The following is a 56,326-nucleotide window of genomic DNA, read 5'->3' on the forward strand; positions in this document are numbered from 1 at the left end:
TTCGAGGGCAACAACGGCTCGATCCGCGCCCACTCCTCGTCAGTGAACACCTCGAACCGCGACGCCGACACGCTCATGGCCACAGCCTGACGCCCACCTCACCCCGGATAAGGGAGACACGCCCTAGGACGCACGGGCGCGCTCGCTCCCGCCGACGCGTCCGAGCAGGTCGACGGGCCGTTGCCCGTCGCCGGCCGCGTCGCGCTGGCAGGATGAGGGTCGCGCGCCCGGTCACCGGGCGCCTGGCCCCCGTAGCCCAATCGGCAGAGGCAGCCGGCTTAAACCCGGCCGAGTGCAGGTTCGAGTCCTGCCGGGGGCACCTGTGACACGCGGGTTCGAGGTGCACGGGCGTGAGCCCGTGGATCGCGGGCGTCGGCGACGGTAACCAGCACAGAGTCGGTCCGCGCGCATCCTCTCAGGTGTCTGCCCTGGTCAAGACACTCCTTGGGGGTCTTGCGTGATCCGTTCCGGTTGCGGTAGTGCGACCCCTTCGTAACCTTGAGACGGGTCAAGCCGCGGCCCGAGGGCCTGGCACGAGCGAGCAGGTCGCGTCCCGGTGATGCCGGAGCGTGACGCAACTCGGGTCGTGCGGGCTCGCTGCGGCGGACACCGCATGCACCAACGCCACAGAAGGGAACGACGATGGCGACCGGTGAGACAGGGTTCGACGACGTCAGCTACGACCTCGTCTCCGTGCAGTACCACTCCCTCAAGGCCGGCCACGACTACGGCCAGTACGTGCGTGACGCCCGCAACGCGGGGCGCGAGGACATCGCCGCGTTCTTCGAGCAGGTGATGTCCGAGGACTCGGCGCGTGCAGCGCGATGCCACGAGTTCCTCAAGGAGCTCTCGGGATCGTCCGAGTCCGGCCCCGCCCTCACGTGACCGAGTCCGACAAGCGAAGGGAACGACCATGACCGAGAGCTACGACCGACAGCCCGGCGAGATCCCCACCGAGAGCACCGACAGCACCGACAGCACCGAGAGCCTGGGCACCACCTCCGCCTACGGCGGCACGTCGACGTACAGCTCGTCGACCTACAGCTCATCGAGCCATGGCACGGGCGGCCAGCACGTCGCCGGTGACACCGGCACGGGCGGCACCGGCGGCACCGGCGGGTCGGGAGGCGTCAAGGACACCGTGAAGGAGACCGCCGGGACCGCGAAGGACGAGGCCAAGGGTGTCGCGCAGGGTGCCGGCGAGGCGGGGTCCCGCGTCGCCGGCAAGGCCAAGGAGGAGGCTGCGCACCTGACCAGCGAGGCCGGGCGCCAGGCCAAGGACCTGCTCGAGCAGTCCCGCACCCAGCTCACGTCGTCGGTCGGCGACCAGCAGCACAAGGTCGCCGGGAGCCTGCGGTCGCTCGGCTCGGAGCTCAGCGCGATGGGCAGCGGCACGGCGGCCGAGCAGCCCGGGTTCGCGACCGACCTGGTCCAGCAGGCGGGCTCCCGGATCGACTCGATCGCCTCGTGGATCGAGGAGCGGGAGCCTGCCGACGTGCTCGCGGAGGTCAAGACCTTCGCGCGGCAGCGTCCGGGGCTGTTCCTGGCCATCGCGGCAGGCGCGGGCTTCCTCGCCGGACGGCTGGTGAGCGGCCTCCGGGCCGACGCCACCGGCTCGGACGGCGGCGTCTCGGACACCACGACGCCCGTCTACGGGACGTACGGCACGCCTTCGACCAGCACGCTGGGCACCACGGGCACCGTCGGCGTCGCCCCGGTCGAGCCCGTCTACCCGCCCGCGGGGACGACGACCACCGGGACCACCGGCACCTCCGGTCTCGGCGGCACCTACGGCCAGACGACCACCAGCGGCTTCGGAGGTACCCCGTGAGCACGCCCTACGCGGACCAGCCGGGCACAGCCGGCGCCGGTCCGGCCGCGAACGACCCGACGCAGGCCTCGGTCGGGGAGCTGCTGGCCGAGGTGAGCCGCGACCTGTCGACGCTCATGCGCCAGGAGATGGAGCTCGCCAAGGCGGAGCTCAAGCAGTCGGCCACCCAGGCGGGCAAGGGGGCCGGGATGTTCACCGGCGCCGCCGTGGCCGGCCACATGGTGCTCCTGTTCCTCTCCTTGACGCTGATGTGGTGGCTGGGCGACGCGCTCGACCACTGGGCGTGGGGCGCGCTGATCGTCGCGGTGCTCTGGGGGATCGCGGCCGCCGTCCTCGCCATGCGCGGCAAGAAGGAGATGAAGGAGGTGCGGGGCATCCCCGACACCACCGCGACCGTCAAGAAGATCCCCGATGCCCTGAAGCCCGACGAGGAGGCACGACGATGACCAGTGACCCGGAGCAGATCCGCGCAGACATCGAGCGGACGAGGAGCGAGCTGAGCAGTGACGTCGACGCGCTCGCGCAGAAGGTGACCCCGAGCAACATCGCCCACCGTCAGGTCGACAAGGTCAAGGACGCGGTGGGCGGCGTCAAGGACCGCGTCATGGGCACGGCCTCGCACGTCGGCGACAAGGCGTCCTCGGCGACGTCGCACCTCGGCGACACGACGTCGTCCGCCACGTCGTCCGTGGGCGACAGGGCGTCGTCGGCCGGTCACGCGATCGGCGAGAAGGCGTCCGCGGCCGGGCACGCCGTACAGGAGGCACCGCAGGCGGTGCGCCGCCAGACCGAGGGCAACCCGCTCGCGGCAGGGCTCATCGCGTTCGGCGTCGGCCTGCTCGCCGCCTCGCTCATCCCGGCGACGCGGCGTGAGCAGGACCTCGCCCGGACCGCCAAGGAGAAGGCGGCCCCGCTCAAGGAGGAGCTCACCGACGCGGCGAAGCAGGCCGCGCAGGACCTCAAGGAGCCCGCTCAGCAGGCCGCCCAGTCGCTCAAGGAGAGCGCCACCGAGGCGGTCGACGCCGTCAAGCAGGAGGGGCAGTCCGCGACGCAGGACGTCAAGCACGACGCGACCGACGCCGCCGACCGCGTCCGTTCGCAGCAGGGCTGAGCACGTCGCGGACCGAGCACGTCGCGGACCGAGCCCTCTTCGGCTCGGCCGCACCCGTCGAGGACCCGCGCCAGCACGGCCGCACGGCTGTGCCGGTGCGGGTCCTCGACCCCTCTGGACCCCGTACTGCCGCTGCAGCGCTCCCGCCCGCGGTCGGCGAGCGCAGCAGGGGACGAGCAGCAGGAGCACGCTGATGGTCGACGACCGCACCGACACGTCCCGCAAGGCCCAGCAGGCCCCGGACCCCGAGGACCCGCGCAAGCCCGACGACCCGACCGACCTGAAGAAGCCGTCGTGGAAGTACGCGTTCCGCAAGGCGGTGCGCGAGTTCAGCGCCGACGAGTGCACCGACCTCGCGGCTGCCCTGACCTACTACGCCGTGCTGGCGCTGTTCCCGGCGATCCTCGCCATCGTGTCCCTGCTGAGCCTGGTCGGCGACCCGGCGAAGACGGCCGACGCGATGCTGCAGATGGCCGGGGACCTGGGCCCCGAGGACGTGATCGCCACGCTCCAGGACCCGATCGAGAGCCTCACGCAGGCGCCGGCGGCCGGGCTCGCGTTCGTCATCGGTCTCGCGGGTGCCCTCTGGTCCGCCTCCGGGTACGTCGGGGCGTTCGGGCGGGCGATGAACCGGGTCTACGAGATCGAGGAGGGTCGCCCGTTCTGGAAGCTCCGCCCCGTGATGATCCTCGTGACCCTCGTCTCGGTGATCCTCATCGCGGTCATCGCGTTCTCGCTCGTGCTGAGCGGGCCGGTCGCCGAGTCGATCGGTGACCTCATCGGGCTGGGCGGAACCGCCGTGACGGTGTGGAACATCGCCAAGTGGCCGGTGCTCCTCGCGCTGGTGATCTTCGTGGTCGCGCTCCTCTACTACGCGACGCCCAACGTCCGGCAGCCCAAGTTCCGCTGGATGAGCCTCGGCGCGCTCCTCGCCATCGTGACCGCGCTCGTGGCCTCGGCGCTGTTCGGCCTCTACGTGGCGAACTTCGGCAAGTACAGCGAGACGTACGGCTCCCTCGCCGGCGTCATCGTCTTCCTCCTGTGGCTGTGGATCATCAACCTCGCGCTGCTGTTCGGCGCCGAGTTCGACGCCGAGCTCGAGCGCGGCCGCCAGCTGCAGGCCGGCATCGCGGCGGAGGAGACGATCCAGCTGCCGCCCCGCGACGACCGCAAGAGCAAGAAGGACGCGGCCAAGGAGGCCGAGGACGTCAAGCGGGGCCGGGAGATCCGCGAGAGCGCCGCCGCCGAGCAGAAGGAGCAGGAACAGGAGCGGGACCGCCGCCCGGGTGGACGCTGACGACTCGTCGGCGCTCCGGTCGACGCGGCGGCGCGTGCTACGCCGCGGCGTCGACCGGGGCCAGCAGCGAGCTCTCCGCGCGTTCCCAGCTCGACATGAGGTGCACGCTCATGCGCTCGTCGAGCGCGAGGTACGTGGCAGCACCGAACACCACGTCGTCCTGGACCTGCGGCTCGGCGACAGCGAGAGCGCCCGCGAGGTCGCGCCCGGCGATCTGCTCGTGCACGGCGTCGGCCTCGACGTGCTCGTCGAAGTACCAGGTGACGTCGTCCCCGAAACCGTGGCGGCGGAAGCCGTTGCCGTAGAGCCGGCACGGGATCGAGGACGTCATCTCGAAGGCGGCCAGGTGCCCCACGCAGGCACCGCGCAGCCGCCGGTGCAGGCCGAACAGCGACATCACGTTGACCCACGCGAGCGTGATCGCGGGGACGTGGTCGACGTACGCGCCGTACGTGTCGTCCAGTCCCAGGCCGCGCATCGTCCGCGCGAACAGGACGGAGTGCATCCGCTCGAGGCTGCCGCCCCCGTACTCGTCCGCCTGGATCTCGATCAGCGCGGACTTCGGCGTGCCCGCGAGGCGCGGGATCATGAAGCTGTGCGGGTCGGCCTCCTTGAGGTGGTAGACCGAGCGGTGCACGATCAGCTCGCGCAGCTGGTCCGGCGTGGCCCGGCGGGCGACGTAGCGGGCCAGCCCCGGGCCGGTGTCGCGGCTCGTCAGCTCGAACAGCGCCGCGGCGACCGCCTCCCCGGACCCCCGCGGCGGCTCGACGTCGACCGTCACGTCCCGCCGCAGGGCGGCCTCGAAGGCCTCCTCGATCTCGGCGCGTGCACCCAGGAGCGCGGGATGCCACTCCCAGCGCTCGTCGACGCCGTCGAGCCCGCGGTAGTGCAGCTCGTAGAGGCACAGCAGCGCGAGCTGGAGGTCGTCGTCGGCGACGACGTCGGCCGTGGTGCGGACGCCCTCCGCCACGGTCCGCAGGAGGGTCGCCGCGTCGTCGTCGGTGCGAGGCGCTGCCGTGAGCGTCCGCAGGAGACGTCGGCTGACCGGGCCACGGGGGTGGGTGCTCGCATCGTTCACTCCTCGTCGGGCGTGCGGAAGCCGATCGCCTTGTGCGAGCCGTCGCAGTACGGCTTGATGCCGGACGCGCCGCAGCGGCACAGGGCCACCGTCGCTCGTCGCCGGGGGACCGGCGCCCCGCTCGCCGTCAGGATCTCGACGTCTCCCCGGACGAGCAGGGGCCCGTCGGGGCACGCGACGATCGTCGCGGGGCGTGGCGGGCGGGACGGCACCGGGGCGCCGGCAGGCAGGGAGGAGACGGCCATGGCACAGTCCTACCCCGCGGGTGCCCGGGTCGCCCGTCGAGGGCCGGACGGGTGTCGGCCGCCCGTGCGGACGTGGGCGTGTCCCCGCGACGACGCGCTCGCGTGGTGGTGAGCGCCCGCCCGGGTGAGGATGTCCACGGCGAACACGACGGACGGAGCGCCTGATGGTCGAGCTGGCACTGGTCGAGGGCGTCCGGCGACGCATGGGGGACGCGCTCTTCGCGCGGGTCGCCGGCACGAAGGGGCCGGCGCGCCGGCAGCGCATCCACGGGCGGCCCGGTCCGCGCTGGTTCCCGGCGGACGCGGCGATCCGCCGGGTGCACGGCGACGCGTCGATGTTCGTCGGGGGAGTGCGCGCGCTCCTCCTGCAGTCGCTCCACCCGCAGGCCATGGCAGCCGTCGCCGCGCACTCCGGCTACCAGGGCGACCCGTGGGGCCGCCTCGAGCGCACGAGCACCTTCCTCGCGACGACCACCTTCGGCGCCGCCGACGACGCCGCAGCGGTCGTCGCGCACGTCCGTGCGGTCCACGGGCGGATTCGCGGCACGACGCCCGACGGCGTCCCGTACGCGGCGTCGGACCCGCACCTGCTGCGCTGGGTCCACGTCGCCGAGGTCGACAGCTTCCTCGCCGCGCACCAGCTCTACGGCGAGCACCCGCTCGACCCGGCCGGGTGCGACCGCTACGTGGCCGACGTCGCCGTCGTCGGGCGCCGGCTCGGCGTGATCGACCCGCCCACGACCCTGCGCGAGCTGCGCGCCGAGCTCGAGGCGTTCCGGCCCGAGCTCGCCGCGACGCCCGCGGCGCGCGAGGCGGCGCGCTTCATCCTGCTGCGTCCGCCGGTGCCGGTGGTGGCGCTGCCCGCGTACTCGGCGCTGACGGGCGCGGCGGTGGCGCTCCTGCCACCGTGGTCGCGCCGGCCGCTCGGGCTGCCCTACCTCCCACCGGTCGAGCAGACCGTCGTCCGGGCCGCCGGGCGCGGCATCACGTCGCTGATCCGCTGGGTCCTGCCGCCGGCGCCCGCGACCCCGGGGCTCCCGGTCGGCGCGACCGCCGCCTGACCGCGAGCAGGCGAGCTCAGTCGCGGCCCACGAGCCCGGACTCGTACGCGAGCACCACGGCCTGGACCCGGTCGCGCAGGTCGAGCTTGCCGAGGATGCGGCCGACGTGCGTCTTGACCGTCGCCTCGGAGAGCACGAAGCGCCCGGCGATCTCGGCGTTGGACAGACCCTCCGCGACGGCGGTGAGGACCTCGAGCTCGCGCGGGGTCAGGGCGGTGAGCCGCGGGTCCACGCCGTCGGCGGCGCGCGGCGCGTCACCTCGTGCGGGCAGGTCACCGGCGAACAGCTCGAGCAGCCGCCGGGTCACGCGCGGCGACACCACGGCGTCGCCGGTGGCGACCGTCCGGATCGCCGCGGTCAGCTCCGCGGGCCGGGCGTCCTTGAGGAGGAAGCCGCTCGCACCGGCGCGGAGCGCCGCGAACGCGTACTCGTCCAGGTCGAACGTCGTGAGGATGACGACGCGGCACCCCGGCAGCGCGGACACGATCCGCCCGGTCGCCTCGATGCCGTTCGTGCCGGGCATCCGGACGTCCATGAGCACGACGTCGGGGCGCAGCGCGAGCGCCTGCTGGACCCCCTGCTCGCCGTCCCCGGCCTCGCCGACGACGACGATGTCGTCCTCCGCCTCGAGGACCAGCCGGAACCCCATGCGCAGGAGCGCCTGGTCGTCGACGAGGAGCACGCCGATGCGCCCCGGTACGCCGTCCCGTGCGACGCCGCCTCCGGCTCGGTCGGCAGCGTGCTCCGTCACCCGTCCTCCTCGTCCCAGGTCAGCACCGCGTGCGTCCGCCAGCCGCCGTCGAACGGGCCGGCCTCGACCACGCCACCGTAGACGGCCGCCCGCTCGCGCATGCCGACCAGGCCCTTGCCGCCGCTGACGTCGCGATGCCGGCTCCCGCCGCCTGCGCGCGCGCCGCCGTCGTCCGTCACGACGACGTCGACCCGGGGGTGCGCGTACGTCACGACGACGTCGACGCGGCCCGCGCCCGGGGCGTGGCGCAGCACGTTGGTGAGCGACTCCTGGACGATCCGGTAGACCGTGAGCTGCAGGCCCGCGTCCGGCGGGAGCGGGAAGCCGGTGAACGTCGTGCGGACCGCCAGGCCCGCGGAGCGGAACGTCGCGACCAGCTCGGCGAGGTCGAGGGCCCCCGGCTGCGGGCCCAGCGGCGCCTCGGGGTCACGCAGCACGCCGAGCACCCGGCGCATGTCGGCGAGCGCCGAGCGCCCGGTCTCGGACAGCTCGCCCACCGCCTGGCGCGCACGCTCGGGCGACCGGTCGAGCGCGGCCGCCGCGCCGTCCGCCAGGGCGATCATGACCGACAGGCTGTGCGCGACGACGTCGTGCATCTCGCGCGCGATGCGCGTGCGCTCGGCGGCCGCCGCGAGCTGTGCCTGCTGGTCGCGCTCCACCGCGAGCTGGTTGGCGCGCTCGACCAGTGCCGCGACGTGGATCCGGCGGTTCCGGACGCTGGTGCCGATCGCGAGCGCGGCGAGGCTCAGCAGCGCGGTCGTCGTGATCGAGCCGATCCGCATGTCGGCGGTGGTCTCGTCGTCCCCGGTCCCGATGACGAGGTCGGGCCGGGTCGGCACGGGGACCGTGTCTCCCCAGAGGGCGACGGCGCCCCCGAGCGCGAGCACGAGCGCCCCGAGGGTCCACCACGCCGTGCGCGGACGCATGCTGGCCGCGACCGCGTAGATGGTGAAGGCGGCCGCGAGGTCGAACCCGTTGAGCCCGTCCATGAGCCCGACGCTGAGCACCCCGAGCGCGCCCACGACCGCCGCCGTCCGCACCGGGGACCGCCGGCGCCACATCAGCACGGCGGTCCCTGCCACGGCGAACACGAGCAGCCCCGGGTGCGGTCCGCCGGCGCGGAACACGCCCGTGGCCAGCGCGGGTACCCCGAACCACGCCGCGACGAACACGTCCATCGCGACCGGGTGCGTGAGGAAATACCGGCGCACCGGTCCCAGCCGCCGCGTGTTCAGCTCGGTGAAGAGCGGGTCGGGCGTGGCGCCGGGGGTGAGGCCCGGCGGCACGACGGACGACGGCGCCGGGTCGGGGAGGTCCCGACCCGGCGCCGTGGGGCGGTCGCTGCTCAGGCGTCCCTCCGACGCAGGAGCACAGCCGCCGTCGCGAGGAGCACGACGACCCAGGCCACCAGAACCGCGTAGCCCTCCCACGGGCCGAGCACGGGGCCGATCGCGCCCGGGTCCGTCATCTCGAGGACCTCCTCGGGCAGCATGACTCGCTGACCCGCGGTGCCCGGCAGGAACGGGCTGACGTTCCGGAAGAAGGCCTGCGGGAGGGCCATGAAGACCGTCTCCACGACCAGGAGCAGACCGAAGACCGTGGCGAGCGCGGCCGCCGTGTGCCGGAGCAGCGCACCGAGCGCGAAGGCGAACAGCGCGATCGCCGTGATGTAGAGGCCGGCGCCGAGCACGACGCGGATCGTCTCGGGGTCGGTCAGGTCGGCGGCGAGGCCGAGCGGCTCGAGCATCCGGTACGTGACGAGCCACGAGACGAGGATGCTCACCATGCTCACGACGAACGCGGTGACCGCGAGGACGATCGCCTTGGCGGCGAGCGCCGGCAGGCGGGTCGGCACGGCGGCGAACGTCGAGCGGATCATCCCCGTGCCGTACTCGCCGCTGATGACGAGGACCGCGAGGACCGCCATCGCGAGCTGCCCGAAGTAGTACCCGAAGGTGATGATCGACGCGCCGGGCAGGCCGATCCCGCCGTCGGTGCCGACGGTCCCGGCGGCCATCAGGAGGGACGAGCCCACCATGAGGACGAACGTGATCCCGAGCGTCCAGACCGTCGAGCGCAGGGAGCGGAACTTGATCCACTCGGAGGCGACGACGCGGCCGAAGGTGAGGCGGACGTCGTCGGCGGTGGGGTCGACGGCAGGGCCCGCGGGACTGCCGGTGGGGGACAGGGTCGTCGTGCTCATCGGGCGAGGCCTTCCGGGGTGGTGGTCGCGGCGTGCGCGCCGAGGTGGTGGGGGTGCAGGCCGGTCGTGGTCGAGTGGTACTCGACCGAGTCCTGCGTGAGCGACATGTAGGCGTCCTCGAGCGAGCTCACGACGGGGGTCAGCTCGTGCAGCACGAGCTGGGCCGAGGCCGCGGTCTCGCCGATGGCCTGCGCGGTGGTCCCGGTGATCTCGAGCGAGGAGGGCTCGCTCGACGTCACGGTGATGCCGGGGCCGGACAGGAGCTCGACGAGCCGGGTCGCGTGCGGGCTGCGCACACGGACCGTCGTGCCGCTCGCGCGACCGACGATGTCCGAGACGGGGGCGTCGGCGATGATGCGCCCGCGGCCGATCACGATGATGTGGTCGGCGGTCAGCGCCATCTCGCTCATGAGGTGCGAGGACAGGAAGACCGTCCGGCCCTCGCCGGCGAGGTAGCGCACCAGGTTGCGGACCCAGAGCACGCCTTCGGGGTCGAGGCCGTTGACCGGCTCGTCGAGGATGAGGGTGCGCGGGTCGCCCAGCAGCGCCGAGGCGATGCCGAGGCGCTGGCCCATGCCGAGCGAGAAGCCGCCGACGCGCTTGCGGGCGACCGGCTCGAGGCCCGTCATCTCGATGACCTCCGTGACGCGCGACGTCGCCACGCCGTGCGTGGCCGCCATCGCGAGCAGGTGGTTGTACGCGCTGCGGCCGGTGTGGACCGCCTTGGCGTCGAGGAGCGCGCCGACCTCGCGGAGCGGCGAGCGGTGCTGCGCGTAGGGCCGGCCGTTGACCGTCACCGTGCCGCCGGTGGGGCGGTCCAGGCCGACGACCATCCGCATCGTGGTCGACTTGCCCGCGCCGTTGGGGCCGAGGAAGCCGGTCACCTTGCCGGGCGCGACGGTGAACGAGACGCCGTCGACGGCCGTCTTGGCGCCGTACCTCTTGGTCAGGCCGATGGCCTCGATCATGGTGGGTTCCTTCTGCGTGGTCCTGCGTTGACCTCTCGAACCTACGGGCGTGGCCCACGCCGGCGGGACCACCTCGCGGCGTATCTCTGGCCGCGGGCCGCGTACGCCGCGAGGCTGACACGTCAGCAACGCGGCGGACACGGAACTGGGCTGGACCTGTGGGAACTCACGAGCGGGTCCCCGACGTTGCGTAGAGTGAGAACCACGGCCAGCGACCTCGCGCCGTCCTGCACTGCGCAGGTCGGGGGTGCCGCGACCAGGAGGAACCGATGAGCAATCCCGTGTTCGAGAACAACGCGATCTTCCGCGACCCCAAGAAGGCGCGGCAGGGTCAGCGCGGCGGCCAACCCGGCATGGTGCTGCAGGGCGGCTCGACCGCGACCGCCGGCTACGACGCCGCGACGCTCGACCAGATGTACGCCGCGCCGTCCGCCACCACGGCCCAGACCGGCCGGATGACGTACGACGACGTCATCATGAAGACCGGTGGGCTGCTCACCGTCGTGGTCGTGATGGCGGCGCTGACGTGGTTCGTCGTGCCGCAGCAGCTGAAGATGCCGGCAGCGATCGCCGGCGCGCTCGTCGGGTTCGTCCTCGGGCTCGTCAACGCGTTCAAGAAGAGCCCGTCGCCCGCGCTGATCCTCGCGTACGCCGCAGCCGAGGGCGTGTTCCTCGGCGGCATCTCCTGGTTCCTGGAGGTGCAGTTCAACCTGCCCGGGCTCGTGATGCAGGCCGTCCTCGCGACCATGGCGACGTTCGCCGCGTGCCTCGTGCTCTTCCGCTCGGGCAAGGTGCGCGTCACGCCGAAGTTCACGCGCTGGCTGCTGATCGCCATGGGCGGCTACCTGCTCTTCTCGCTGGTCAACCTCGGGATGATGCTGTTCGGTGCTGGCGGCGACGGCGCCTTCGGACCGCTCCGCCAAGGCCCCATGGGCATGCTGGTCGGCCTGTTCGCCGTGGGTCTCGCGGCGGCGATGCTCATCGTCGACTTCGACTCGATCAAGCGCGGCGTCGAGGGCGGCGTCCCGGCCAAGTTCGCGTGGACCGCGGCCTTCGGCCTCGTGGTCACGCTGGTCTGGATGTACCTCGAGTTCCTGCGCCTGATCGCGATCCTGCGCGGCGGCGAGTAGCACTGGCGGCACGACGGTGAGGGGTGGTCGCGGGCTCGCGGCCACCCCTCACCGTTACGATCGAGCGACCCCACCGGCGGCGCACCCCCGCGCCGTCGTGCCTGCCGGCCCCGATCGGAGCGCACGCCCGCGATGAAGTACGCCCAGCACATCTCCGAGCTCGTCGGGAACACCCCCCTCGTCCAGCTCACCTCCGTGACCAGCGGACTGGCCGCCACCGTCCTCGCCAAGGTCGAGTACCTGAACCCGGGCGGCTCGGTGAAGGACCGGATCGCGGTCAAGATGATCGAGGCGGCCGAGGCGAGCGGCGAGCTGAAGCCCGGCGGCACGATCGTCGAGCCGACCAGCGGGAACACCGGGGTCGGCCTCGCGCTCGTCGCGCAGCGCAAGGGGTACCGCTGCGTCTTCGTGTGCCCGGACAAGGTCTCGCAGGACAAGATCGACGTGCTGCGCGCGTACGGGGCCGAGGTCGTCGTGACGCCCACCGCCGTCGCGCCCGAAAGCCCCGAGTCCTACTACTCGGTGTCCGACCGGCTCGTCGCCGAGATCGAGGGCGGCTGGAAGCCCAACCAGTACTTCAACCAGAACGGCCCGCTCAGCCACTACGAGACCACCGGGCCCGAGATCTGGGCCGACACCGACGGCCGCGTCACGCACGTCGTCGTCGGCGTCGGCACGGGCGGCACCATCACCGGCACGGGCCGGTACCTCCACGACGTCTCGGCCGACCGCGAGGGCGGCCCGGTGCACGTCGTCGGCGCCGACCCCGCCGGATCGGTGTACTCGGGCGGCGACGGGCGTCCGTACCTCGTCGAGGGCGTCGGCGAGGACTTCTGGCCGGGCGCGTACGACCCCGCCGTCCCGGACGAGATCATCGCCGTCACGGACGCCGACTCCTTCGAGATGACGCGCCGGCTCGCGCGCGAGGAGGGCCTGCTCGTCGGCGGCTCGTGCGGCATGGCGGTCGTCGCCGCGCTGCGGCTGGCCGAGCGCCTCGAGCAGGAGGACCCCGCGAAGGCTGCCGAGGCCGTGATCGTGGTGCTGCTCCCCGACAGCGGCCGCGGGTACATGTCGAAGATCTTCAACGACCGGTGGATGCGGTCGTACGGCTTCCTGCCGCCCGCCGACGGCGTCACGGCCGCCGACGTGCTCCGCAGCAAGTCGGGCGAGGTGCCCGCGCTGGTCCACACCCACCCGGGCGAGACGGTCCGCGACGCGATCGGGATCCTGCACGAGTTCGGTGTCTCGCAGATGCCCGTCGTCGGCGCCGAGCCGCCGGTCAACATCGGCGAGGTCGCGGGGTCGGTGAGCGAGCGCGAGCTGCTCGACGCCGTGTTCAGCGGCTCGGCGACGCTGGGGGACCGGGTCGACAAGCACATGGCGAAGCCGCTGCCGCTCGTCGGCGCGGGCGAGGGCCTCGACACCGTCCGCGCGGCCCTGCACGACGCGGACGCGCTCATGGTCGTCGACGACGGCAAGCCCGTCGGCGTCCTGACCCGCCACGACCTGCTGGGCTACCTCGCGAGCTGAGCCGGGAGGGACGCGGACGTCGTCGGTCGACGCGTACGCGATGCGCCCCGCCGGCCGCGCGGGTGCAGGACTCCACCGGGACGCGTCAGGATGGGACCCCACCCATCGTGAGGAGACGTACCCATGACCGGACAGCTGCCCGAGGCCACCGGCGGGTTCGGCGACAAGCCGACCCTGACCTTCCCCGACAGCACCGCACCCGCCGAGCTCCAGGTGGTCGTGCTGTCGCGCGGCGACGGCGCGCTCGTCGAGGCCGGCGACGACCTCGTCGTGAACTACCTCGGCCAGACGTGGGGCGGCCACGTGTTCGACAACTCGTACGACCGCGGCTCGTCGATCAACTTCCCGATCGGCGTCGGCGCCGTCATCGGCGGCTGGGACGAGGGGCTCGTCGGGCAGGCGATCGGCTCGCGCGTGCTGCTGTCGATCCCGCCGCACCTGGGGTACGGCGACCGCGGCATGCCGCAGGCCGGCATCAAGGGCACCGACACGCTCGTGTTCGTCGTCGACGTCGTCGGCGTCAACTGACACCGGCTGACCGCCGCACCCCATGGTCGACAGCCGCGCCGCCCGGGCAGCCATCCGGCTGCACCGGGCGGTGCTGCGCCTGACCGGCGGGCGCCTCGGTACCCGGCTCGCGGGCCTCGAGCAGGTCCTGCTCACCACGACCGGCCGCACCACGGGCCGGCCGCGCACGACCCCCCTCGTCGCCATCCCGGCCGGCGACGGCGAGCGGATCGCGCTGATCGCCTCGAACGGCGGCGCTCGCCGCGATCCCGACTGGTACCGGAACCTGCTGGCGCACCCGGACGTCGTCGTGCAGCGCGGCACCGTGCGGCACCCGATGCGCTGCCGCACCGCGGAGGGCGCTGAGCGCGACACGCTGTGGCGGGTGGCGGTGACCGCGTACGGGGGCTACGCCGCCTACCAGGACCGGACCGACCGGCTCATCCCGGTCGTGGTCTGCGAGCCGCTCGTCAGCAATCCCCAAGGGTGAACGCGACCGTCGGCGCGACGAGCACGATCGACAGCGACCGCACTCGGTCGGAGCCGGCGAGCCGCGCGTCGCCGCCCCGGCGGGTCACGCCCCCGTCAGACCCACGGGGCAGGCCACGCCGGTTCCGCCGAGCCCGCAGTAGCCGTTCGGGTTCTTGTCGAGGTACTGCTGGTGGTAGTCCTCGGCGTAGTAGAACGTGCCGGCCTCGCTCGCGGGCCGCACCTCCGTCGTGATGGCGCCGTAGCCGGCCCGCGTCAGCTCCTTCTGGTACGCCGCACGGGTCGCGTCGAGGGCGGCCTCCTGCTCGGGGCCGGTCACGTACACCGCCGAGCGGTACTGCGTGCCGAGGTCGTTGCCCTGGCGGAAGCCCTGCGTGGGGTCGTGCGAGGTCCAGAACGCCCGCAGCAGCTCCTCGTGCGAGATCGTCTCCGGGTCGTACGCCACCATGACGGCCTCGGTGTGCCCGGTCATGCCGGTGCAGACCTCCTCGTACGTCGGGTACGGCGTGAACCCGCCCTGGTAGCCGGCGGCCGTCGTCACGACGCCGGGGAGCCGCCACATCGCTCGTTCGGCGCCCCAGAAGCACCCCATCGCGACGTAGAGCTGGGCCGTCCCGGCGGGCCACGGGCCCTGCAACGCGGTGCCGAGCACCGTGTGCGTCGACGGGATCGCGTAGGCGTACCCGTCCCGGCCGCGCAGCGCGCGCTCCGGCGTGACCATCGTCGTGCGCAGCAGCGATCCGAACATGTGCCTCACCCTTCCGTCCCGTCCCGGGCCGTCCCGCAGCGAGCCTGCGGCCCGACGGGTCAACGCATCCCGGCCGGACACGTGTTCCCGGGCCGCTTCCACCGTAGCCTTGGCCGGTGACCACGCAGCCTGAGCACATGCAGCCCGAGCACGACTGGACCGGCGCCGGGTTCGCGACCCGAGCCATCCACGCGGGGCAGGACCCGGACGCCGCGACCGGCGCCGTCGTCCCCCCGATCTACCAGGTCTCGACCTACAAGCAGGACGGGGTCGGCGGCCTGCGCGGAGGGTACGAGTACTCGCGGTCCGCGAACCCGACCCGCGCGGCGCTCGAGCAGGCGCTCGCGGCCGCGGAGGGCGGCTCGCACGGCTTCGCGTTCGCGTCCGGCCTCGCCGCCGAGGACACGCTGCTGCGCGCGGTCCTGCGGCCGGGCGACCACGTCGTCGTGCCCGACGACGCGTACGGCGGCACGTACCGCCTGATCGCCCGGGTGTTCGGGCCGTGGGGCGTCGAGCACACGCCGGTCGACCTCGCGGACGCCGACGCGGTGCTCGCCGCGATCGAGCCCGGCCGGACCAAGGTGGTCTGGGTCGAGACGCCGACCAACCCCCTGCTCGGCATCGCGGACATCGAGGCGATCGCCGCGCACGCGCGCGCCGCGGGGGCGCTGCTCGTCGTCGACAACACGTTCGCGACCCCGTACCTCCAGCGGCCGCTGTCCCTCGGCGCCGACGTCGTCGTCCACTCGACGACCAAGTACATCGGCGGGCACAGCGACGTCGTCGGGGGCGCGCTCGTGGTCGCCGACGGGGCGCAGCTGCCCGTCGGCCTCGAGGGCCCGGCCGGCACGACGACGCTCGCGGACGCGGTCGCCTTCCACCAGAACGCGTCGGGTGCCGTCGCCGGGCCGTTCGACGCCTGGCTGACGCTGCGCGGCCTGCGCACCCTGGCCGTCCGGATGGACCGGCACGGGCAGAACGCCGCCGCCGTCGCCGCCTTCCTCGAGGACCACGACAAGGTCACGCACGTGATCTACCCCGGGCTGCCGGCGCACCCGGGCCACGCGGTCGCGGCCCGCCAGATGAGCGGGTACGGCGGGATGATCTCCTTTCGCACCGGCAGCGTCGAGACCGCGCTCGAGGTGTGCTCGCGCACCCGCGTGTTCACGCTCGCCGAGTCGCTCGGCGGGGTCGAGTCGCTCATCGAGCACCCGGGGAAGATGACGCACGGCTCGGTCGCGGGGACGGCACTCGAGGTGCCCGACGACCTCGTGCGTCTCTCCGTCGGCATCGAGGACGTGGCCGACCTGATCGCGGACCTGGCCCAGGCGCTCGCGTGAGCGACGTCGCGGCGACCGGCCCGGGGTCGACGGCCGAGGCCGTGCCGGTCCCGCCGGGGTCGCGCGGCGCGGCGGATGCCGTCCCGCGCTCGATCCAGGTCTGGAGCGCGTGGTCGTGGCGAGTCGTCGCCATCGTCGCCGCGACCGCGGTCCTCTTCTACCTGCTCGCGTACTTCAAGGTGCTCGTCGTCGCCGTGGCCGTGGCGCTGCTGCTCACCGTGCTCCTGACGCCGTTCACGCGGTGGCTCGAGCGCGTGCTCCGGTTCCGGCGCGGCGCGGCGGCCGCCACGAGCGTGGTGGGGCTGCTCGTGCTGGTGTCCGGCCTGATCGCCCTCGCGGGGAACTCGATCGTCAACGGGTTCGGCGCGCTCGCCGACCAGGCCTTCCAGGGCCTCGACACCTTGCTCACCTGGCTCTCGACCGGACCGCTGAGCCTCAGCGCCGACCAGATCCAGCAGTACCGGGACCAGCTCACGTCCTCGATCAGCGACAACGCCTCGACGGTGCTCGCGGGAGCGCTCTCGGCGACGACGACGATCGGGCACGTGCTCGCCGGGGCGCTCATCACGCTGTTCTGCACGCTGTTCTTCCTCCTGGACGGCGGCCGCATCTGGGCATGGGTCGTCGGCCTCCTCCCGGTCGGGTCGCGCGAGCGCACCCACCAGGCGGCGCGCCGCGGGCTGGTGACCCTCGGCGGCTACACGCGGACCCAGATCCTCGTGGCGCTGGTCGACGCCATCGGCATCGGGCTCGGCGCGGCGATCCTGCGGGTCCCGCTCGCCCTGCCGCTCGCGGTGCTCGTGTTCCTCGGCTCGTTCATCCCGATCGTCGGCGCGCTCGTGTCCGGGTCGGTCGCCGTCCTCGTGGCGCTCGTGGCGCACGGACCCGTGATCGCGCTGGTCATGCTCGCCGTCGTGCTCCTCGTGCAGCAGATCGAGGGCCACGTGCTTCAGCCGCTGCTCATGGGCCACGCCGTCTCGCTGCACCCGGTCGCCGTGGTGCTGGTCGTGGCCGCCGGCTCGCTGACCGCCGGCATCGCGGGCGCGCTGTTCGCCGTCCCGCTCGCGGCCGTCGTCAACACCGTGGTGCTCTACCTCCACGGTCACGACGCGTACCCGCGGCTCGGCACCGAACCGCTCGTGCCGTTCCGGACGCCGTCGTGACGACGACCTCGTCGGCGGGGTCCGAGAGCACGGCGGCGGTGACGCTCGACGACGTCCGCGCGGCCGCCCGGCTGCTCGACGGTGTCGCGACGCGCACCCCCGTCGACGAGAGCCGGGCGCTCTCGGCGATCGCGCGCACCCGGGTGGTGCTCAAGTGCGAGAACCTCCAGCGCGCGGGCTCGTTCAAGATCCGCGGGGCGTACGTGCGGATGGCGCGGCTGTCGACCGAGGAGAAGGCGCGCGGCGTCGTCGCGGCGAGCGCGGGCAACCACGCGCAGGGGGTCGCGCTCGCGGCACAGCTGCTCGGGATCGACGCCGTGGTGTACATGCCGACCGACGCCGCGCTGCCCAAGGTCGCGGCGACGCGCGAGTACGGCGCCGAGGTGCGACCGGAGGGCGGGTCGGTCGACGAGGCGCTCGAGGCGGCGCACGCCGAGGCCGAGCGGACCGGCGCCGTCCTGATCCACCCGTTCGACCATCCCGACGTGGTCGCGGGGCAGGGGACCCTGGGGCTCGAGATCCTCGAGCAGGTGCCGGACGTCCGCACGATCGTGGTGCCCGTCGGCGGGGGCGGGCTCGCGGCCGGGATCGCCACGGCCGTGCGCGCGGTGCGGTCGGACGTGCGGGTCGTCGGGGTGCAGGCGGCGAGCGCGGCCGCCTACCCGGCGTCGATCACCGCCGGGCGACCCGTGCGGGCGACGCGGCTCGCGACGATGGCGGACGGCATCGCCGTCGGGACACCGGGGCAGGTCCCGTTCGCGTTGCTCCGGGACGCCGGCGTCGAGGTGCGGACGGTGAGCGAGGAGGACCTCTCGCGGGCGCTGCTGCTCGTCGCGGAGCGCGCCAAGCTCCTCGTCGAGCCGTCGGGTGCCGCCTCGGTCGCGGCGCTCATGGCGTCACCGGGGGAGCTCGAGGGCCCCGTGGTGGCGGTCCTGTCCGGCGGCAACATCGACCCGCTGGTGCTGCTCCGCGTGGTGCGGCACGGGCTCGCCTCGGCCGGCCGGTACCTGTCCCTGCGGCTCGTGATCGGCGACCGGCCGGGGTCGCTCGCGGCGCTGCTGGGACAGCTCGCCCGGAGCGGCGGCAACGTCATGCACGTCTCGCACGTGCGCACGGGGGTCGACCTCGCGATCGACGAGGTCGAGATCGACGTGCAGCTCGAGACCAAGGGCCCCCAGCACTGCCAGCAGGTGCTCGACGACCTCCGGACGGCGGGCTACCGCATCGCGCCGTGAGGTCCCGAGGACCGTGACGTCTCGAGAACCGTGAGGTCGCGAAGAACAGCGACGTCCGAGCGTCGACGTCCGGCAGGACGTCGACGCTCGGACGTGGCGGGGCGTGTGGTGCGGCGGGGATGCGGTGCCGTCAGGCGACGAACGGCTTGGCGGCGAGGATCTCGACCTCGATCTCGTTGCCGTTCGGCGCCGCGTAGGTGACCTTGTCGCCGATCACGCGGCCGCTGATGGCTGCCCCGAGCGGCGACGTCGGCGAGTAGACGTCGATCGACGTCGTCCCGGCGATCTCGCGCGAGCCGAGCAGGAACTCCATCTCGTCGCCACCGACGACCGCCTTGACGACCATGCCGGCCTCGACGACGCCGTCGTCGGCGGGGGTGCCGATCTGGACGTTGCGCAGCTTCTCGGTCAGCTCGCGGATGCGCGCCTCGATCTTGGCCTGCTCCTCGCGTGCCGCGTGGTAGCCGCCGTTCTCCTTGAGGTCGCCCTCGTCACGGGCGCTCGCGATCTTCTCGGCGATCTCCGTGCGACCCGGACCCTTGAGCTGGTCCAGCTCGGCCTGCAGCCTGTCGTAGGCCTCCTGGGTCAGCCACGTACGTGCGGGGCTCTCGGTCACGATCGCTCCTCTCCTTGCATCACTGCGACGCATCAATCGACAAGGCACACCCGTGGGAACGGGTGTGCCGGGTTCTGGGGCTGCGTATCCCGGCGGCGACGACGGCGGCCGTGTCGGGTCTGTCGGCTCGCCGGGACAGCGTCTTGAATCGGCCATTCTAGCAAGCGCCCAGGATCGAACGGCCACCGGCTGCGCCGTTCGCGCGACCCGGGCGGCTCGCACCTGCGCGTACCGATGCGGGGAAGTGCCCCCCGGCCCGGGTCACGGCACCAGGCGGCACCCCTCCGCGACGCCCGTCACGGCGAGCTCCTGGGTGGCCACCGGGACGGTCAGGCGCTGGACCCGCGAGCCCGACGGGCCCGCCGTCACCTCGCGCACGCCGACCTCCGCGAAGCTCTGGTTGAGCGCGCGGACGGTGCAGCGCGCGGTCGCGTCCGGATCCTTGATGACGTCGAACGTCACCTGGACCAGCGCCGGACCCTCGACCTTGTACCCGACGCTCTCCCACTGGACCGGGTCCTGGAGCACGCTCGTGCCGATCCAGACCCCCAGCGTCGCGACGGCGGCAGCCGCCGCCACGGCGGCGCCTCGGACCAGGCGACCTCGCCGCGCCGTCGGCACGGGCCCGTAGCGGCCCTCGGGGAGTCGCGGGCTGGTGGTCCCGGTCATGTCGCGCCTCCTCAGGGCTGGATGCGGTGCTGGATGCGGTGCTGGATGCGCGTGTCGCCGCGCGGATGCGAGACCATTGTCCCTCGCGCCGCCACCCCGGCGGACCAGTACGACGGAGCAGGTCCGGCAGACCAGCACAGACGGACCAGCACAGACGGACCAGCACCGACCGACGAGCACGGACAGCGGAGGGACGCCAGTGAGCGCAGCGGGAACCGGGGAGCAGCTGCGGCTGATGGCGGTGCACGCCCACCCGGACGACGAGTCCAGCAAGGGCGCGGCCACCATGGCCCGGTACGCCGCCGAGGGCGTCGACGTGCTCGTCGTGACGTGCACGGGCGGAGAGCGCGGTGACGTCCTCAACCCGCACTACCCCCCGATCGAGGGCGGGGCCGAGGCGATGCGGGAGATCCGTCGCGCGGAGATGGCGACTGCCGCGAAGGCGCTGGGCGTCCGGCACCAGTGGCTGGGGTTCGTCGACTCGGGCCTGCCCGAGGGCGACCCCGTGCCGCCCCTGCCCGAGGGGTGCTTCGCGCTGGCGCCGCTCGAGGTCGCGTCCGCGCCGCTGGTCGAGGCGGTCCGCGCCTTCCGCCCGCACGTCGTGACGACGTACGACCCGAGCGGGGGCTACCCGCACCCGGACCACGTGATGTGCCACCGCGTGTCGGTCGAGGCGTTCGAGACCGCGGGGGACCCCGAGCGCTACCGCGACCGCGGCGAGCCGTGGCAGCCGCTCAAGCTCTACTACAACCACGGGTTCTCGATGGCACGCATGCGTGCGATGCACGAGGCGCTCGCCGCGGCGGGCCGCGAGTCGCCGTTCGGCGACTGGATCGAGTCCCGCGAGGCTCGGGAGATCCCCGAGCGCACGGTCACGACCCAGATCGAGTGCGCCGAGCACTTCCCCGCGCGGGACGACGCGCTGCGCGCGCACGCGACGCAGATCGACCCGCACGGGTTCTTCTTCGCGATCCCGCGTGACGTCGAGGCCGCGACCTGGCCGTACGAGGACTACGAGCTGGCCGTCTCCCACGTGCCCACAACGCTCCCCGAGGACGACCTGTTCGCGGGGATCCGGCCGGAAGGTGCCTGATGACTGTTCCCGCGCTCGACCTCGCCCTGCACGACGCCGCACTCCTGTCCGTCGCTGCCGAGCAGACGGTGGCGACCACAGCGACACCGAGCCCCACGCCCGAGGACGGCCTGCGTCGTGACCTCGACCCCCAGGAGGTGTCGCCCGGGCTGGTCGGGTTCGTCCCCGTGTTCCTCATCGCGCTCGCGTGCATCGGGCTCTTCCTGTCGCTCGCCTCGAAGATCCGCAAGGTCAACCGCTCGCCCGAGCCGGAGGAGCCGGGTGCGGACGGCACGCCGGGTGCGGGTCCCGCGGGAGCCGGCGCCCCGGAACGCACCCGGCCCGACGACGGCGCGCCGCGCGGTCCGGGGCGATGACCTCGTCCGTGCGCGTCGCCGTCGGCCAGGTCGCGGTACCGGCGGACCACGTGGCCGCGCGCGAGCAGGCGGTCGGCACGATCGCCTCGGCCGCGGAGCGGTCGGTCGACCTCCTCGTGCTGCCCGAGTACGCGTCCGGCTTCGACCCCCGCGGTGTCGGCGCCGAGCACGCCGAGCCGCTCGACGGCGCCTTCGTCACGGCGGTGCGGGCCGCGGCCGCGGACGCGCGGGTCGCCGTCGTCGCGGGAGTGACGCTGCCCGGCACGCACCCGGACCGTGCGGTGAACGCCGTCGTCGCGGTCGACCGCACGGGCGACCTCGTCGGGGTCTACCGCAAGGTGCACCTCTACGACGCGTTCGGCCAGCGCGAGTCCGACCGGCTCGAGCCGGGCGCGGCCGACGCGCCGCCGCTCGTGCTCGACGTCGGTGGGCTCAGGTTCGGGGTCATGACGTGCTACGACCTGCGCTTCCCCGAGAGCGCGCGCCGGCTCGTCGACGCGGGCTCGCACGTGCTCGTGGTGCCGGCCGCCTGGGCCGTCGGGCCGGGCAAGGCCGAGCAGTGGCGCGCGCTCGCGGTCGCACGGGCGATCGAGAACACGAGCGCCGTCGTCGCCGTCGGCCAGGTGGGGCGGGGGGTCACGGGTCGGTCGGTCGTGGTGGGCCCGGACGGCACGGCGCTGCTCGAGCTCGGCACGGATCCCGCGCTGGCGACGGTCGAGCTCGATCCCGCCACCGTGGCGGCCGTGCGCGAGCGGAACCCGTCGCTCGAGAACCGACGCTACGTCGTCGTCCCGCGGTAGGGCGTGGCGCCGCGACAGGGCTCGGCGCGGCCGGCTCAGGCGGAGCCGTACGAGGCGATCGACACCGCGACGTAGTGGGACGTGAAGCCGACCACCGTCAGCGCGTGGAACACCTCGTGGAAGCCGAACCAGCGGGGGCTCGGGTTGGGCCGCTTGATCCCGTAGACGACGGCCCCGGCGATGTAGGCGACGCCGCCCCCGACGACGAGCCAGACGACGCCGAGACCCCCGGACTCCGCGAACTGCGGCAGGAAGCCGAGCGCGACGCTGCCGAGGACCACGTAGATCGGGGTGTAGAGCCACCGCGGTGCGCCGAGCCACAGGACGCGTCCGAGCAGCCCGAGCACCGCTCCCGTCCAGACGATCGCGAGCAGGAGGCGCGCCGTCGACGGGGGCAGCAGCAGCACGGAGAGCGGCGTGTAGCTGCCCGCGATGATGAGGAAGATGTTGGAGTGGTCGATCCGGCGCAGGACGCCCGTCACGCGTGGCGACCACGTCCCGCGGTGGTAGACGGCGCTGGTCCCGAACAGCAGCACCGAGGTCAGGCCGAAGACGGCGGTCGAGATCGTGGCCTCGGTCGTCGGGGACAGCACCACGAGGACGATCGAGGCGACCACGACGAGCGGAGTCATGCCCGCGTGGAGCCAGCCCCGCAGCTTCGGCTTGATCGCGTCGACCGCCTGCTCCGCGCCGTTCAGCAGCTGCTCGCCGACCGTCGCCTCGGATTCGGGTCGTGCGTCGCGGCTGCCTGCCATGCCTGATCTCCCTCGGCCGCTGTGCGGGCCAGTCGAGCGTCGCGCGGTGGACGTACCTACGCAATCGTAGGTTACTCGTCCGTAGGTTGTGCCCGCGGTTGTGGGGGAGATGTGCAGACTTCCCGTCGGGGGCCGTGCCGTGTGGTGCGTGCGCATGGGTGCTGGCCTCCCGGCCGTAGCATGAGCGCCTGTCGTCTGCCCCGAAAGGTGTCCCGCGTGCGTCTGCCCCACCCGCTGTACGGGCTGTACGAACGCCGGTTGGCCGCCTCCCTCCCGCGTGACGCGATACCGCGCCACGTCGGCGTGATCCTCGACGGGAACCGCCGCTGGGCGCGCTCGTTCGGAGAGCCCGCCTCGCACGGCCACCGGCGCGGCGCGGACAAGATCACCGAGCTGCTCACGTGGTCCGAGGAGGTCGGCGTCGAGGTCGTGACGCTCTGGATGCTCTCGACCGACAACCTCGCGCGCGACCCCGAGGAGCTCGCGGAGCTCGTGTCGATCATCACCGACGCCGTGTGCTCCCTCGCGGACACCGGCCGCTGGCGGCTGCGGGTGATGGGCGACCTGCGCCTGCTCCCGGCCGAGACCGCCCAGGCAATGCGGGCGGCGCAGGAGCGCACCCGGGACGTCGTCGGGCTCCACGTGAACGTCGCGGTCGGCTACGGCGGCCGCCACGAGATCGCCGACGCGGTCCGCTCGCTCCTGCGCGAGCACGCTGCCCGCGGGACGAGCCTCGTCGAGCTGGCCGAGACGTTCGACGTCGCCCACATCGCCGAGCACCTCTACACCAAGGGCCAGCCCGATCCCGAGCTCGTCATCCGGACGTCGGGCGAGCAGCGGCTCGGCGGGTTCCTGCTCTGGCAGAGCGCGCACTCGGAGTTCTACTTCTGCGAGGCCTACTGGCCCGACTTCCGGCGCGTCGACTTCCTGCGGGCGTTGCGCTCGTTCGCCGCGAGGGAGCGCCGGCTCGGGCGCTGACGACGGGACGTTCGTCCCTGGAACCGCGCCCGGGTGAACACCTCGTGACGGCGGGCGTGTCGGCGGGAGCACACACGAGGCCCGCGCGTACCGTCCCGAGCATCGGACGGCACCCGCCGTCCAGCGGGAGGCCAGCCCATGGAGCGTCAGCTCCCGGGGGAGGGCCGGACCCGGCCCACGCGGCCGACCGACCCCCACCCAGTCGCCGACCGTCGGCCCCGCGCCGGCGCGAGGTAGCGAGAACGGCGTCGCGAGGCGCCGGAGGGAGCCCGCCGTGGTCATCGAGGCAACGAGTCAGGACACCGCGCGTCAGGCCGGGGGCGAGGCTCCCATGGACAGGGCCGGGCACGAGCCCCGTCTGACCTACGTGCTCGACACCTCGGTGCTCCTGTCCGACCCCCGCGCGATCCTGCGTTTCGCCGAGCACGACGTCGTCCTGCCGGTCGTGGTGATCACGGAGCTCGAGGCCAAGCGGCACCACGCCGAGCTCGGGTACTTCGCGCGCTCGGCGCTGCGGATGCTCGACGACCTGCGCATCGAGCACGGGCGCCTCGACGTGCCGGTCCCGATCGGCGACGCGGGCGGGATGCTGCACGTCGAGCTGAACCACACGGACCCGGCCACGCTCCCGGCCGGCTTCCGGCTCGGCGACAACGACACCAGGATCCTCGCGGTCGCCAAGAACCTCGCGCTCGAGGGGCGCGCCGTGACGGTGGTGTCCAAGGACCTGCCGATGCGCGTCAAGGCGTCGGCGGCGGGGCTGCGGGCCGAGGAGTACCGGGCCGAGCTCGCGGTCGACTCGGGCTGGACCGGCATGGACCAGCTCGAGCTGACCGAGGCGCAGATGGCGGCCACCTGGGAGAACGAGTCGATCGACCTCGCGGAGGTCGAGGGGGCCGGCTCGCGCGGGCTCCTGTGCCACACCGGGCTCGTGCTCCGCTCGCCGCGCGGGTCGGCGCTCGGACGCGTCACCGCGGACAAGCACGTGCAGCTGGTCCGCGCCGACCAGGACGTCTTCGGCCTGCACGGTCGCAGCGCCGAGCAGCGCGTCGCTATCGACCTGCTGCTGGACCCCGAGATCGGCATCGTGTCCCTCGGGGGGCGGGCCGGGACGGGCAAGTCGGCGCTCGCGCTGTGCGCGGGGCTCGAGGCGGTGCTCGAGCGGCGCCAGCACCGCAAGGTCATGGTGTTCCGGCCGCTGTACGCCGTCGGCGGGCAGGAGCTCGGCTACCTGCCCGGCAACGAGGCCGAGAAGATGAACCCGTGGGCCCAGGCGGTGTTCGACACGCTCGGGGCCCTGGTGTCGACCGAGGTGGTCGAGGAGATCATGGACCGCGACCTGCTCGAGGTGCTGCCGCTGACGCACATCCGGGGCCGCTCGCTGCACGACGCGTTCGTGATCGTCGACGAGGCGCAGAGCCTCGAGCGCAACGTGCTGCTGACGGTGCTGTCACGGATCGGCCAGAGCTCGCGGGTGGTGCTCACCCACGACGTCGCGCAGCGCGACAACCTGCGCGTCGGGCGGCACGACGGCGTCGCGGCGGTCATCGAGGCGCTCAAGGGCCACCCGCTCTTCGCGCACGTGACCCTGACCCGGTCGGAGCGGTCGCCCGTGGCCGCGCTCGTGACGGAGATGCTCGAGGGCATCGAGGTCTGAGCCGGGTCGACCCCCAGACCCCGCAACCGCCCGAGCGCTGCCGTCCTGCCGGACGTCAGCGCTCGAGCGTTGCCGAGGTAGGTCAGGCCTGGGGCGGGCGGGTCATCGCCATCACGTCGAGGGCCGTGTCGAGGTCCGTCTCGCTGATCTCGCCGCGCTCGACGAAGCCGAGCGCCACGACCGCCTCGCGGACGGTGACGCCGTGCGTGACCGCGTGCTTGGCGACCTTCGCGGCCGCCTCGTACCCGATCACGCGGTTGAGCGGCGTGACGATCGACGGCGAGGACTCGGCCAGGGCCCGGGCCCTGTCGACGTTCGCCTCGATGCCGGCGACCGTCTTGTCCGCGAGCACCGTGGACGCGTTCGACAGCAGGCGGATCGACTCGAGCACCCCGAGGGCGATCACCGGGATCTGCACGTTGAGCTCGAACGACCCGCTCGCGCCGGCCCACGCCACGGTCGCGTCGTTGCCGACCACGCGCGAGCAGACCATGAGCACGGCCTCGGGGATCACCGGGTTGACCTTGCCCGGCATGATCGACGAGCCGGGCTGCAGGTCGGGGATGAAGATCTCGGCGAGCCCTGTGTTGGGACCGGACCCCATCCAGCGCAGGTCGTTGCAAATCTTCGTGAGGCTGACCGCGATCGTGCGCAGGGCGCCCGACAGCTCGACCAGCCCGTCGCGCGAGCTCTGCGCCTCGAAGTGGTCGCGCGCCTCCGCGAGCGGCAGGCGGGTGTCCTCGACGAGCAGCTCGATGACCCGCTGCGGGAAGCCGGCCGGCGTGTTGATGCCCGTGCCGACGGCGGTGCCGCCGAGCGGCACCTCGGACGCCCGCACGAGGGTGGCCTGGACCCGCTCGATGCCGTACCGGATCGCCGCGGCGTAGCCCCCGAACTCCTGCCCGAGCGTCACCGGCGTCGCGTCCATCAGGTGCGTCCGGCCCGACTTCACGACCTCCGCGAACTCGACCGCCTTGGCCTCGAGGGCCGTGGCGAGGTGGTCGAGGGCCGGGACGAGCTGGTGCGTGACGCCGGCCGTCGCCGCGACGTGCACCGACGTCGGGAAGACGTCGTTCGACGACTGCGAGGCGTTGACGTGGTCGTTCGGGTGGACGTCGCGGCCCAGGCGCCGCGACGCGAGGGTCGCGACGACCTCGTTCATGTTCATGTTCGACGACGTGCCCGAGCCCGTCTGGAAGACGTCGATCGGGAAGTGGGCGTCGTGCGCACCGCTCGCGACGTCGTCGGCCGCTGCGGCGATGGCGTCGGCGATGTCGGCGTCGAGCACGCCCAGCTCCGCGTTGGCCTTCGCCGCCGCCTTCTTGACGCGCGCGAGCGCCTCGACGTGGCTGCGCTCGAGCCGCGTGCCCGAGATCGGGAAGTTCTCCACGGCACGCTGCGTCTGCGCGCGGTACAGGGCGTCGGCGGGCACGCGCACCTCGCCCATGGTGTCGTGCTCGATGCGGAAGGCGGGCTCGGAGGCGGCCGTGACGGCGTCGTCAGTCATGCCGCACATCGTGCCCGAGCCGCGGGTGCGCCGGGAAATCCGGCGGGGCGTCCGGGCCGGGCGCTCGACCGGGTCGCTCGACCGGGTCGCTCGGCCGGGCGCTCGCGCCGGACGTTCGCCGGACGCTCAGGCGGGGACGGCCACGTCGCCGACGTCGCCGACGTCGCCGACCGACTCGACGAGCGACACCTGGCCGTCCGCGAGCGTGTACTCGACGCCGACGATCGCGCACCGACCCTGCTCGATCGCCTCCGACAGCCCGGCCGAGTAGCTCTGCAGCATCTGCACGGTGTGGCGCGTGTGCTCGCGGCCCAGGTCCTGGGGATCGAGCGAGCTGATGCCGCCGACGCCGCCCTCTCCCATGCCGACGATGCTCGGGATGACCCGGTCGACGATCGCCCGCACGAACCCGCGCGGCAGCTCGCCCGTCGTCAGCGCCCGCGCGGCCGCGGCGACGGCGCCGCACTGGTCGTGCGCGAGGACGACCACCAGCGGGGCGTCGAGCAGGTCGACGCCGTACTCGATCGAGCCGACCACGGTGGTGTCGAGCACGTGCCCGGCGGTCCGCACGACGAACAGGTCGCCGAGGCCCTGGTCGAAGATGATCTCGGCGGCCACCCGGGAGTCGGCGCACCCGAAGATCACCGCGAACGGCGCCTGCTCGGTGCTCACCTCGGCCCGGCGGTCGACGCCCTGCGAGGGGTGCTCCATCTCCCCGCGGACGAATCGCTGGTTGCCGTCGACGAGCCGGGCCCAGGCGGCGGCGGGGGTGATGTGGTTGGGCATGGCCACATCGTGCCAGGCCGCACGACCATCCGGCGCCGGCGTGCCGCGGGCCGGCGCCTCCGGTGGCGGGGTTCAGCGCCCGGGTGTTCCCTGATCCCGTACCGGCCGATCTCGCCAGCAGCAGGGGACCCACCGTGCGACGACGCTCGAACACTCTCGCTCTCGGCTTTGCCCTGGCCGTCTCCGCCGCGCTGGCCGCGTGCTCGCCGGACACCGGCGGCCCGCCCCGGCTCACCTGGTACATCAACCCCGACGACGGCGGCCAGGCCGCGATCGCCGAGCGGTGCACGCAGGAGGCGGGCGGCGAGTACGTCATCGAGACCTCGCTGCTGCCGCGCGACGCGAGCTCGCAGCGGGAGCAGCTCGCGCGGCGCCTGGCGGCCCGGGACTCGTCGATCGACCTCATGAGCCTCGATCCGCCGTTCATCCCCGAGCTCGCCGAGCCGGGCTTCCTGGCCCCCATGCCCGACGACGTCGCGGACCGCGTGAGCCAGGACATCGTGCAGGGTGCGCTCGACGGCGCGACGTGGAAGGACGAGCTCGTCGCGGTCCCGTTCTGGGCCAACACCCAGCTGCTCTGGTACCGCAAGTCGGTGGCGCAGGCCGCGGGTCTCGACCCCGCCGCAGGCCCGGTCACGTGGGATCAGCTCATGGAGGCGGCCGCGAGCCAGGACAAGTACCTGGGCGTGCAGGGCATCAAGAGCGAGTCGCTCACCGTGTGGATCAACGCCCTCGTCGCGTCCGCGGGCGGCCAGGTGATCGAGGACCCCGAGGCCACTGCGGACGAGGTGACGCTGGGCCTGGAGTCGGAGGCCGGCCAGGAGGCCGCGCGCATCATGGGGAAGATCGGGCGCGAGGGTCTGGGCGGCCCGGGCCTGCCGACGGCGGACGAGAACGCCACGCTCACGGTCTTCCGCGGGGACCGCGGCTCGTTCATGGTCAACTGGCCGTTCGTCTGGTCGGCGACCCGCACCGGCGTCGAGGAGGGCACGTTCGACCAGGCGCTGCTCGACGACATCGGCTGGGCGCTGTACCCCCAGGTCACGGAGGGCGAGGAGGCGAGCCCGCCGCTCGGGGGCATCAGCATCGGCGTGGGGGCGTTCTCGCCCGACGTCGACCTCGCGTACGCGGCGGCCGAGTGCATCGTGACCCCGGAGAACCAGGCCGAGTACTTCGCGACCAACGGCAACCCGCCGTCGAACACCCAGGCCTATGACGACCCGGCCGTGCTCGAGGCCTTCCCGATGGCCGACGTGATCCGCCAGTCGCTCGAGCAGGCCGTGCCCCGGCCGCAGACCCCCTACTACAACGAGGTCTCGACCGGCCTGCAGGAGACGTGGCACCCCGCGGCGTCGGTCGACCCCGAGTCGACGCCGCAGAAGGCGACCGACCTCATCACCGCGGTCCTGCGAGGGGAGCAGCTGCTATGAGCTCACAGCTTCAGCCGGCGCCCGGCGCCGAGGCGGACCGGGCGGGCAAGCAGGCCGCCCTCGCGAAGGCCGAGCGGACCGCGCGGGCTCGCGGTGAGTCCCGCCTCGGGTGGACGCTCGCGGGTCCGGCGTTCGTCGTCATGCTGGCCGTCACGGCGTACCCGATCCTCCAGGCGGTCTACGACTCGCTGTTCAGCTACCGGCTCACGGCGCCCGACGAGCGCAGGTTCGTGGGGCTGGGCAACTACGGCGTCGTCCTGACGGACCGGGTGTTCTGGGGCGACCTCGGCGTCACGCTCTTCATCACCGTGGTCACCGTGCTCATCGAGCTGGTCCTCGGCTTCGCGCTCGCGCTCGTGATGCACCGGGCCGTGAAGCAGCTCCGGGGGCTGCTGCGCACGGCGATCCTCGTGCCCTACGGGATCATCACCGTGGTCTCGGCGTTCGCGTGGTTCTACGCGTTCGACATCACCTCGGGCTACGTCAACGCGTGGTTCGACTGGGTGCCCGGCATCGACGAGAACCTCAACTGGTTCGCGTCGCAGGGCACGTCGCTGTTCGTGATCATCGCGTCCGAGGTCTGGAAGACGACGCCGTTCATCTCGCTGCTGCTGCTCGCCGGCCTGGCCCAGGTGCCGACCGAGCTCGAGGAGGCGGCCGAGGTCGACGGCGCGACGTGGTGGCAGCGGCTGCGACGGGTCGTGGTCCCCAACATGAAGGCCGCCATCATGGTCGCGGTGCTGTTCCGGGCGCTCGACGCGTTCCGGATCTTCGACAACGTCTTCATCATGACCCGCGGCGCGAACGGCACCGAGGTGCTGTCGCTGCTCGCCTACCGCACGTCGATCGGGCGCCTCGAGATCGGCATGGGCTCCGCGATCTCGGTGCTGCTGTTCCTGTGCGTGATCCTCATCTGCTTCATCGCGATCAAGCTCTTCAAGGTCGACCTGGCCGGCGCGCGAGGGGGGAACTGATGGCCACCACGTCGAGGCTCAGCACGCGGCAGCGCGTCTGGTGGGCCGTGATCACGGTCGTCGTGCTGCTCTACGCGCTCTTCCCCGTGGCGTCGATCGCGGCGACGTCGTTCAAGCTGCCGAGCGAGCTGAGCTCGCGGACCTTCCTGCCGCCGACGTGGTCGCTGACCAACTACGAGCAGATCCTCGTGGGCGACGCGCAGGGGCTGTTCCTGTCGGCCCTGCGGAACTCGATCGGCATCTCGCTCATCGCGACGGCGATCGCCGTCGTGCTCGCGACGCTCGCGGCCTACGCCATCGCGCGCCTGGACTTCCCCGGCAAGCGGCTCGTGCTGACGACGGCGCTCGGCGTCTCGATCTTCCCGGTCATCTCGATCGTCACGCCGCTGTTCAACCTGTGGCGCAACATCGGGCTGTACGACACGTGGATCGGGCTGATCATCCCGTACCTGTCGCTCACGCTGCCGATCTCCATCTGGACCCTCGCCGCGTTCTTCCGGCAGATCCCGTGGGAGCTCGAGCAGGCGGCGCAGGTCGACGGGGCGACCCCGTGGCAGGCGTTCCGCAAGGCGATCGTCCCGCTGGCCGCACCCGGGGTGTTCACGACCGCGCTGATCGCCTTCTTCATCGCCTGGAACGACTTCGTCTACGGGATCTCGCTGACCTCGACGGATCGAGCCCGACCGGTCCCGGCCGCGCTCGCGTTCTTCACCGGCGCGTCGCAGTTCGAGCAGCCGACGGGCGCGATCTCCGCAGCGGCCGTGGTCGTGACCATCCCCGTCGTCGTGCTCGTCCTGCTGTTCCAACGCCAGATCGTGTCCGGCCTGACCCAGGGTGCCGTCAAGGGCTGAGGCCCTGCACCGACGAAGGAGAACCTCATGGCTTCCATCACCCTGACGGACATCGTCAAGCAGTACGGCGACGGGTTCCACGCCGTGAAGGGCGTCAGCCTCGACATCGCCGACGGCGAGTTCGTGATCCTCGTCGGCCCGTCGGGCTGCGGGAAGTCGACGCTGCTGCGGATGATCGTCGGGCTCGAGGACATCACGTCGGGCGAGCTGAAGATCGGCGGGAAGCGCATGAACGACAAGGCACCGCGCGAGCGCCACCTCGCGATGGTGTTCCAGAACTACGCGCTCTACCCGCACCTGACGGTGTTCGAGAACATCGCGTTCCCGCTGCGCCTGCAGAAGGGCCAGTTCAGCGAGGACGAGATCCAGCGCAAGGTCCGGCTCGCGGCGTCGACCCTGGAGCTCGAGGACCACCTCGACCGCAAGCCCGCGAACCTGTCCGGCGGTCAGCGGCAGCGGGTCGCGATGGGGCGCGCCATCGTCCGCGAGGCGGACGCGTTCCTGTTCGACGAGCCGCTGTCGAACCTCGACGCCAAGCTGCGCGGCCAGATGCGGACCGAGATCGCGCGCATGCAGCGACGCCTCGGGACGACGACGGTCTACGTCACGCACGACCAGACCGAGGCCATGACGCTGGGCGACCGGGTCGCCGTCCTGCGCAAGGGCGAGCTGCAGCAGGTCGCGAGCCCCCGCGGCCTGTACGAGCAGCCGGTCAACCTGTTCGTCGCGGGGTTCATCGGGTCGCCGCCGATGAACTTCCTGCCGGGTGAGGTCAAGAACGGGCGGCTCTCGCTGCCGTTCGCGGACCTGCCCCTACCCGAGAACCTGCGCTCGCGGGTCGGCGACCGCTCGCTGGTCATCGTCGGCATCCGGCCCGAGCACTTCGAGGACGCCGCGGTCCTCGAGGACAGCAAGCGCGAGGCCGGGGTCACGTTCGAGACCGACGTCGACGTGACCGAGTGGCTGGGCTCCGAGCAGTACGCCTACATCCCCTTCGACACCCACCCGGACGTCGCTGCCAAGCTCGAGGAGCTCGATCGGGACCTCGACGGCGAGGGCATGCGGACGCAGCTCGTCGTCGCGCTCAGCTCCGAGAGCCGGGTGCGCGACGGCGACCGCGCGACCCTCTGGTTCGACCCGGCGAAGATCCTCGTCTTCGACCCGGAGACGAACGAGAACATGAGCCGCGACGACGCCGTCGCGCAGCAGATCGACGAGGAGAACGAGCAGGACCGCAGGGCGTCGCTCGAGCGGGCGCAGAAGCGCGAGCAGGTCGCGGCGGCGGGCTGACCGTCGCGCTCGCCCCGCCTCGCCCCCGCCTCGCCGTCGCCTCGCCCTCGCCCTCGCCCTCAGTCGAGCTCGGCGGTCCAGGGAGGGTTCGCGCCCAGGCGCGACACGGTGATCGCGGCGATGCTCGCCGAGCGCTCGAGCACGGGGCCCAGAGTGGCCGCATCGATCGCGCGGAGCTCCGCGCGGCGGTCCGCCCCGAGGAGGTCGGCCGCCCACAGCCCGTCGACGAGCCCGGACATGAACGAGTCGCCGGCCCCGACGGTGTCCGCGACCTCGACCTGGGGCGTCGGCAGGTCGAGGCGCTCGCCGGCCGCCGTCACCGCGAGCACGCCGGCGCCGCCCCGCGTCACCACCACGACCGCGGGTCCGGCGCTCGCCCACCGCGTCGCGACGTCGAGCGGGTCGACCCCCGGCTCGAGCCAGGCGAGGTCCTCGTCGCTGACCTTCACCACGTCGGAGATCCGCACGAGGTGCTCGACGAGCGGCCGGACCTCCTCGGCGGTCCCCAGCAGGGCAGGGCGGATGTTCGGGTCGTACGTGACCGTCGCCTGCGCCTGGGCCCCCGCGAGCAGACGCCGCACCTGCGCGCCGCCCGGCTCCAGCGCGGCGCCGATCGTCCCGGTGTGCACGACCACGACGTCGCTCGCCAGAGCCAGCTCGGGCACCTGCCAGTCCAGGTCGAAGGTGTAGGAGGCGGCCCCGGCGGCGTCGAGCGTCGCGAGCGCGACCGGGGTCCGGTCGGCCTCGTCGCTGCCCGGGACGACCCGGACCTCCGACTCCTCGAGATGGGCACGCACGAGTCCGCCGTGCGCGTCCCGGGCGAACCACGTGAGCAGGTCGACCGGCCGCCCGAGGCGCCCCAGCCCGATCGCGACGTTGGCCGGGCTGCCGCCCGGGTGCTCGGTCGTGGTGCCGTCGAGCCGCCGGACGACGTCCACGAGCGCCTCGCCGACGACGAGGGCACGCGACGCGACGCCACCGGCGGACCGGTCCCGACCTGAGGCGGGGCCGGGGCCGGAGTCGGTGCTCACGCCTCGTCCTCGCGCGGTGCGGCCGGGTCCGTCGACCGGGCCGCGGTGAGCCGGGCGCGCGCGCCGTCGAGCCACTCCTGGCAGCGGGTGGCGAGCGCCTCACCGCGCTCCCACAGGCCGAGGGCCTCCTCGAGCGTCGTGCTGCCCGTCTCGAGCCGCTGCACGACGGACACCAGCTCGTCGCGCGCCTCCTCGTAGCTCAGGGCTGCCACGGTCGGGTCGGCGGCGGTCGGGTCGGCGGCTTGGGCGCTGCCCGCGGCGCGATCGGGCGGCGTCGGGCTGGTCCGGGGGCTCGTCTCAGGCACCGGCCCAGTATCCCCTCGACCACCGACACCGCTCCCCGCCGACCAGATCCCGCAACGTCCGCACTCCGTGGTGCCCTGACCCCACGGAGTGCGGACGTCCGGTCCCCTGGTCAGGGGGATTCCGTCACCGTGGCAGTGAGCCGGCCCGCGGCGAGCCGGATGCGTAGCAGGTCCCCGGGGTCGACGTCGGCGGCGTCGCGCACGATCGCGCCGTCGGCGTCCTGCACGACGGCGTAGCCCCGGTCGAGCGTGGCCGCGGGGGAGAGCGCGCGGAGCTGCGCCGAGAGCCGCTCGACCTCACCTGTCCCGCGCACGAGGGCCGCGTCGAGCATGCGACGCGCCGTCTCGAGGTGGCGGTGCACGTCCGTCTCGCGGGCGGCCACGATCGACTCGGGAGCGGCGAGCACCGGGCGGCTGCGCAGGCTGTCGAGCCCGGCCTGCTCGCGCGCGAGCTGGTGGGCGATCGTGCTCCGGATCCGGGCGCGCGCGTGCGTGAGCCGCGATCGCTCCTCCGCGACGTCGGGCACGATGTGCTTGGCGGCGTCGGTCGGGGTCGAGGCACGGTAGTCGGCGACCAGGTCGAGGAGCGGCGTGTCAGTCTCGTGGCCGATCGCGCTGACGAGCGGCGTCCGGCAGGCGGCAGCCGCACGGACCAGCGCCTCGTTGCTGAAGGGGAGAAGGTCCTCGACCGCGCCCCCGCCGCGCGCGACGACGATCACACCGACGCGGGGATCGGCGTCGAGCTCGGCGAGCGCGGCACTGACCTGGGCGACCGCGCTGATGCCCTGGACCGCCACCTCCCGGATCTCGAACCGGACCTGCGGCCACCGCGCGCGCGCGTTCACCACGACGTCGTGCTCGGCCTTCGACTCGCGCCCGCACACCAGCCCGACGACCCCGGGCAGGAAGGGCAACGGGACCTTGTGCCGCGCGTCGAAGAGCCCCTCGGCGGCCAGGACGCGCTTGAGGTGCTCGATGCGGGCGAGGAGCTCGCCGACACCGACCGCCCGCACCTCGTCGGCCTGGAGCTGGAGCGAGCCGCGCTTCGTCCAGAACACGGGCTTCGCGTGCACGACGACGTGAGCGCCTTCCGCGAGCGGCGCCGCCACGGCGTCGAGCACCCGGGGGTGCATCGAGACCGGCAACGACATGTCTGCGACCGTGTCCCGCAGCGTGAGGAACGCGGTGCCCGCGCCCGGACGCCGGTTGAGCTGGACGACCTGGCCCTCGACCCAGACGGGCGCCATCCTCGCGACGTAGTCGGCGATCTTGGCCGAGAGCAGGCGCACCGGCCACGGCTGCTCGGCCGTGGTGTCGAGCGCGCGCACGGGGAGCTGGCGCACCGGGGCGGAGAAGGGCTCTGCGGTCACCACGTCAGGGTGCCACGTACCATGGACACGTGGCTGAGCAGCGCAAGAGAGTCCTCCTGGCAGCCCCGCGCGGGTACTGCGCGGGGGTCGACCGGGCCGTGATCGCCGTCGAGAAGGCACTGGACCACTACGGGGCACCTGTCTACGTCCGCAAGGAGATCGTCCACAACAAGTTCGTGGTCGAGACCCTGGCAGCGCGCGGGGCGGTGTTCGTCGACGACACCGACGAGGTGCCCGAGGGTGCCCGCGTCGTGTTCTCGGCCCACGGCGTGTCGCCGGCCGTGCACGCCGCGGCAGCCGTCCGCTCGCTCAAGACCATCGACGCGACGTGCCCCCTGGTGACCAAGGTCCACAAGGAGGCGGTCCGGTTCGCGTCGGACGACTACGACATCCTCCTGATCGGTCACGACGGCCACGAGGAGGTCGAGGGCACCTACGGCGAGGCGCCCGACCACATCCAGGTCGTCAACTCGCCCGACCAGGTCGACGAGGTCACGGTCCGCGACCCGGACAAGGTCATCTGGATCTCCCAGACCACGCTCTCGGTCGACGAGACGATGGAGACGGTCCGTCGCCTGCGCGAGCGCTTCCCGTCGCTCCAGGACCCGCCGAGCGACGACATCTGCTACGCGACCCAGAACCGCCAGGTGGCGGTCAAGAAGCTCGCGCCCGAGTGCGACGTCGTCATCACGGTCGGCTCGGCCAACTCGTCGAACTCCGTCCGGCTGGTCGAGGTCGCGCTCGACGCCGGCGCGCGGTCGTCCTACCGGGTCGACACGGCGGCGGAGATCGACCCCGCCTGGTTCGAGGGCGCGACCACGGTCGGCGTGACCTCAGGGGCCTCCGTCCCGGAGATCCTGGTGCGTGACGTCCTCGCGAGCCTCGCGGAGCTGGGCTACGCCGACGTCGAGGAGGTCCGGACCGCGACGGAGGACCTGATGTTCTCGCTGCCGCGCGAGCTCCGCTCCGATCTCAAGGCCGCGGGCACCCCGGTCACCCAGCCGCGCCGCGGCCGGCGGACCGAGCTCACGGTCGAGCCGGTCTGACGCCCCGCACACCCTCGCGCAACGTCCGCACTCGGTGGGGTCAGAACACCAAGGAGTGCGGACGTTGCGCGATCGAGCTCGGCGACGTCCGCACTCGGTGGGGCCACGGCACCACGGAGTGCGGACGTTCTGGATGGGGTGGGGCGTCCGGGAGGGGTCAGCGCGAGACCGACTCGTTCACCAGGTCGTCGAGAGACACGACCTGGTCACTCGCCGAGGCGACGAGCTCGGGCGCGCTGACCGCGCTCAGGCGCGGGTTCGACGGCGGGGGCGTCGGCAGGTCGCCGTCGACCACGTGGAGGTCGGCGAAGCGCCGCGCGCTCACGAGCACGCGGGTCTCGAGGGAGGACACGGTCTGGTTGTACGCGCCGGCCGCGCTGTCGATCGCACGCCCGAGCCTGGCCAGGTGGTTGCCCAGCGTCGCGATCCGTCCGTGCAGCTCCTTGCCGAGGCTGAGCACCTGCTGCGCGTTGGCGGCGAGCGCGTCCTGACGCCACGCGTAGGCGATCGTGCGCAGGAGCGCGACGAGCGTCATCGGCGTCGCGACGACGACGTTGCGCTCGAAGGCGTACTCGAGCAGCGATCCGTCCTGCTCGAGGGCCGCGTGGAAGAACGCCTCCGCCGGCACGAACATCACGACGAACTCGGGTGCCGGCGCGAACTGGTCCCAGTACCGCTTGGCCGCGAGGTCGTCGATGTGCGTGCGGAAGTGCCGTGCGTGCGCCGCCATGCGCTCGGCGCGTACCCCCTCGTCGGTCGCCTGCGCCGCGTCGAGGTAGCCGAGGAAGGCGACCTTCGCGTCGACCACCACGTTCTTGCCGCCCGCGAGCCGCACGATCATGTCCGGGCGCAGCGGCCCGTCGTCCGTCCGCACCTGGTCCTGCTCGACGAAGTCGACGTGCTCGAGCATCCCGGCCGACTCGACGACCCGGCGCAGCTGGAGCTCGCCCCACCGGCCGCGTACCTGCGACGACCGGAGTGCAGTGACCAGGTTGCTGGTCTCGGTCCGCAGCAGCTCGGACGTCTCCCGCATCGCTCGGACCTGCTCGCCCAGCGCCGCCTGTCCGGCCAGCCGCGCCTGCTCCGCCGTGGTCATCTCCGCCTTGACCTGGTCGAGCGTGCGCGTGAGCGGCTCCACGAGCTGGCGGACCGCCTGCTCGCGCTGGGCGAGCTCGGAGACGTGCGTCTGCCGGGTCGCCGCAAGCCGCTGGTCGGCGAGCGCGAGGAACTGCTCGTTGTTGCTGGCGAGCGCCTCTGCCGCCAGGGCGCGGAACTGCTCCGCGAGCCGGGACTGGTCCGCCTGCAACGCCCGCACACGCTCCGCGCCGCTGCGCCGCTCCGCCTCGAGCTCGGCCCGCGCCTGCGCCTGGCGCACCTGCGCCGCCTGCACCCGGGCGTTGCTGCGGTTCGTGGCCAGGAGCGCCCCGACGAGCGCGCCCAGCACGAGCGTCACGAGCCCGACGACCACCGTGGTGAGATCCATGGGGCCGAGCGTGGCAGCAGCCACTGACATCGCGCCGTCGGGCCCGCCCGGGCCGGCCCGTAGACTCGACGCCCGTGGCACTCACCATCGGGATCGTCGGCCTGCCCAACGTCGGCAAGTCCACCCTCTTCAACGCCCTGACCCGCGCGCAGGTCCTCGCGGCGAACTACCCGTTCGCGACGATCGAGCCCAACGTCGGCGTCGTCCCGCTGCCGGACCGGCGGCTGGAGGTCCTCGCGGAGATCTTCGGCAGCGAGCGGGTCCTGCCCGCGACCGTGTCGTTCGTCGACATCGCCGGCATCGTGCGCGGTGCGAGCGAGGGGGAGGGGCTCGGCAACAAGTTCCTCGCCAACATCCGCGAGGCGGACGCGATCTGCCAGGTCACGCGCGTGTTCCAGGACCCCGACGTCGTCCACGTCGAGGGCACCATCTCCCCGCGGGACGACATCGAGACGATCAACACCGAGCTCGCCCTCGCCGATCTCCAGACCCTGGAGAAGACCATCCCGCGTCTCGAGAAGGAGGTCCGCGGCAAGAAGGCGGACCAGGCGCTGCTCGACGCCGCCGTAGGTGCGCAGAAGGTGCTCGAGTCGGGCACCACGCTGTTCCGCGGTGCGGCCGCCGCGGGGCTCGACCCCGAGCGCGTCGCCGAGCTCCAGCTGCTCACCTCGAAGCCGTTCATCTACGTCTTCAACACCGACGACGCCGGGCTCGCCGACCCTGCGATGCAGGCCGAGCTCCGCGATCTCGTCGCGCCCGCCGACGCGATCTTCCTCGACGCCAAGTTCGAGTCCGAGCTCGTCGAGCTCGAGCCGGGCGACGCCGCCGAGATGCTCGCCGAGAACGGTCAGGACGAGGCGGGCCTCGACCAGCTCGCACGCGTCGGCTTCCACACGCTGGGCCTGCAGACGTACCTGACGGCCGGCCCCAAGGAGTCGCGCGCCTGGACGATCCACCAGGGCTGGACGGCGCCGCAGGCCGCGGGCGTCATCCACACGGACTTCCAGAAGGGCTTCATCAAGGCCGAGGTCATCGGCTTCGAGGACCTCGTGGAGGCCGGTTCTGTGGCCGCGGCTCGCGCTGCCGGCAAGGCCCGGATCGAGGGCAAGGACTACGTGATGGCCGACGGCGACGTGGTGGAGTTCCGCTTCAACGTGTGAGCCGGCAAGAACCGTAGGTCATCAGAGGGGTGTGCCCCCTTCTTCCCCGTGTCGACCGGCGATGACCAGCAACAGCCGAGAGCCGGCGTGATCGGCCCGTGTCGACGTGCGAGCCGGCGGACGACGGCCCCGCGGTAGCCGCCGTTGGCGTCGGCGCACGTCCGCACTGTCCACAGCCGGTGCGGTTTGCCGGATTTGGGTCGTCGATTGCCTGTACGTTCGCCCGGGACAGTCGCGCGGTGCTGGAGCCGTCGGCGGGGCAGGGGGGCGGGGTGATCAGGGTGCGGGGCTGGAAGGTCGGGGCTGCGATCGTGACCGGTGCGGCGATGGTCGCCGGGTGCACGGCCTCGGACGCGAGCCCGTCGCCGACGCCCACGAGCACGACGGCGTCGTCGCCCGAGCCCAGCCCGAGCCCGACGCCGAGCGAGCCGACCGTCGCGAAGCCCGCGCGCCCGGCCGAGATGGATCGCACCGACGAGGTCGGGGCTGCGGCTGCGGCGGAGTACTTCCTGAGCATGTACGCGTACGTGATGCAGACCGGCGACTTCGCCGAGTGGGACGCGATGACGACTGATGCGTGTGTCTTCTGCCAGGCGGTGCGAACGGACGCGACGGAGATCTTGGCCGATGGCCGAGAATATGCGGGGGGTGAGATCGCACTTTCGAACGTGGAGGTCGGCGATTTCGACGATCTCCTTCGTGCCTATCCGGTCAAGGCGTCCATGACGCTCAGCGAGTCGGTCGAAAAAGGAAGCGACGGTGCTCTTCTCGCTCGAACGGAAGCGAGCCGCGGAACGGTCGTCGTGGAAGTGATCCGTCACCCTGATCGGTGGGCCGTTCTGGCGGTCGTGGGAGACGAGGCGTGAAGATGTGGACCTTGCACGGCGTCGTCGTAGCCACCGTTCTGAGCGCCGCACTCGGTTCCGCGGTGGCTGATCCAGTCCGTCCCCAGCGCTTCTGGACTCAATCCACAGGAGACGGGTACTCGGTGTCCGGTGAGCGCCAGACAGAGGGCCAGGCAACGTCTCTCGTCGCCACGCCGGTCAACGAATCGCGGAGGGTCCCGCTCTCAATGTGTACATCGCTGCCGAGCGCCGCGATCGATGGCGCGATGGCGCAGCTGTGCAACGACTTCCGGGACGCCGGTGGGGTGGAGGCGCCGTGCCCGGACGGAGGGACTGGCACCGATCCGGTGCTGCGCCGCACCGTGGACCCGGCCAGCGCGACCGGGTTCACCCCGTGGAACCTGGTCGACGTCGGCGGGTGCACGGCCCCGGTGGACCTCGGCCCGGCGGTGGCGGCGGAGTTCCAGCGGCTGCCGCTGACGCCCTCGACCCTGTCCGTGCAGCCGCCGAACGGGTGGACGCTGGTGAACATCGACACCCTGGCCTACACCGACGACGCGACCCAGACCCTGACCGCGACCGTGCTGGGCACCCCGGTGCTGATCCGCGCCACCCCGGCCCGGTTCGCCTGGGACTTCGGCGACGGCACCGACCCGCTGGTCGGCACCGACCCCGGCCGGCCCTACCCGGACGCCACCATCGGGCACACCTACCGGACCGCAGGCACCCGGCAGATCACCCTGACCACCACCTGGACCGCCGACTACCAGCCCGCCGGCACCCAGGTCACCGACTACCAGCCCGCCGGCACCCAGGTCACCGGCACCGGCGGCTGGACCCCGGTCACCGGCACCGCCACGACCGTCACCACCAGCCCCCCGCTGACCGTGCACACCGCTCGCGCACGCCTCGTCGCCGACCCCCTACCGAACTGAGCATCCCCAAGCCGACGGACCCCGCTCAGCCGACGGACGCCCCCATCGATGCCCGGCTGAGGGAGGAAAGTGTCACCGGACGCACGAGAACGCCCCTCAACCGCGAGACAGGACCCGCGCGCACCCCCGGACACCGTGAGCGCCGGCACCCGTCGGCCGTCGGCCGGGAGCCCGGAGCGAAGGGCACCGGACGAGCATTCCCTTCCGGCAACTCTCCGCGACTCCCTCCGGCGACGCACCGCCGTGCGAGCTCCGTCGGTGGACAGCGCGCGCGTCAGCCTGCGTCCGGGTCGATCGCCGGCGAGTCCGGCACGTCCGGCGGCACCTTGTTCGGCCCTGCCTCCGGCGGGCGCAGCCGGTCCTGGCGGTGCAGGCGGACAGCGACCAGCGCGACGTCGTCCTCCGGGTGGTCCGGGAGCATCCGGGCGAGGACCTCGTCGCACAGCGCGTCGAGGTCGAGCGTCGCCAGCTCCTCGAGGAGGTCGCGCAGCTCTGCCATGCCGGTGCGCAGCGGCCGGCGTCGTCGCTCGACGAGCCCGTCCGTGTACAGCAGGACGGTCGTCCCGCGGTCGAGCACGATCTCCGACTCGATCCGCCGCGAGTCGGGCGCTATCCCGAGGACGAGGTCGTTCTGGACCCCCGAGAGCACGACGACGGTGCCGTCGGGGTTGATCGCCATGGGTTGCGGGTGCCCCGCGTTCGACCACCGGATGTGCGTGATGCCGCGCTGCCGCTCGTCGTCGCGCTGCTCGATCCGGGCGACGACTCCCGTCACCACCGTGTCCGCCTGCAGCGTCCGCATGGCGCGGTCGACCTCGCGCAGCAGCTCGGCGGGCCCGGCGCCTGTCGTCACGGCGATCCCGCGGACGAGCGACCGCACCTGGCCCATGACCGCGGCCGCGGTGATGTCGTGCCCGACCACGTCGCCGATCACGAGCACCGTCGCGCCGTCGGGCTGCATGAAGGCGTCGTACCAGTCTCCGCCGACCTGCGCGGCCTCACCGGCGGGGACGTACCGCACGACGATCTGCAGGTGGTCGGGCTGGGCCGGCTCGGTGAGCAACGACCGCTGGAGGATCTCGGCGACCTGGCGCTGCTGCCGGTAGAGCCGGGAGTTGTCGAGCGCGAGCCCGGCCCGTGCGGCGACCTCCTGGGCGGTGACCAGGTCCTGCGGGTCGATCCCCCCGCGCTCGGCCGAGCCGAAGAGCGAGATCAGGCCGACCGTGCGACCGCGTCCCCGGAGCGGCAGCACGACGGCCGTCCGCGGCGCCAGGCGTCCGAGCAGGTCACGCGCCTCGCCCGGGCGGAGCACCGCGCTCACGCGAGCCGCCGCGTCGTCGTCCACGATCTGCATCGCGCCGCTCTCGAGCGCCCGGCCCAGGAACGAGACGTCCTCGAGCGCGTCGAGCCGCAGCGCGACGTACCGCTCGGCGAGCGGCCGGGCCGCCGGGTCGACGTGCGCCCATCCGATGTCTCGCAGGCGGCGCCGCACGGGGGAGTGCTCCTCGTCGTCGACCAGCGTCACGATGCACCAGTCCGCCAGCGCCGGGACGACGAGCTCGGCGAGGCGCGCCACCGCGACCTCGGCGTCGAGCGTGCCCGCGAGGTCGGACGTCACCTGCGCCATGAGCGCGGCGCGACCGGCCGCGCGCTCGGCCTCGGCCTGGGCACGCTTGCGCTCGGTCACGTCGAGGAAGTACACCGCCAGCCCCTCCGGGTCGGGCCATGCCCGCACCTCGAACCAGGCGTCGAGCGGGGCCGGGTAGTGGGCGTCGAAGGAGACCGGACCGTCGCCTGCCATCGCGCGGGTGTAGTTCTCCTCGAACTCCGACCCGAGGGCGGCCGGGAACAGGTCCCACACGACCCGGCCGAGCAGCTCGGTGCGCGAGCGGGCGAGGAACCGCTCGGCCTCGGCGTTGACGTACCGGAACCGCCAGCCGCGGTCCAGCGAGAAGAAAGCGGTCGGCATGGCCTCGAGCACGCGGGAGACGCGGGTCGCCTCCTCCTGGCGCGACGTCGTGTCGTACGACGCGCCGAGCAGCCGGACCACCGCGCCCGAGTCGTCGCACAGCGCACGGCCACGCGAGAGCACCCACCGGGTCTCGCCGTCGGGCACGACGACGCGGTACTCGAGCTCGAGGTCCCCGCCGGCGTCGACCGTCTGCTGGATCGTCTGGCTCACCCGGGGGAGGTCGCGCGGGTGGACCCGCGCGTTGAAGCTCTCGATGGTGTGGCTGAAGTCGCCGTCGGTGTAGCCGAAGAGCTCCTTGAGCTGGTCGTCCCACGTCAGCGTCCCGGTGACCAGGTCCCAGTCGAACGTCCCGATCCGGGCAGCGGCGATCGCGAGCTCACCCAGCACGCGATCGGACTCGTGGCGGCTGGTGCCGCCGCCGCCGGACGGCTCAGACCTGGACAAGGCCCGCGGGCGTCTGGAACGAGACGGACAGCAGGCCGGGCGTCCCGTGCGGTGCGACGAAGGTGACGTCGAGCTCCGCGGAGGTGTGGTCGGGCGCGAGGTCGAGCCAGTCGCGCACGCGGTCCGGGTCGCCCGCGATCTGCAGCCCGGCGAGCCGGACGTCCGCCGGCCCGCCCACGGACGGGTGGAGATCGTCGTCGACCTCCCACTGGATCATGTACGGCAGCTGAGGGTCGGCGAGGAGGCCCTTGACGCCGATCTGGCGCCACCGCAGCTCGACGCCGTCGGGCCGGTGCCGGTTCCCGAGCACGGCGGGACGAGCGAGGCGCTCCTCGACGGGCGCGAGGTCGTCCACCGCGACGACCCAGCCGAGCCACCCGCCACCGGCCTCGCACCGCGCGCGGACCGCCTGCCCGAACGGGGCCTTGTCGGAGGCGGGGTGGTCGAGCACCTCGACCACCTCGACGTAGCGCCGGTCGCCCAGCGGGAGGACGACGTTCCGCGTGCCGAAGCGGGGGTGGACGCCGCCGTCGACGGGATCGACACCGAGGACCGAGCCGAGCCTGAGGGCGGTCGCCCGTAGCCCATCGGGGTCGGCGGCATAGGAGACGTGGTCGACGCGCATGAGGGGAATCGTGGCACACCGCGGGACGATCGCCGTCGCTGCCGTCCCCGCCGTGACCGCCGCGGACAGACAGCGGGCACGATGACGACTATCGTCACGCCATCCCGTCATGAGGAGGCACCGTGCGCACCCCGTCCCGCCGTACCGGAACACCGACCGCCCTGATCGCCGCCGCGGCGCTCGCCCTGACCGCGTGCGGTGGCGGCGGCGACGGCGCGCCCGCGGCGACCAGCGAGAGCGGGGTGCCGCTCGTGCAGGAGGGCACGATCACGACCTGCACGCACCTGCCCTACAAGCCGTTCCAGTTCAGCGAGGGCGGTGAGATCGTCGGGTTCGACGTCGACGTCGTGGCCGAGATCGCCGCGGACCTCGGCGTCGAGCAGGAGATCATCGACACGCCGTTCGAGGGCATCCAGACCGGTGAGGACCTCAACACCGGCAAGTGCGACATCGCCGCGGCGGGCATGACGATCACGGACGTACGCGAGGAGGCGCTCGACTTCTCGGACCCGTACTTCGACGCGAGCCAGGCGCTCATGGTGAAGGCGGGCTCCGACATCGCGTCGCTCGCGGACCTTGCCGGGAAGAGGCTCGGGGTCCAGCAGGCGACGACCGGCGAGATCTACGCCCAGGAGAATGCGACCGACGCCGAGCTCGTCCAGTTCGAGGACCTCGCGCTCCTGCAGACGGCGGTCCAGACCGGTCAGGTGGACGCCGCGATCAACGACAACGGCGTGCTCTACGACTTCGCGAACGAGAACCCGGACGTCGAGGTCGTCGCTGAGCTGGACACCGGCGAGCAGTACGGCCTCGGGGTCAAGACGGGCAGCACGGAGCTGCTCGACGCGGTGAACGCGTCGCTCGAGCGCATCCGCGAGGACGGCACCTACGACGCGCTGTACGAGAAGTGGTTCGGGACGACGCCCACGAGCTGACCGTCCGACGACCGTCCCAGCGCCCGACGTGGAGACGCCGGCGGCGCGTCGCGCATCCCGCACCGGAGTGGAGTTTCCTGTGGCCCTGACCCGCCGGCAGCGCGCGCGGACGTTCCGCGGCGCCCAGTACACGCTCCTGGTCGTCGCGATCGTCGTCCTGGCGCTCGTGGCCGACTGGGGGACGATCGGTCGCCGGTTGCTGAACCCGGAGGTCGCGGCCAGCCTGGTGCCGGACGTCCTGGTGATCGGGCTCAAGAACACGGTCGTGTACACGGTGCTCGGGTTCGCCTTCGCCCTCGGGCTCGGCCTCGTGCTCGCGCTGATGAAGCTCTCGTCCGTCGCGCCGTACCGCTGGCTCGCGAACCTGTACGTCGAGTTCTTCCGGGGCATCCCCGCGCTGCTCGTCTTCATCGCGTTCGGGTTCGGCGTCCCGCTGGCGTTCGGGACGCGGTTCGGCATCTACACCACGGTCATGCTCTCGCTGGGGCTCGTCGGATCCGCGTACATCGCGGAGACGCTGCGGGCGGGCATCCAGGCCGTACCGAAGGGGCAGATGGAAGCCGCGCGCTCGCTGGGCATGTCCTCGGGCCGGGCGATGGCCTCGATCGTCATCCCGCAGGCGTTCCGCATCATCCTGCCGCCCCTCACCAACGAGCTGATCCTCCTGACCAAGGACTCGTCGCTGATCTACCTGCTCGGGCTGTCGCTGGGCCAGTACGAGCTGACGAAGTTCGGTCGGGAGGCCATGAGCTCGCAGGCCAACCTCACCCCGATCGTCGTGGTCGGCGTCTGCTACCTGATCATCACGATTCCCCTCGGGTTCCTCGTGCGCAGGCTCGAGGCCCGCTCAGCGAAGGCACGGTGACCGCGGTGACCGCAGCAGCCACTCCCTCCCGCGCGACCGGCACGGTGCAGGCGGTCGTCGAGATCCGCGACCTGCGCAAGTCCTTCGGGGACAACGAGGTCCTGTCGGGCATCGACCTCGACGTGCACCGCGGTGAGGTCGTGTGCGTGATCGGGCCCTCGGGCTCGGGCAAGTCGACCCTGCTGCGGTGCGTCAACCTGCTCGAGCAGCCGACGGCCGGCACCGTCCGCGTCGTCGACCACGAGGTGACCGACCCCGACTGTGACATCGACCGCGTCCGGCGCAAGGTCGGGATGGTGTTCCAGCAGTTCAACCTCTTCCCGCACCTGTCGGTCCTGCGCAACTGCACGATCGCGCAGGACAAGGTGCTGGGCCGCAAGGGCGCGGAGGCGGACCGGGTCGCGCGGATGCACCTCGAGCGCGTCGGGCTCGAGGACAAGGTGGACGCGTTCCCGGCCCAGCTCTCGGGGGGCCAGCAGCAGCGGGTCGCGATCGCGCGAGCGCTCAGCATGGACCCCGAGCTCATGCTGTTCGACGAGCCCACCTCGGCGCTCGACCCGGAGCTCGTCGGCGACGTCCTGACCGTGATGCGCCGGCTGGCGGACGACGGCATGACGATGCTCGTGGTCACGCACGAGATGGCGTTCGCCCGCGAGGCCGCCGACCGCGTCGTGTTCATGGATGCCGGGGCGATCGTCGAGGAGGGCGCGCCCGAGCAGGTGATCGGCGCCCCGCGCGAGGCGCGCACCCGCGAGTTCCTGCGCCGGGTCCTCGACCCGACCCACGTCGAGCCGGGCTCGGCCGGGCGCTGAGCAGCTCCGCCCGTCCGGAGATCGTCACGTCCGGGGCGCGGGTGTGCGCTCTCGGGACCTCGTGACCCGGACGGGCGCCGCTCGCCCGCGAGCCGTCGTGCGCGGCCGGGTGAAAAACGCGGTGCGCGGCGGACGCCGGTTCGCGGTCCTTACGGCCCGGTCGCCGTGCCGCAGGTGGCTCCAGGGGGCGGAGCAGGAGGTCAGCGCCGGTCTCGGCTCCGTGGCCGTGACTGGCCTGCGGACTCCTACGATGCTCGCGAGGGAGGTGCGTGTGCGGACGAGGCGTGGCGTGGCAGGCGTGTGCGCGGTCCTCACGGGCGTGCTCGTCGCCGGGTGCGGCACCGCGAGCAGCCCCCCGGACGGCGACGGCACGGCCCCGACGACGCCCGAGCTCGCCGACACGATCACGGTCGGCATCGACCAGCCGCCGGACACGTACAACCCCGGGACGGCCGAGAGCAGCAGCATCTACAACGCGTACGTCGGCAACCTGACCCAGCAGGCCTTCACGACGGCGCGCCCGGACGGCACGCTCGTGCCCAACGAGGTCTACGGGACGTACGTGAAGACGTCCGACGACCCGCTCACGGTCGAGTACACCTTCGCCGCCGACGCCGTGTGGTCGGACGGCACCCCCATCGACTTCGACGACGCCCTGCTGGCCTGGGCCGCGCTGTCGGGCGCCTACAGCGGCGACGGGGCGACGGGGGAGGGCGACGACGCCGAGGGCGACGCGCCGGCCGAGGGTGCGCGTCCGGGCCTGTTCGGCGCCGCGAGCACGAGCGGATGGGCGCTCGTCGAGAAGCTCGAGGGCGAGCCGGGCGACAAGACGTTCACGATGGTGTTCAGCGAGCCGTACCCCGACTGGGAGGTCCTGGCGGGCGGGTTCATGCCCGCCCACGTCGCCGCCGAGGAGGGCGGCCTGTCCGCCGCGGACGACGGCGCCGAGCTGGTCGAGGCGATCCGCACGGACGACGTCGAGGCGCTCGCGCCGGTCGCCGAGTTCTGGAGCACCGGCTGGTCCTTCCCGGACGGGCTCACCTCGCTCCCGGACCTGGACCTGATCCCGGCCTCGGGGCCCTACCGGTACGAGTCCGCTGCCGAGGGTGCGCTCACTCTGGTGCGCAACGAGCGCTGGTGGGGCGAGCCCGCGCGGACCGAGCACCTGGTCTTCGCGACGGTCGGCGCCGACGAGATGGTCCAGGCCCTCGAGAACGGCGAGATCGACGTGTTCGACCAGGCGAACCCGACCACCGACATGGTGACCCGGCTGTCGGCGCTCGGCGACGCGGTCCACGTCGAGACCGGGGAGTCGCTCGCGTACAGCAGGCTCGACCTCGACTCCTCGAGCACCGGCGTGTTCGACGACGTGCGCGTCCGTCAGGCGTTCGGCAGGTGCGTCCCACGCCAGGACCTGGTCGACAAGTTCGCCCGCCCGATCGAGCCCGACTCCGAGATCCTCCAGCTGCGCGAGCTCGTGCCCGCGCAGGCCGCGTACGACCAGGTGCTCGACCAGGTGCCCGTGGCGGCCGAGTACCGCGACGTGGACCTCGAGGGCGCGCGCGCCCTGCTCGCCGAGGCGCGCGTGTCGACGCCCCTGCGCGTCCGTGTCCTCTATGCCGCGGGGAGCACCCTGCGCGCCGACCAGGTCGCGCTCGTGGCGGCGTCGTGCAACCAGGCGGGCTTCGCGGTGGAGGGCCGGCCCGACCCTGACCTGTTCGGCACGCTCGCGCAGCGCGGAGGCTGGGACGCCGCGATCTTCGGGTGGTACGCCTCCGAGCTCGTCACCGCGGGGGAGTCGAGCTACGTGACGGGCGGCGGGCTGAACTTCGGCGGCTACAGCAACCGCGAGGTCGACCGGCTGTGGACCGAGCTCGGCCGGGAGACCGACCGTGCCGCGGCGCTCGAGCTCAGGACGCGCCTCGAGCGGCTGCTGTGGGAGGACCCGTACAACGTGCCGCTGTACGCGAACCCGGGGCTCCTCGCGTACTCCTCGGTCGTCAGCGGGCCGGCCTACAACCCGACGCAGTACGGCTCCAGCTGGAACGCCCAGACCTGGACCAAGGCGAGCGGCTGAGGAACCCGCTCCGGGCCCCCGGGTGACGGGCGCGCGGTAGCCTCACGGCGGGCACGCCGTCCGCGTCCGCGACGTCGAGCGGCCGTCCACCGGCCGTCCACCGGCCGTCCACCGTCCGCACCGAGTGGGAGACGCATGCCCGTCGTCGTCCGTCGCCTTCTCGTCTCCCTCCTGGTCGTCCTGGCGTCGACCGCGCTGATGTACGGGCTCGTGGCGCTCTCCGGCAACCCGCTGCAGGACCTGCTGGAGTACAGCGGCCCCGACCGGGACGCGCGGATCGCGGCCCGCACGGCGGCCCTCGACCTGGACGAGCCGGTGCCAGTGCGGTACGCGCTGTGGCTGCAGGACGTCGGGCGGTGCGTCGTGCCAGGCGGGGGCGACTGCACGCTCGGGCTCGACCGGCAGAGCCGACCGGTCCTGCCGCAGCTCGGGTCCGCGCTCGGCTCGACGCTGCGCCTCGTGGCGGCCGCGACGGCCGGCGCGATGGTCGTCGGCGTGGTGGCGGGGGTGGTCTCGGCGCTCCGGCAGTACGGCGCCTTCGACCACGCGGCGACCCTCGTCGCGTTCGTGTGCTTCTCGCTGCCCGTGTTCTGGGTGTCCACGCTGCTCAAGCAGTACGTCGCGATCGACCTCAACACATGGCTCGGGGACCCTTCGCTGGCCTACGGGACGATCGTGGCGATCGGGCTCGCCGCGGGTGCAGGGTGGGCGCTCCTGGTCGGTGGCAGCGCCCGACGGCGCGCGCTCGTGCTGGTGGTCGCAGCGGCGGCGACCTCGAGCACGCTGCTCGCGCTGATCATCTCGGGCTGGTTCCGCCGGCCGTCGCTCGGCGTGCTCGGGGTGGCGGTGTCCGCGGTCGTCGCGGCCCTCCTGTGGAGCGCGCTGCTCGTCGGGCTCCGGCGCCGGGCGCGTCCCGTGCTGCGCGGGGCGATCGGGTCCGCCGTCGTCGGCGCGGCCGTCGTCGCCGTCGCCCAGTCCCGGCTCGCGGACGCGACGTGGCTGACGCTCGGGCTCGTCGCGGTCCTGGTCGTGGCCCTCGCGGCGCTCACCGGCTGGGCCCTCGGGGGGCACGCGCGACGGGCCGCGGCCCAGGTCGCCGCGCTGACCGGTGGCACGGTCGTGGTGCTGATGGTGGTCGACCAGCTGCTGCGCGCGTACCCCGCGCTCTACCACGCGACGGACGGCCGACCCGTCTCGACCACCGGCTCGCGCACGCCGAACCTCGACGGGACCTTCTGGGAGACGAACCTCGACCTCGCGCTGCACCTCGTGCTGCCCACGATCGCCGTCATGCTCGTCTCGGTGGCGACCTACACCCGCTTCACCCGGTCCGGCATGCTCGAGACCCTCGCGCAGGACCATGTGCGGACCGCGCGGGCGGGCGGGCTCGACGAGCGCGACGTCGTCGTCGGTCACGCGCTGCGCAACGCGCTGGTCCCGCTGGTCACGCTGGTCGCCTTCGACCTCGCGGGCATCCTCGGCGGGGCGGTCGTCGTCGAGACCGTGTTCGGGTGGAACGGGCTGGGCCGGCTCTTCGCGACCGGCCTCGCCAACGTCGACCCCAACCCCGTCATGGCGTTCTTCCTCGTCGCCGCCGTCGCCACGGTGACGTGCAACCTCCTCGCCGACCTGGCCTACGCGCGCCTCGACCCGCGGATCCGGCTGCGATGACCGTCCCGCCGCTGGTCACCGCGTCGTCCGTGACCGTCCCGGTCGCCGGCCGCAGCTCGTGGCGCGACGTCGGCGGCAGGCTCGTGCGGCACGGCCCGGCGGCCGTCGGGCTCGTCGTGCTGGGGCTCGTCGTGGTCCTCGCCGTCACCTCGATCGGTGCGGGGCCCCTGCCCGGGTGGTGGAAGCAGGACTACCGCGCCCCGCTGCCCCTGCACGACGGCGGCGTCCCGACGCTGTCGCTGTGGCCGCCGCGGCTCGGCGAGCACCCTTTCGGGCAGGACAACATCGGCCGGGACTACTTCGCCCTCACGATGCGCGGGGCCCAGCAGTCGTTGGTCATCGCGCTGCTGGTCGGGGTCGTCGGCACGGCGGTGGGCACGGTGGTCGGGGCCGTCGCCGGCTACTACCGCGGGTGGGTCGACGCGGTCCTCATGCGACTGACCGACGTCGTCATGACGATCCCGCTGCTCGCCGTCGGCGCGGTCGTCGCTGTGGCGGCGCGCGGCGCCGGGACCTGGGGTCTGGGGCTCTTCCTCGGGCTCGTGACCTGGGCGGGCCTCGCGCGGATGGTCCGCAGCGAGGTGCTCTCGCTGCGGACCCGCGACTTCGTCGACGCCGCGGTCCTCGCGGGCGCCTCGGGCCGGCGCGTGATCGGGCGCCACCTGCTCCCGCACGCGACCGGCGTCGTGATCGTCGCGGCGACGCTCTCGGTCTCCTCCGCGATCCTGCTCGAGTCGGCGCTGAGCTTCCTCGGCTTCGGCGTCCAGAGCCCTGACACGTCGCTCGGGCAGCTGATCAACACCTACCGCTCCGCGATGACGGTCCGGCCCTGGCTCTTCTGGTGGCCGGGCCTGCTCATCGTCGTGATCGCGCTCGCGGTGACGTACGTGGGGGACGGGCTGCGTGACGCGCTCGACCCCCGTCGCGCGACGGCCGGGTCGGCGCACTGGTGGCCGCGCTGGTGGACGGACGGCGCGGCGTCGGCGACGCCCGGGAGCCGACGGCCCCCGGCGGGCCGGGGGACGCCCGACGACGACCCCGACCCGAGCGCCGTCCTGGCGGTCCGCGGGCTCGACATCAGGCTGCCGTCGGCCCACGGGGAGGTCCACGCCGTGCGCGACGTCGACCTCACCGTGGCCCGCGGCGAGGTGCTCGCGCTCGTCGGGGAGTCCGGCGCGGGCAAGTCGATGACGGGGGCTGCTCTGCTCGGGCTCCTGCCGGCCGGCGCGCGGGCGACGGGGTCGATCCGCCTGCTCGGGCGCGAGCTGGTCGGTGCGTCCGAGCGCGTGCTGCGCGGCATGCGGGGACGCGAGGTCGCCCTGGTCCCGCAGGAGCCGACGACGGCGCTCGACCCGGTGCGGACCGTCGGCTCCCAGGTGGTCGAGGTCCTGCTGAGGCACCGTGACCTCAGCCCCCGGCAGGCGCGCGAACGGACGATCGAGCTCCTCGGGGTCGTCGGCCTGGACGAGCCCGGGCGCTGGGTCGACCGCCACCCGCACGAGCTGTCCGGGGGACAACGGCAGCGCGTGCTCATCGCACGCGCCATCGCGTGCGACCCGGCGCTGGTGGTCGCGGACGAGCCCACGTCGGCGCTCGACGTCACGACGCAGGCCGAGATCCTCGACGTCCTGCGCTCGTTGCCGGCGCGCGTGGGCTCGGCGGTGGTGCTCATCACGCACGACATGGGCGTCGTCGCCGACCTCGCGGACCGGGTGGTGGTGCTGCGGCAGGGCGCCGTCGCGGAGGCCGGGACCGTACGTGCGGTCCTCATGGCACCGCGGACGGCCTACGCCCGCGAGCTCGTGGCCGCGGTGCCGCGGCTCGGGACCCGGCCCGCGAGCGAGCCGGCGCCCACCACCGAGCCGCGAACCCCCGCCGAGCCGCGAACCCCCGCCGAGCCGGCACCCGACCTCGCGGGGCCGCCCGTGCTCGAGCTCCGCGACCTAGTGGTGGAACACGCCGGGCGCGCGGGCGCGGCACCGTCCCGCGCGGTGGACGGCATCTCGCTGCGCATCCTGCCGGGCCAGGTGCTGGGGCTCGTCGGGGAGTCCGGCTCGGGCAAGACCACGGTCGCACGCGCCGTCCTGGGCCTGACCCCCGTCGCGCGTGGGGGCGTGCTCGTCGACGGGACCGACGTGACCGGGCTGCCGCGGTCGGCGCGGCGGGCCTGGCGGCGCCGCTGCGGTTTCGTGCCCCAGGACCCGGTGTCCTCGCTGGACCCCCGCATGTCGGTGGCGGAGACGGTGGCCGAGCCGCTCGTGGTCGGTGGCGCCGGCGGGGCGGGCCTGGCCCGGCGGGTCGAGTCGCTGCTCGACCAGGTCGGGCTGCCACGCTCCGTGGGGTACCAGTACCCGCACGCGCTCTCGGGGGGCGAGCGGCAGCGGGTCGCGATCGCCCGTGCGCTCGCGCTCGAGCCGGACCTCCTGGTCGCCGACGAGCCGACGAGCGCGCTCGACGTGACCGTGCAGGCGCGCGTGCTCGACCTCCTGGCGGATCTCCAGCGAGAGCTCGGGTTCACCTGCCTGTTCATCAGCCACGACCTCGCCGTGGTGGACTCCGTGGCCGACGAGGTCACGGTCCTGCGGGCCGGGCGCGTCGTCGAGAGCGGCCCGCGCGAACAGGTGCTCGGACGACCGCGGAGCCCGCACACGCGACGCCTGCTCACCGCAGCCCCCGTCCCCGACCCCGACGAGCAGCGAGCACGACGCGAGGGACGGGCGCGGGCGGTCGGCCCCTAGGACCTGCGGCTCGACTCCTCGCCGAGCGAGGTGTCTCAGATGGTGATATGTACCGACCAGTATCAATCGTGTAACGATCCGACATCGAACCGGCGCGCGGCTAGGACCTCGCCGGAGCGTCTGTAATCTGAACCAATCCCATGGCGGTACGTGGGTGTTCGTGCGGGCCCGGACCGGGCCGCCCGAGGCGGGGGCTCCAGCCGCCACCCCTTTCAGGAGGAACATTGAAGATCAGGCGCATCGCCGGCTTCGCTGCTTCGCTCACCGTCGGCGCGCTCGTGCTGACGGCCTGCAGCAGCACGCCAGGCGACACCGAGACCACCCAGGGCAGCGCGGGGGGCCCGTCGACCGGGATCGTCACCGCGAACAGCAGCGAGCCCCAGAACCCGCTCATCCCGACGAACACGAACGAGACCGGGGGCGGGAAGATCCTCGACCTGATCTTCGCCGGCCTGGTCAACTACGACGCCCAGGGCAACCCGCAGAACGAGGTGGCAGAGTCCATCGAGTCCGAGGACTCGCAGAACTACACCATCACGCTCAAGGACGGCTGGACGTTCACCGACGGCACGGACGTCACCGCGAGCAGCTTCGTGGACGCGTGGAACTACGGCGCCCTGCTGAGCAACGACCAGCTCTCGAGCTACTTCTTCGAGGACATCGAGGGCTTCTCGTGGGACGAGGACTCCGAGCTCACGGGCCTCGAGGTGGTGGACGACAAGACCTTCACGGTCGCGCTCAAGCAGCCCGCCGCCGACTTCCCGCTGCGCCTCGGTTACTCGGCGTACTTCCCGCTGCCCGAGGTCGCGTTCGAGGACATCGAGGCGTTCGGGGAGAACCCGATCGGGAACGGCCCGTACATGCTCGACGGCGAGGGCGCCTGGCAGCACAACATCGGCATCGACCTCGTGCCCAACCCGGACTACCAGGGCGACCGCACCGCGCAGAACGGTGGCGTCTCGCTGAAGTTCTACGAGACGCAGGACGCGGCCTACAACGACCTGCTGGCCGACCAGCTCGACGTCCTCGACGCTGTCCCGGACAGCGCGTTCGGGACCTTCGAGGATGAACTGGGCGACCGCGCGGTCAACCAGCCGGCGGCGATCTTCCAGTCGTTCACCATCCCGATGACGCTCGAGCGCTTCTCGGGCGAGGAGGGCACGTTGCGCCGCCAGGCGATCTCGATGGCGATCAACCGACAGGAGATCACGGACGCGATCTTCCAGGGCACGCGTACCCCGGCCAAGGACTTCACGTCCCCCGTCATCGCGGGCTGGTCCGAGGACGTCTCGGGCTCCGAGGTGCTCGCGTACAACCCGGACGAGGCGAAGAGGCTCTGGGCCGAGGCCGACGCCATGGCGCCGTTCACGGGCACCTTCACCATCGGCTACAACACCGACGGTGGGCACCAGGCGTGGGTCGACGCCGTGACGAACAGCATCAAGAACACGCTGGGGATCCAGGCGGAGGGCAAGCCGTACCCGACCTTCCAGGCACTCCGCGACGACGTCACGAACCGCACGATCACCGGGGCCTTCCGTACGGGCTGGCAGGCAGACTACCCGGGCCTGTACAACTTCCTCGGTCCGCTCTACGGCACAAACGCGGGCTCCAACGACGGCGACTACTCCAACCCGGAGTTCGATGACCTGATCAAGCAGGGCTCTGCCGCCCAGTCGATCGAGGAGGCCAACACGTTCTACCAGCAGGCGCAGGAGGTCCTGTTCCAGGACCTGCCGGCGATCCCGCTGTGGTACTCCAACGTGACCGGTGGCTCCGCCACGACGGTCGACAACGTGGAGTTCGGCTGGAACAGCGTGCCGCTGTACTACCAGGTCACGAAGAGCTGACCTGAGACCCTGACCGGGGGTGGGGGCCTGCGGGTCCCCACCCCCAGCCATGTCCGCAAGTCGAACCGATGCTGGACGCGGTCTAGAGTCACGCCGTCGGGTGAGAACTCCGGCGGACTCACGCACAACGAGGAGGAGACCTGATGGCCTGGTACGTCGGGCGCAGGCTCTTGCAGATGGTTCCCGTGTTCCTGGGAGCCACCCTGCTCATCTACGCCATGGTCTTCGCTCTGCCTGGTGATCCGATCCAGGCCCTCGGTGGCGACCGGGGCCTCAACGAGGCGGTCGCCGCGCAGCTTCGCGCGGAGTACAACCTGGACAAGCCGTTCTTCGTCCAGTACCTGCTGTACCTGAAGGGGATCCTCACCCTGGACTTCGGCACGACGTTCTCGGGCCGTGAGGTCATCGACGTCATGGGTGAGGTCTTCCCGGTGACGTTCCAGCTCTCCATCATGGCCCTCACGTTCGAGGCCGTGCTCGGCATCACGGTCGGCCTCATCGCGGGCCTGCGCAAGGGGAAGCTCTTCGACGCGACCGCGCTCCTCGTGAGCCTCGTCGTCATCGCCGTGCCGATCTTCGTGATCGGCTTCGTCCTGCAGTTCGTCGTCGGTGTGAAGCTCCAGTGGTTGCCGGTCACCGTGGGCGGTGATGTGACCTTCCGGACGCTCCTGATGCCGGCGATCGTGCTGGGTGCGGTCTCTTTCGCGTACGTGCTGCGGCTCACCCGGACCTCCGTCGCGGAGAACCTGACCGCCGACTTCGTACGGACCGCGACCGCCAAGGGCCTGTCGCGGAGCCGCGTCGTGAACGTGCACGTACTGCGCAACTCGCTCATCCCTGTGGTCACCTACCTCGGTGCCGACCTCGGTGCCCTGATGGCCGGCGCCATCGTGACGGAGGGCATCTTTAACATTCCGGGCGTCGGTAACACCCTGTACCGCGCGATCCAGCAGGGCCAGGCGCCCACCGTGGTGTCGCTCGTCACCGTGCTCGTCGTCGTCTACATCGTGGCGAACCTCTTCGTCGACATGCTGTACGCGCTCTTGGACCCGAGGATTCGTTATGCCTGACGCCGTCTCGACACGCAAGCACCAGGAGCACTTCTTCGCGGCGCTCGACGACACGCCGCTCGCCGCAGTCGACACGGTCGACGAGGAGGCGGCACCCGCCAGCCTGTGGGCCGACGCCTGGCGGAGCCTGCGCCGTCGTCCGCTCTTCTGGATCTCCGCTGCCCTGATCCTCCTCGTCGTCACCGTCGCAGCGTTCCCGAGCCTGTTCACGTCGGTCGAGCCGCGCTTCTGCGAGCTGAGGAACAGCCTCGGCGAGCCATCCGCCGGCCATCCGTTCGGCTTCGATCGGCAGGGCTGCGACATCTACGCCCGCACGGTCTACGGTGCGCGTGCGTCCGTGGCGGTCGGCGTGCTGACCACGCTCGCGGTCGTCCTCATCGGCGCCGTCGTCGGCGCGATCGCCGGCTTCTACGGCGGATGGTTCGACTCGGTGCTGTCGCGCATCACCGACATCTTCTTCGCGATCCCGCTCGTGCTCGCCGCGATCGTCGTGATGCAGATGTTCCGCGACAACAAGACCATCACCACCGTCGTCCTCGTGCTCGGTGTCTTCGGCTGGCCGCAGATCGCCCGCATCACCCGTGGCGCGGTGATGAGTGTCAAGAACGCCGACTTCATCACGGCAGCCAAGGCACTCGGCGCT

53 protein-coding genes and 1 tRNA gene (1 of these 54 cut by a window edge) are annotated in these 56,326 nt (G+C 72.6%); 36 read left to right on the forward strand and 18 right to left on the reverse strand.

The window, feature by feature from the left end; all coding sequences use genetic code 11:
- Positions 1-245: 245 nt before the first annotated feature.
- The 6 genes from HIR71_RS06220 to HIR71_RS06245 all read left to right on the forward strand — a co-directional run bounded on the left by HIR71_RS06220 (position 246) and on the right by HIR71_RS06245 (position 4,239).
- Positions 246-319: transfer RNA gene (locus tag HIR71_RS06220), tRNA-Leu, on the forward strand.
- Between the two features lie 323 nt (positions 320-642).
- Complete coding sequence (locus tag HIR71_RS06225) at positions 643-885, forward strand: acyl carrier protein (RefSeq protein WP_169324202.1); 243 nt, start codon at positions 643-645, stop codon at positions 883-885.
- A gap of 28 nt (positions 886-913) precedes the next feature.
- Positions 914-1,831, forward strand: coding sequence for a hypothetical protein (locus HIR71_RS06230; protein WP_169324203.1), 918 nt, complete (start codon positions 914-916; stop codon positions 1,829-1,831).
- Positions 1,828-2,277, forward strand: coding sequence for a phage holin family protein (locus tag HIR71_RS06235; RefSeq protein ID WP_396031099.1), 450 nt, complete (start codon positions 1,828-1,830; stop codon positions 2,275-2,277). The genes HIR71_RS06230 and HIR71_RS06235 overlap by 4 nt, the downstream gene beginning before the upstream one ends.
- On the forward strand, positions 2,274-2,942 hold the full coding sequence (locus HIR71_RS06240) for a DUF3618 domain-containing protein (RefSeq protein ID WP_169324204.1): 669 nt from the start codon (positions 2,274-2,276) through the stop codon (positions 2,940-2,942). Before HIR71_RS06235 ends, HIR71_RS06240 begins: the two co-directional genes overlap by 4 nt.
- A 193-nt stretch (positions 2,943-3,135) precedes the next feature.
- The gene (locus tag HIR71_RS06245; protein WP_169324205.1) at positions 3,136-4,239 is read left to right on the forward strand and encodes a YihY/virulence factor BrkB family protein; all 1,104 of its coding nucleotides are present in this window, start codon (positions 3,136-3,138) and stop codon (positions 4,237-4,239) included.
- Between the two features lie 37 nt (positions 4,240-4,276).
- Here HIR71_RS06245 and HIR71_RS06250 read toward each other — a convergent pair whose 3' ends face one another.
- Both HIR71_RS06250 and HIR71_RS06255 read right to left on the reverse strand, forming a co-directional pair.
- Positions 4,277-5,317: an iron-containing redox enzyme family protein gene (locus tag HIR71_RS06250; RefSeq protein WP_169324206.1), complete on the reverse strand. Its 1,041-nt coding sequence runs from the start codon at positions 5,315-5,317 to the stop codon at positions 4,277-4,279.
- A complete protein-coding gene (locus tag HIR71_RS06255; protein ID WP_169324207.1) occupies positions 5,314-5,562 on the reverse strand; it encodes a CDGSH iron-sulfur domain-containing protein in 249 nt (82 codons plus the stop codon). The genes HIR71_RS06250 and HIR71_RS06255 overlap by 4 nt, the downstream gene beginning before the upstream one ends.
- A 164-nt stretch (positions 5,563-5,726) precedes the next feature.
- On the opposite strand from HIR71_RS06255, the gene HIR71_RS06260 reads away from it, so the two are divergent.
- Positions 5,727-6,623 (forward strand): oxygenase MpaB family protein, encoded by an 897-nt coding sequence (locus HIR71_RS06260; protein WP_169324208.1) that lies wholly within the window; start codon positions 5,727-5,729, stop codon positions 6,621-6,623.
- Positions 6,624-6,639: 16 nt separating this feature from the next.
- On the opposite strand, the gene HIR71_RS06265 is transcribed toward HIR71_RS06260, so the two are convergent.
- From HIR71_RS06265 to HIR71_RS06280, 4 genes are read right to left on the reverse strand one after another with little or no spacing between them, the layout of a single operon-like run.
- Complete coding sequence (locus tag HIR71_RS06265) at positions 6,640-7,311, reverse strand: response regulator (protein ID WP_311836149.1); 672 nt, start codon at positions 7,309-7,311, stop codon at positions 6,640-6,642.
- A gap of 59 nt (positions 7,312-7,370) precedes the next feature.
- Positions 7,371-8,660 (reverse strand): sensor histidine kinase, encoded by a 1,290-nt coding sequence (locus HIR71_RS17390; RefSeq protein WP_169324209.1) that lies wholly within the window; start codon positions 8,658-8,660, stop codon positions 7,371-7,373.
- A 59-nt stretch (positions 8,661-8,719) separates the two neighbouring features.
- Positions 8,720-9,577, reverse strand: a complete 858-nt coding sequence (locus HIR71_RS06275; RefSeq protein ID WP_249051632.1) for an ABC transporter permease — start codon at positions 9,575-9,577, stop codon at positions 8,720-8,722.
- Positions 9,574-10,545, reverse strand: a complete 972-nt coding sequence (locus tag HIR71_RS06280; RefSeq protein WP_169324210.1) for an ABC transporter ATP-binding protein — start codon at positions 10,543-10,545, stop codon at positions 9,574-9,576. Before HIR71_RS06280 ends, HIR71_RS06275 begins: the two co-directional genes overlap by 4 nt.
- Before the next feature lie 269 nt (positions 10,546-10,814).
- Between HIR71_RS06280 and HIR71_RS06285 the strand changes: the two genes are divergently transcribed.
- The 4 genes from HIR71_RS06285 (at position 10,815) to HIR71_RS06300 (ending at position 14,202) form a co-directional block, all read left to right on the forward strand.
- Positions 10,815-11,675 (forward strand): Bax inhibitor-1/YccA family protein, encoded by an 861-nt coding sequence (locus tag HIR71_RS06285; RefSeq protein WP_169324211.1) that lies wholly within the window; start codon positions 10,815-10,817, stop codon positions 11,673-11,675.
- Between the two features lie 132 nt (positions 11,676-11,807).
- Entirely contained in the window at positions 11,808-13,205 is a 1,398-nt protein-coding gene (locus HIR71_RS06290) for a cystathionine beta-synthase (RefSeq protein ID WP_169324212.1), read from the forward strand.
- A gap of 123 nt (positions 13,206-13,328) precedes the next feature.
- Positions 13,329-13,733, forward strand: a complete 405-nt coding sequence (locus HIR71_RS06295) for an FKBP-type peptidyl-prolyl cis-trans isomerase (RefSeq protein ID WP_169324213.1) — start codon at positions 13,329-13,331, stop codon at positions 13,731-13,733.
- A 22-nt stretch (positions 13,734-13,755) separates the two neighbouring features.
- The gene (locus tag HIR71_RS06300) at positions 13,756-14,202 is read left to right on the forward strand and encodes a nitroreductase/quinone reductase family protein (RefSeq protein ID WP_169324214.1); all 447 of its coding nucleotides are present in this window, start codon (positions 13,756-13,758) and stop codon (positions 14,200-14,202) included.
- Between the two features lie 84 nt (positions 14,203-14,286).
- On the opposite strand, the gene msrA is transcribed toward HIR71_RS06300, so the two are convergent.
- On the reverse strand, positions 14,287-14,949 hold the full coding sequence (gene msrA / locus HIR71_RS06305) for a peptide-methionine (S)-S-oxide reductase MsrA (RefSeq protein ID WP_169324215.1): 663 nt from the start codon (positions 14,947-14,949) through the stop codon (positions 14,287-14,289).
- 137 nt (positions 14,950-15,086) lie between these two features.
- Here msrA and HIR71_RS06310 point away from each other — a divergent pair, with 137 nt between their 5' ends.
- Genes HIR71_RS06310 through ilvA form a run of 3 tightly spaced genes read left to right on the forward strand, consistent with a single transcriptional unit; the run spans position 15,087 to position 18,687 of the window.
- Positions 15,087-16,289 (forward strand): cystathionine gamma-synthase, encoded by a 1,203-nt coding sequence (locus tag HIR71_RS06310; protein ID WP_169324331.1) that lies wholly within the window; start codon positions 15,087-15,089, stop codon positions 16,287-16,289.
- Entirely contained in the window at positions 16,286-17,452 is a 1,167-nt protein-coding gene (locus HIR71_RS06315) for an AI-2E family transporter (RefSeq protein WP_311836133.1), read from the forward strand. The genes HIR71_RS06310 and HIR71_RS06315 overlap by 4 nt, the downstream gene beginning before the upstream one ends.
- Positions 17,449-18,687, forward strand: coding sequence for a threonine ammonia-lyase (gene ilvA / locus HIR71_RS06320; protein WP_169324216.1), 1,239 nt, complete (start codon positions 17,449-17,451; stop codon positions 18,685-18,687). Before HIR71_RS06315 ends, ilvA begins: the two co-directional genes overlap by 4 nt.
- A gap of 130 nt (positions 18,688-18,817) precedes the next feature.
- On the opposite strand, the gene greA is transcribed toward ilvA, so the two are convergent.
- A complete protein-coding gene (gene greA, locus HIR71_RS06325; RefSeq protein ID WP_311836134.1) occupies positions 18,818-19,303 on the reverse strand; it encodes a transcription elongation factor GreA in 486 nt (161 codons plus the stop codon).
- A 261-nt stretch (positions 19,304-19,564) separates the two neighbouring features.
- Positions 19,565-19,972, reverse strand: a complete 408-nt coding sequence (locus HIR71_RS06330; RefSeq protein ID WP_169324218.1) for a DUF4307 domain-containing protein — start codon at positions 19,970-19,972, stop codon at positions 19,565-19,567.
- Between the two features lie 235 nt (positions 19,973-20,207).
- Here HIR71_RS06330 and mca point away from each other — a divergent pair, with 235 nt between their 5' ends.
- Genes mca through HIR71_RS06345 form a run of 3 tightly spaced genes read left to right on the forward strand, consistent with a single transcriptional unit; the run spans position 20,208 to position 22,221 of the window.
- Positions 20,208-21,065, forward strand: a complete 858-nt coding sequence (gene mca, locus HIR71_RS06335; protein ID WP_169324333.1) for a mycothiol conjugate amidase Mca — start codon at positions 20,208-20,210, stop codon at positions 21,063-21,065.
- The gene (locus HIR71_RS06340) at positions 21,065-21,421 is read left to right on the forward strand and encodes a hypothetical protein (protein WP_169324219.1); all 357 of its coding nucleotides are present in this window, start codon (positions 21,065-21,067) and stop codon (positions 21,419-21,421) included. Before mca ends, HIR71_RS06340 begins: the two co-directional genes overlap by 1 nt.
- Positions 21,418-22,221, forward strand: a complete 804-nt coding sequence (locus tag HIR71_RS06345) for a nitrilase-related carbon-nitrogen hydrolase (protein ID WP_169324220.1) — start codon at positions 21,418-21,420, stop codon at positions 22,219-22,221. Before HIR71_RS06340 ends, HIR71_RS06345 begins: the two co-directional genes overlap by 4 nt.
- A 35-nt stretch (positions 22,222-22,256) precedes the next feature.
- Here HIR71_RS06345 and trhA read toward each other — a convergent pair whose 3' ends face one another.
- Positions 22,257-22,976, reverse strand: a complete 720-nt coding sequence (gene trhA / locus HIR71_RS06350) for a PAQR family membrane homeostasis protein TrhA (RefSeq protein WP_169324221.1) — start codon at positions 22,974-22,976, stop codon at positions 22,257-22,259.
- A 216-nt stretch (positions 22,977-23,192) separates the two neighbouring features.
- Here trhA and HIR71_RS06355 point away from each other — a divergent pair, with 216 nt between their 5' ends.
- On the forward strand, positions 23,193-23,954 hold the full coding sequence (locus HIR71_RS06355) for an isoprenyl transferase (protein WP_311836135.1): 762 nt from the start codon (positions 23,193-23,195) through the stop codon (positions 23,952-23,954).
- 331 nt (positions 23,955-24,285) lie between these two features.
- Positions 24,286-25,611, forward strand: coding sequence for a PhoH family protein (locus HIR71_RS06360; RefSeq protein ID WP_169324334.1), 1,326 nt, complete (start codon positions 24,286-24,288; stop codon positions 25,609-25,611).
- Between the two features lie 82 nt (positions 25,612-25,693).
- Here HIR71_RS06360 and HIR71_RS06365 read toward each other — a convergent pair whose 3' ends face one another.
- Together HIR71_RS06365 and HIR71_RS06370 are read right to left on the reverse strand one after the other, a co-directional pair.
- Positions 25,694-27,118: a class II fumarate hydratase gene (locus HIR71_RS06365; protein ID WP_169324223.1), complete on the reverse strand. Its 1,425-nt coding sequence runs from the start codon at positions 27,116-27,118 to the stop codon at positions 25,694-25,696.
- Between the two features lie 126 nt (positions 27,119-27,244).
- Positions 27,245-27,904, reverse strand: coding sequence for a carbonic anhydrase (locus HIR71_RS06370; RefSeq protein WP_169324224.1), 660 nt, complete (start codon positions 27,902-27,904; stop codon positions 27,245-27,247).
- A 134-nt stretch (positions 27,905-28,038) separates the two neighbouring features.
- Between HIR71_RS06370 and HIR71_RS06375 the strand changes: the two genes are divergently transcribed.
- The 4 genes from HIR71_RS06375 to HIR71_RS06390 are packed head-to-tail and all read left to right on the forward strand — an operon-like array spanning position 28,039 to position 32,449.
- A complete protein-coding gene (locus HIR71_RS06375) occupies positions 28,039-29,334 on the forward strand; it encodes a sugar ABC transporter substrate-binding protein (RefSeq protein WP_169324225.1) in 1,296 nt (431 codons plus the stop codon).
- Complete coding sequence (locus HIR71_RS06380; protein ID WP_169324226.1) at positions 29,331-30,308, forward strand: carbohydrate ABC transporter permease; 978 nt, start codon at positions 29,331-29,333, stop codon at positions 30,306-30,308. The genes HIR71_RS06375 and HIR71_RS06380 overlap by 4 nt, the downstream gene beginning before the upstream one ends.
- Complete coding sequence (locus HIR71_RS06385) at positions 30,308-31,159, forward strand: carbohydrate ABC transporter permease (RefSeq protein ID WP_169324227.1); 852 nt, start codon at positions 30,308-30,310, stop codon at positions 31,157-31,159. Before HIR71_RS06380 ends, HIR71_RS06385 begins: the two co-directional genes overlap by 1 nt.
- 27 nt (positions 31,160-31,186) lie before the next feature.
- Entirely contained in the window at positions 31,187-32,449 is a 1,263-nt protein-coding gene (locus tag HIR71_RS06390) for an ABC transporter ATP-binding protein (RefSeq protein ID WP_169324228.1), read from the forward strand.
- Positions 32,450-32,508: 59 nt separating this feature from the next.
- Here the strand turns inward: HIR71_RS06390 and HIR71_RS06395 are convergent, their stop codons facing one another.
- From HIR71_RS06395 to xseA, 3 genes are all read right to left on the reverse strand, one after another.
- On the reverse strand, positions 32,509-33,480 hold the full coding sequence (locus tag HIR71_RS06395; RefSeq protein ID WP_169324229.1) for a carbohydrate kinase family protein: 972 nt from the start codon (positions 33,478-33,480) through the stop codon (positions 32,509-32,511).
- Positions 33,477-33,692, reverse strand: coding sequence for an exodeoxyribonuclease VII small subunit (locus HIR71_RS16755; RefSeq protein ID WP_311836150.1), 216 nt, complete (start codon positions 33,690-33,692; stop codon positions 33,477-33,479). The genes HIR71_RS06395 and HIR71_RS16755 overlap by 4 nt, the downstream gene beginning before the upstream one ends.
- 203 nt (positions 33,693-33,895) lie before the next feature.
- Positions 33,896-35,155, reverse strand: coding sequence for an exodeoxyribonuclease VII large subunit (gene xseA, locus HIR71_RS06405; protein WP_169324231.1), 1,260 nt, complete (start codon positions 35,153-35,155; stop codon positions 33,896-33,898).
- A gap of 29 nt (positions 35,156-35,184) precedes the next feature.
- Here xseA and HIR71_RS06410 point away from each other — a divergent pair, with 29 nt between their 5' ends.
- A complete protein-coding gene (locus HIR71_RS06410; protein ID WP_311836136.1) occupies positions 35,185-36,201 on the forward strand; it encodes a 4-hydroxy-3-methylbut-2-enyl diphosphate reductase in 1,017 nt (338 codons plus the stop codon).
- 157 nt (positions 36,202-36,358) lie between these two features.
- Here HIR71_RS06410 and HIR71_RS06415 read toward each other — a convergent pair whose 3' ends face one another.
- Positions 36,359-37,684: a DNA recombination protein RmuC gene (locus HIR71_RS06415; RefSeq protein WP_211373863.1), complete on the reverse strand. Its 1,326-nt coding sequence runs from the start codon at positions 37,682-37,684 to the stop codon at positions 36,359-36,361.
- Positions 37,685-37,758: 74 nt separating this feature from the next.
- Between HIR71_RS06415 and ychF the strand changes: the two genes are divergently transcribed.
- The 3 genes from ychF (at position 37,759) to HIR71_RS06430 (ending at position 40,624) form a co-directional block, all read left to right on the forward strand.
- The gene (gene ychF, locus HIR71_RS06420) at positions 37,759-38,844 is read left to right on the forward strand and encodes a redox-regulated ATPase YchF (protein ID WP_169324233.1); all 1,086 of its coding nucleotides are present in this window, start codon (positions 37,759-37,761) and stop codon (positions 38,842-38,844) included.
- A 311-nt stretch (positions 38,845-39,155) separates the two neighbouring features.
- A complete protein-coding gene (locus HIR71_RS06425; protein ID WP_169324234.1) occupies positions 39,156-39,710 on the forward strand; it encodes a DUF6318 family protein in 555 nt (184 codons plus the stop codon).
- A gap of 245 nt (positions 39,711-39,955) precedes the next feature.
- Complete coding sequence (locus tag HIR71_RS06430) at positions 39,956-40,624, forward strand: hypothetical protein (RefSeq protein ID WP_169324235.1); 669 nt, start codon at positions 39,956-39,958, stop codon at positions 40,622-40,624.
- 274 nt (positions 40,625-40,898) lie between these two features.
- Here HIR71_RS06430 and HIR71_RS06435 read toward each other — a convergent pair whose 3' ends face one another.
- Positions 40,899-43,040, reverse strand: a complete 2,142-nt coding sequence (locus HIR71_RS06435) for a SpoIIE family protein phosphatase (protein ID WP_169324236.1) — start codon at positions 43,038-43,040, stop codon at positions 40,899-40,901.
- The gene (locus HIR71_RS06440; RefSeq protein ID WP_169324237.1) at positions 43,027-43,665 is read right to left on the reverse strand and encodes a VOC family protein; all 639 of its coding nucleotides are present in this window, start codon (positions 43,663-43,665) and stop codon (positions 43,027-43,029) included. Before HIR71_RS06440 ends, HIR71_RS06435 begins: the two co-directional genes overlap by 14 nt.
- Before the next feature lie 122 nt (positions 43,666-43,787).
- On the opposite strand from HIR71_RS06440, the gene HIR71_RS06445 reads away from it, so the two are divergent.
- The 9 genes from HIR71_RS06445 to HIR71_RS06485 all read left to right on the forward strand — a co-directional run.
- Complete coding sequence (locus HIR71_RS06445) at positions 43,788-44,600, forward strand: basic amino acid ABC transporter substrate-binding protein (RefSeq protein ID WP_311836137.1); 813 nt, start codon at positions 43,788-43,790, stop codon at positions 44,598-44,600.
- A gap of 79 nt (positions 44,601-44,679) precedes the next feature.
- Entirely contained in the window at positions 44,680-45,465 is a 786-nt protein-coding gene (locus HIR71_RS06450) for an amino acid ABC transporter permease (RefSeq protein WP_169324238.1), read from the forward strand.
- A gap of 5 nt (positions 45,466-45,470) precedes the next feature.
- Positions 45,471-46,277 (forward strand): amino acid ABC transporter ATP-binding protein, encoded by an 807-nt coding sequence (locus HIR71_RS06455; protein ID WP_311836138.1) that lies wholly within the window; start codon positions 45,471-45,473, stop codon positions 46,275-46,277.
- A gap of 289 nt (positions 46,278-46,566) precedes the next feature.
- Positions 46,567-48,354: an ABC transporter family substrate-binding protein gene (locus HIR71_RS06460; RefSeq protein ID WP_169324239.1), complete on the forward strand. Its 1,788-nt coding sequence runs from the start codon at positions 46,567-46,569 to the stop codon at positions 48,352-48,354.
- Positions 48,355-48,489: 135 nt separating this feature from the next.
- On the forward strand, positions 48,490-50,025 hold the full coding sequence (locus HIR71_RS06465; RefSeq protein WP_169324240.1) for an ABC transporter permease: 1,536 nt from the start codon (positions 48,490-48,492) through the stop codon (positions 50,023-50,025).
- Complete coding sequence (locus HIR71_RS06470) at positions 50,022-52,763, forward strand: ABC transporter ATP-binding protein/permease (protein WP_169324241.1); 2,742 nt, start codon at positions 50,022-50,024, stop codon at positions 52,761-52,763. Before HIR71_RS06465 ends, HIR71_RS06470 begins: the two co-directional genes overlap by 4 nt.
- A 224-nt stretch (positions 52,764-52,987) precedes the next feature.
- Positions 52,988-54,613, forward strand: coding sequence for a peptide ABC transporter substrate-binding protein (locus HIR71_RS06475; RefSeq protein ID WP_249051634.1), 1,626 nt, complete (start codon positions 52,988-52,990; stop codon positions 54,611-54,613).
- A gap of 143 nt (positions 54,614-54,756) precedes the next feature.
- Positions 54,757-55,683 carry an ABC transporter permease gene (locus tag HIR71_RS06480; protein ID WP_169324243.1) on the forward strand — a complete coding sequence of 309 codons (927 nt, stop codon included), beginning with the start codon at positions 54,757-54,759 and terminating at the stop codon, positions 55,681-55,683.
- Positions 55,676-56,326 carry the 5' portion of an ABC transporter permease gene (locus tag HIR71_RS06485; RefSeq protein ID WP_169324244.1) on the forward strand. It continues 303 nt past the right edge of the window, so the window shows 651 of its 954 coding nt (coding positions 1-651); the start codon lies at positions 55,676-55,678; the stop codon falls past the right edge of the window. The genes HIR71_RS06480 and HIR71_RS06485 overlap by 8 nt, the downstream gene beginning before the upstream one ends.

The sequence above is a fragment of the Cellulomonas fimi genome (assembly GCF_012952065.1).
GTDB lineage: Bacteria > Actinomycetota > Actinomycetes > Actinomycetales > Cellulomonadaceae > Pengzhenrongella > Pengzhenrongella fimi_A.

What these genes read in the sequence shown, in the direction of transcription:
- HIR71_RS06255 (WP_169324207.1), bottom strand. Translation starts at nt 5,562, where the DNA reads ATGGCCGTCTCCTCCCTGCCTGCCGGCGCCCCGGTGCCGTCCCGCCCG.
- HIR71_RS06260 (WP_169324208.1), top strand. Translation starts at nt 5,727, where the DNA reads ATGGTCGAGCTGGCACTGGTCGAGGGCGTCCGGCGACGCATGGGGGAC.
- HIR71_RS06240 (WP_169324204.1), top strand. Translation starts at nt 2,274, where the DNA reads ATGACCAGTGACCCGGAGCAGATCCGCGCAGACATCGAGCGGACGAGG.
- HIR71_RS06225 (WP_169324202.1), top strand. Translation starts at nt 643, where the DNA reads ATGGCGACCGGTGAGACAGGGTTCGACGACGTCAGCTACGACCTCGTC.
- HIR71_RS06330 (WP_169324218.1), bottom strand. Translation starts at nt 19,972, where the DNA reads ATGACCGGGACCACCAGCCCGCGACTCCCCGAGGGCCGCTACGGGCCC.
- HIR71_RS06465 (WP_169324240.1), top strand. Translation starts at nt 48,490, where the DNA reads ATGCCCGTCGTCGTCCGTCGCCTTCTCGTCTCCCTCCTGGTCGTCCTG.
- HIR71_RS06275 (WP_249051632.1), bottom strand. Translation starts at nt 9,577, where the DNA reads ATGAGCACGACGACCCTGTCCCCCACCGGCAGTCCCGCGGGCCCTGCC.
- HIR71_RS06290 (WP_169324212.1), top strand. Translation starts at nt 11,808, where the DNA reads ATGAAGTACGCCCAGCACATCTCCGAGCTCGTCGGGAACACCCCCCTC.
- HIR71_RS06440 (WP_169324237.1), bottom strand. Translation starts at nt 43,665, where the DNA reads ATGCGCGTCGACCACGTCTCCTATGCCGCCGACCCCGATGGGCTACGG.
- HIR71_RS06360 (WP_169324334.1), top strand. Translation starts at nt 24,286, where the DNA reads ATGGACAGGGCCGGGCACGAGCCCCGTCTGACCTACGTGCTCGACACC.
- HIR71_RS06415 (WP_211373863.1), bottom strand. Translation starts at nt 37,684, where the DNA reads ATGGATCTCACCACGGTGGTCGTCGGGCTCGTGACGCTCGTGCTGGGC.
- HIR71_RS06385 (WP_169324227.1), top strand. Translation starts at nt 30,308, where the DNA reads ATGGCCACCACGTCGAGGCTCAGCACGCGGCAGCGCGTCTGGTGGGCC.
- HIR71_RS06300 (WP_169324214.1), top strand. Translation starts at nt 13,756, where the DNA reads ATGGTCGACAGCCGCGCCGCCCGGGCAGCCATCCGGCTGCACCGGGCG.
- HIR71_RS06280 (WP_169324210.1), bottom strand. Translation starts at nt 10,545, where the DNA reads ATGATCGAGGCCATCGGCCTGACCAAGAGGTACGGCGCCAAGACGGCC.
- mca (WP_169324333.1), top strand. Translation starts at nt 20,208, where the DNA reads ATGGCGGTGCACGCCCACCCGGACGACGAGTCCAGCAAGGGCGCGGCC.
- HIR71_RS06345 (WP_169324220.1), top strand. Translation starts at nt 21,418, where the DNA reads ATGACCTCGTCCGTGCGCGTCGCCGTCGGCCAGGTCGCGGTACCGGCG.
- HIR71_RS06310 (WP_169324331.1), top strand. Translation starts at nt 15,087, where the DNA reads ATGCAGCCCGAGCACGACTGGACCGGCGCCGGGTTCGCGACCCGAGCC.
- msrA (WP_169324215.1), bottom strand. Translation starts at nt 14,949, where the DNA reads ATGTTCGGATCGCTGCTGCGCACGACGATGGTCACGCCGGAGCGCGCG.
- HIR71_RS06430 (WP_169324235.1), top strand. Translation starts at nt 39,956, where the DNA reads ATGGCGCAGCTGTGCAACGACTTCCGGGACGCCGGTGGGGTGGAGGCG.
- HIR71_RS06295 (WP_169324213.1), top strand. Translation starts at nt 13,329, where the DNA reads ATGACCGGACAGCTGCCCGAGGCCACCGGCGGGTTCGGCGACAAGCCG.
- HIR71_RS06370 (WP_169324224.1), bottom strand. Translation starts at nt 27,904, where the DNA reads ATGCCCAACCACATCACCCCCGCCGCCGCCTGGGCCCGGCTCGTCGAC.
- HIR71_RS06470 (WP_169324241.1), top strand. Translation starts at nt 50,022, where the DNA reads ATGACCGTCCCGCCGCTGGTCACCGCGTCGTCCGTGACCGTCCCGGTC.
- trhA (WP_169324221.1), bottom strand. Translation starts at nt 22,976, where the DNA reads ATGGCAGGCAGCCGCGACGCACGACCCGAATCCGAGGCGACGGTCGGC.
- HIR71_RS06380 (WP_169324226.1), top strand. Translation starts at nt 29,331, where the DNA reads ATGAGCTCACAGCTTCAGCCGGCGCCCGGCGCCGAGGCGGACCGGGCG.
- HIR71_RS06365 (WP_169324223.1), bottom strand. Translation starts at nt 27,118, where the DNA reads ATGACTGACGACGCCGTCACGGCCGCCTCCGAGCCCGCCTTCCGCATC.
- HIR71_RS06230 (WP_169324203.1), top strand. Translation starts at nt 914, where the DNA reads ATGACCGAGAGCTACGACCGACAGCCCGGCGAGATCCCCACCGAGAGC.
- HIR71_RS06285 (WP_169324211.1), top strand. Translation starts at nt 10,815, where the DNA reads ATGAGCAATCCCGTGTTCGAGAACAACGCGATCTTCCGCGACCCCAAG.
- HIR71_RS06480 (WP_169324243.1), top strand. Translation starts at nt 54,757, where the DNA reads ATGGCCTGGTACGTCGGGCGCAGGCTCTTGCAGATGGTTCCCGTGTTC.
- HIR71_RS06340 (WP_169324219.1), top strand. Translation starts at nt 21,065, where the DNA reads ATGACTGTTCCCGCGCTCGACCTCGCCCTGCACGACGCCGCACTCCTG.
- HIR71_RS06245 (WP_169324205.1), top strand. Translation starts at nt 3,136, where the DNA reads ATGGTCGACGACCGCACCGACACGTCCCGCAAGGCCCAGCAGGCCCCG.
- HIR71_RS06390 (WP_169324228.1), top strand. Translation starts at nt 31,187, where the DNA reads ATGGCTTCCATCACCCTGACGGACATCGTCAAGCAGTACGGCGACGGG.